This is a genomic window from Streptomyces sp. NBC_00104 (genome assembly GCF_045160825.1).
Classification (GTDB): domain Bacteria; phylum Actinomycetota; class Actinomycetes; order Streptomycetales; family Streptomycetaceae; genus Streptomyces.
Window position 1 is genome coordinate 4,944,615 of the sequence record NZ_CP108215.1, and the last position, 57,141, is coordinate 5,001,755.

Sequence of the window (57,141 nt, forward strand, 5' to 3'; positions counted from 1 at the left end):
GTGGAGGTGACGGCACGGCGGGCCCACGACCGTGTCGCGGCCGGAATAGCGCTGGTCCCGGAGGGACGGCGGCTCTTCGCCGACCTCACCGTGGAGGAGAACCTGCTGGTCGCGTCCCGGGTACGGCGCCCCGGACCGTGGGACCTGGCAGCCGTCGTGGCCGCCTTCCCGCTGCTCGACGGACTGCTGAAGCGGCGCGCGGGCAACCTCTCGGGCGGCGAGCAGCAGGCCGTGGCCATCGGCAGGGCGCTGATGACCAACCCCCGGCTGCTGCTGCTCGACGAGGTCTCGCTGGGCCTCGCGCCCATCGTGGTCGACACCCTCTACGACTCGCTCGGCACGATCCTCTCCGGCGGTACGACGGTGCTGCTGGTGGAGCAGGACCTCGGCCGCGCCCTGGGGGTGGCCCGGCGCGTGCTGTGCATGCTCGAAGGCCGCGTCGTCCTGGACGAACCCGCGGGCGAGGTCACCCGTGAGCAGGTGGTCGAGGCGTACTTCGGACTCGGCAGGGCGGCGGCCCCGGACCGCGCCGCCACGGCCGCAACCGCGCAGGAGGAGCCGGCATGAACTGGATCAACGCCATCGTGCAGGGCGTCATGCTCGGCGGTGTCTACGCGCTCTTCGCCTGCGGCCTCTCCCTGATGTTCGGCGTGATGCGGACCGTCAACCTGAGCCACGGGGACCTCGCGGTCCTCGGCGCGTTCCTGGTCGCGGTGGTGGCAGCCGCCGTCGGCATCAGCCCGTTCTTCGCGGTACTGCTGGTCCTGCCCGTGATGGGCCTGGTCGGAGTGGCGTTGCAGCGGGGCATCCTCAGCAGGGCGCTGCGCACCGGCGAGATGTCGTCGATGCTGGCCACGTTCGGCCTCGCGATCGTGCTGCAGAACGTGCTGCTGGAGATCTTCAGCGCCGACTCCCGCTCCCTGGACGTCGGCTCGCTGTCCACGTCCGGTCTCCAGCTCGGGTCGTCGGTGAGCATCCCGTACCTCGGTGTGCTGACCGTGGCGGTGGCGGTCGCGCTGCTCGGCGGGCTGCAACTGCTGCTGGCCCGTACGGGCATCGGCCGGGCGATCCGCGCCACCGCCGCCGACGCGGACACCGCCGAGCTGGTCGGGATCGACAGCCGCCGGGTGTACGCCTGGGCCGCCGCCATCGCCGTCGCCACGGCGGGTCTCGCGGGAGCGTTCTTCGCGATGCGGTCGTCGTTCAGCCCGTCCATGGGGCCGACCCAGCTGCTGTTCGCCTTCGAGGTCGTCGTGATCGGCGGGCTCGGTTCGCTGTGGGGGACGCTCGTCGGGGGCATGGTCCTCGGCGTCGCCCAGACGGTCGGCGCGCAGGTGGATCCGCGCTTCTCCATCGTGGCCGGACACGTGGTGTTCCTCGCGGTCCTGGCCTTCCGTCCGCAGGGACTGCTCGGCATGAGAAGGAGCCGCACATGACCACCGCACCACCGGTCGCCCCCGCAACCGCCACCGTCACCGCCACCGCCACCATCCACCGGTGGACCCCCGTCTCCCGTACGGCGTCCGGTGCCCTGTCCGCCCTGCTGCTCGCGCTGGCGTTCGCGCCCTTCGTCTTCACGCCCGAGGCGACCGCGAAGCTGACGACCCTGTTCGTCCTCGTCATCGTCGCGGCCATGTGGAACGCGCTGGCGGGCTACGCCGGTCTGGTCTCCGTCGGCCAGCAGGGCTTCATCGGCCTCGGCGCGTACGGAGTCTTCCTCTTCGTCGACCGAGGCGTCACCCCCTTTCTCGCGGTCGTCCTGGCGGCCCTGCTCGCGGGTGCCGTCGCCGTACCCACCTCGCTGCTCGCGTTCCGGCTCACCGGTGGACAGTTCGCCATCGGTATGTGGGCGATCGCGGAGTTCTTCCGGCTGGTCGTCGTGAACACGCCTTCGCTCGGCGGCGGTTCCGGCCGCTCGCTCACCGATCTGTCGGCCACCGATCCGGCGGTGCGGCAGGCCCAGGTGTACTGGCTCGCCCTGGCGCTGATGAGTGTGCTGCTGCTGGCCGTGTTCGTGCTGCTGCGCAGCAGGCTGGGGGCTTCGCTGGAGGCGATCCGCGACGACCCGGTGGGCGCGGCCTCCGTCGGGGTACGGGTCACCTCGGCGAAACGGCTGGTCTTCGTGCTGGCGGCGGTGGGCGGTGCCGCAGCCGGCGGACTCACCCTCGCCAACACCCTGCGGGTGCAGCCGGACTCCATCTTCGGGGTCCACTGGTCCGCGTACATGATCTTCATGGTGGTCATCGGCGGCCTCGGCACCTTCGAGGGACCGGTCATCGGGGCGATCGTGTTCTTCCTGGTGCAGGACTGGTTCGGCGACACCGGAGGCACCTGGTACCTGATCGGGCTCGGCGCCCTGGCCATCGGGATGACGCTGTGGATGCCCCATGGGCTGTGGGGTACCGTGGCTCGCCGACGTGACCTTGAACTCCTACCTGTCGGCTATCGGGTGAAGACACCGGGCGTCTGACCTCGACGACGGTCTCGCCCGACCTTCCCGACGACCGACCAAGAGGTGCGCACGATGGCGGAGGCAGCCGATCGGGATCCGGCGTCGGCTCCGGGGCCGGGGCCGGGTGCGGATGCCGATCCGGACCCCGAGGGCCACAAGGGCCCGCTGACGATCTATCTCGTCAAGCAACTCGAACTGGCCATCCGCTCCTTCATGGACGAGGCCCTACGGCCGTACGGGCTCACCACGTTCCAGTACACGGCCCTGACCGTGCTGCGGCACCGAGGCGGGCTCTCCTCCGCCCAGTTGGCCCGCCGCTCCTTCGTCAGACCCCAGACGATGCACGAGATGGTGCGCGCGCTGGAGGAGCGCGGGCTGATCGAGCGCGCCCATGCCCCGGGAAACCGGCGGATCATGGAAGCCCGGCTGACCCGGGAGGGGGAGGAACTGCTGACGGCGTGCGCGCCGGCGGTGCAGAAGCTGGAGGACCGGCTGCTTCTCGACATGCCGGAGGAACGGCGGTCCGCGTTCCGTCAGGGCCTGGAGGACGGCCTCGCCTCCTTGACGGGGTGGCACCACGGCTGACGGCCGGGGCACAGCCCGCGCAGGAGGTCAGTGGCCCTTCCCTCCAGGGGGACGGGAGGGAAGGGCCACGCCTGGTCCGCTTGACCCGTTGCCCCCGGAAGGCAGCGCGGACACGGGGCTGGTGTCGACGTGGCTGCCCGGTGCCGGGGCGGCGCGGGTAGGGCGGGTAGGGCGGGTAGCCGGAACGCGCTGTGACTATCCCGCCGCCAGGGGCGTGGAATTGAGTTCGCGTATCAGCTGTGGAGTGAGCAGTTCGCCGGCCCGGTCGGCGAGGACGGCCATTTCGTAGCCGACCAGGCCGACGTCACATCCCTCGGGAGCGAGGACGCCGAGGCAGCTGCCGTCGCGGATGCGACCGACCATGAGGAAGCCGCCGAGCATTTCGATCATGACGAGCTTCATGCCGTGGAAGCCGTGGGTGGCCGCCGCGTTCTGGGCGAGGCTGGTGATGCCCGAGACGACGGCGGCGAGGTGGTCGGCACGATCTCGGCCGAGGCCGTCCGAGGCGGCCATGAGGAGGCCGTCGGAGGAGACGGCGACGGCGTCGATGACACCGTCGGTGGTGCGTACGAACTCCGAGATGAGCCAGCCGAAACTCTGGACGGCGGTGGTCACGATGACACTCCTTGGGTGCTTCTGGCCTCGGCACGGGCGACACCTGCTCGGAAGCCGTTGAGCAGGGCGGAAACGGCGGGCCTGGCGGGGGGTGGGGGTGTGGCGGAGCGGTCCTGCGCCGGGGCGAGCAGGCGCCCGGGCAGGACGAGGAGGGCGGACAACCCGCCGCCGGGGGTGTCGAAGAGCTGGACCTGCGCGCCTTCACCGAGGCGGTGGACGAGCCGGCCGACGACGAGGTGGCCGAGGAACCGGGTGGGTGCGGCGAGAAGGGCTTCCTCGCCGGATTCGGAGAGACGAGCGCGCGCACGTTCCTTGTCGGCTTCGGACATGCCGATGCCGTGGTCGACGACGGCGAAGCAGTAGGTGTCGTCCTGGGTGTCGTACCAGCCGTGCACCTCGACCGGTTCGGTCGGAGGTGAGAAGTTCAGCCCGTTCTCGACGAGTTCGGCGAGGAGGTGGGCGACGTCCGCGACGGCGTGCCCGCGCACCCGCACCGGCTCCACCGCCGCGATCAGGACCCGCCGGTACTGCTCCACCTCGGCGACCGCGGACTGAACGACTTCCAGACCGTCGGCGGGTGCCGTCGTGGGCCGCGGCGGATTCTGCCCGGCCAGGACCAGCAGGCTTTCGGCGTTGCGCCGCATACGGGTGGCGAGGTGGTCGAGCTCGAAGAGCTCGGCGAGGGCATCCGGGTCGAGTTCCTGCCGTTCCAGACGGGTGATGAGGCTGAGTTGGCGACGCACGAGGTTCTGGTTGCGGCGGCCGAGATTGGCGAGCGATTCGGTGGTGTTGCGGCGCAGGCCGGCCTGCTGGGCAGCCAGGTGGAGGGCGGTGCGTTCCACCTGGCGCAGGGACGCCGCGACCTCGGCGATCTCCGCCGCGCCACCCAACAACTGTGCCTCGGCGGCGTCCGGGACCTCCGCCGACGGGAGGATCTCCCCTTGGTCCTGCGCGGATGGGTACTTCGAGGATTGGTCTTTCGCGGATTGGTACTGCGCGGATGGGTACTGCGGGGGCTGCTGGATACGGGCGACGGTCGCGGGCAGCCGGTGGCGCGCCACGTCGTGGGCGGCCGCGGCGAGTGCGCCGAGCGGACGGGTGAGGGACCGTGAGGCGAAGGCGGCGAGGCCCGCGACGAGAGCGGCCATGAGTGTTCCCGCGACGAGGTAGGCGGCGAGGCCCAGTTCCGCCTCGTCACTGAGCCGGTCGGCCCGGTCCCGTACGTCGTCACCGACCGACTGCTGGACGGCGTACAGATCGTCGACGAGTACGGTCATCGCGTCCCACCACGTGCCGACGTCGGCGCGCAGCGCGGTGCCGTCGGCGGCGCCCTCCGCCTGATTCTCGTAGGCGGTGGCGCGTTGGGCGTCCTTGGTGCCGAAGGCCTTCTTCAGGGCGGCGCGCTGGGGCGCGGTGGCGACCTGGCGGAAACGGGTGAGGGCGGCGACGCGCGTGGCGCGCACCTCGGTGAAGGTGAGGTACTCGCGGCCGTGGAAGGCTCCCTCGGCGAACACGCCGTTGAGGAGACCGCGTTCGAGAGCGACGGACTCCTTGGCCGCGGCCAGTTCCTGCAACGCCGCCAAGCCGTCGCGCAGTTGACGGTCGGCGCGCGTCGCGGTCTCCGTCACCGGGTCGACGGCGTTGAGAGCGTCGACGGCGGTGGTGTAGAAGGCGAGGGTGGCGGTCCGGTCGGCGGTGTCCGTGCCGACGGTGACCCTGTAGGTCGTGCCGGCGGTGTCCCCGCCGGCAGGGGTGCCCTTGTCTGCAGGGGTGTCCTGGTCGGCAGGGGTGTCCTTGTCGACTGCGGCACGGATGGTGGCGAGGCGTCGCAAGTGCCGCTGGATGACATCCGCGACGGCGGGTTCGTGGCGCATTCCGCGCAGCGCGGTGTCAACGCGCTTGCGCGTAGCGGCGAGTGGCGTGCGGAAGCTCTCCTCGCCGCCCAACAGGCCGTTGGTCAGGCCGCGTTCGCGTTGCAGCTGGTGCACCAGCGCCTGGACCCGCAGGCTGAGGCCGACCTCGGCACGAGTCGTCCGCGCGTCGCCCAGGGCCTCGGCGCGGCCGTACATCGCCAGGCCGGCGACCGCCAACAGCAGGCAGATCGGGACCGTGATGACCACTGCCACACGTCCTCTGATGCTGCGCCAGCCGGGCAGCGGCCGACGGTTGGTCAGTGGCCGGTCGCCGGGAGTCGTTCGGCTGCCGCGTCGGCGACCTGAACCGCCCCTGCCGAGACGGCCCTTGGCGATTGCGCCGAGCCCGCTGAGCCTGCCGGGCAGCAGCCGAAATGACGTCGACACCCTCATGTCACGAAGCTAGTCCGACTGCCATAGCGGCCGGTTTCCGGCCTGTTAGGCCCGTGGGAACTTCAGTTGCGCCGCCCTCACACCGCAGGCCGGGAGACTGTGACACACAGGGCGTCGCCGTGCCCCGCCCACGACGCCGATGCGGTGACGGCAGCGGACCGCGCCGCGTTCTACCGCTCCTGTACGGCCGGGGGCCGACCGGCACGCCCCGAGGGCAGCGTGCCTGAACTGGGCTCAGGCGCCCGGCCATTGGCTGCCGGCCGTTCCTTCGGCCCCTTCTCCGGCTCCTTCTCCGGCCCCTTCTCCGGAGCTTCCTTCAGCCGTTGCTTCGCTGCACGCAGCGGCAGGAAGAGCAGCAGCGCGAAGGGCGAGAGCAGGATGGTGAAGACCAGCAGCGGCCCCATGACCAGCGGATGGATCCCGAGCCGCCGCCCCTCGCGATACATCCACTGCCCGATCAGCAGGTCCCAGGCGATGATCTGGGCCCAGATCGCGCCCGCGCCGTTGGCGAGCACCGTCAGAGCGCGGAAGTTGTCGATGTCCGGGTTCGTGACCACCTCCCAGAGTTCCGGAAAGACCGGCAGCGCCATCACGAGATAGACGGCCAGTACCGGCACCACTGTCAGCGGCGACGCGGCAATACGGGCGGTCGGGCCCCACCCCGGCGCGAAGATCATGAGCAGCCAGACCGGGGCGGCCAGCCAGAAGGAGACCTCGAAGAGAAGACCGGTCATGCCACAGGCTCCTTGGTGTCGGAAGCGCCGGACGGCTCCGAAGCGCTGGACGGCTCGGAGCCAGTGGACGGCTCGGAAGTAGGGGAAGCCTCGGAGGTGCCGGAAGGCTCGGTCGGGTCAACTTCCCTCCCGGGAAGGCTCGTTGCTGCCCGCTCTGGGCTCGCGGTCCGCAGTGCCCCGTACGCGCCAGCCGCGACGCCGACGAGGATCAGCCCCGCCGCCGTCAACGTCGCCCCGTCCGGGCGGGTCAGTGACTGCCCGCGCAGCGCCTGCCAGGTGAGCAGGGCGAAGACGGCGGCGTAGGCGGCCGCGGCGACCAGGATCAGCCGCAGACGTACCCGCTCGGCCCGCAGTCGCGGCAGACGCGGCGCCAGGGCCACCAGCCCCATGAGCACCAGCGGAAGCAACTGCAGCGCGTGCATGCCGAAGAAGTGCGGTACCCGCAGATCGCCGCCGGTGGTCGACCAGCCGGTCAGCGGCATCGAGGGGCCGCCGTCCGGTACGCCCACACTGTGGGCGCCCACCACCCTGGAGACCCCACGCTGCTGGCCGGGCGCCGGCTGTGTCATCAGGAAGCCGACCGCCGCTCCGGCGAGGGCGAGCACGACGCCGGACCGCATCGCCCAGGCGGACGCGCGGTCGGCGAGCCTGGCGCGGAGCAGGAGGACGGCGATGGCCAGGGTGCCGAGCCACAGGATGACGACGGTGATGGCCATCGCGTTGAACAGCGCTTCGTCGAAGGGTGTTTCGAGGTTGAAGTGGCTGCGCTTCCCGCGCACCACCTGCCCGGTGATGATCACCATCTCGACGACGCTCGCCATCGCGACGACCACGCCCGCCCACCAACCCACCCGCCGTGCGCGGCGGGTGGGCAGCAGCGACAGCATCCAGGCCAGCGACAGTCCGTACACCACGAACGACAGCGAGAACTTGAAGGGCTTGAACCAGATCGGTGAGCCCACGAGCTGTCGGTCGTCGACGACGAGCCCCACCCCGGACACGACGGCGAGAACCACCATCGACAGCGAGAACACCACCAACGGCCGGTGCCATGAACGCCATACGGGCATACCTGTCTCCTCCGATCCTCCCCAGCGAAGCGGATAGCGATACTATCCACTATCTGATAGCGGCACTATCTATCATGGGAGACAGGGTTGGCAAGCCCGGGACAGCGGAACGAGGAGTGAACAGGCCGTGCGCATCAGCGAGTTGAGCCGCAGCACCGGAGTGCCGGTGCCGACGATCAAGTACTACGTCCGCGAAGGGCTCCTCCCGCCCGGCGAACTGACCAGTCGCAACCAGGCGAACTACGACGAGACGCACGAACGCCGGCTGCGGCTGATCCGTGCGCTGCTCGATGTGGGAGGCCTGAAGGTGGCCGCGATCGCGGAAGTCCTCGGCGCGGTCGACGACCCGGCCCGCCCGGTGCACAAGGTGCTCGGCGCGGCGGCGGACCACCTCGGCACGGCCCAGAGCGGTGACGACGACGCGGAGTCGGCGGCCGCGGGCGCCGTCGTCGCGGAGCTGATCGCGCGGCGCGGCTGGCGCGCGCACGGGTCGGACCCGGCCGCCGGGGACCTGGCCCGGGCGCTTGCCGCCATGGAGAGGGTCGGACACGGGGGGTTCTGGGAACTGCTCGACGACTACGCGGACGCCGCCGAGTTGGTCGCCCGCGCCGACCTGGACTATGTGGATCGACGGGTGGCGGTCGACGACCGGGTGGAAAGCGTGGTGGTCGGCACGGTCCTCGGCGCGGCGGTGTTCAACGCGTTGCGCCGCCTCGCGCACGTGGACGCGTCGGCGAGGCTGTTCGGGCAGGACAGGACCGCCGACGCCGAGCGGGAGGTACCGGCCACCTCCGCAGACACGCCGTAAGCCGTGCGCCGTGCGCCGTGCGCCATGACCGTAGCCGCCGCGACCTCCACGGCGGTCACGGCGGTCACGGCGGTCACGGCGGTCACGGCGGTCACGGCGGTCACGAGAGCCTCGACAAGCTCCCAGACACGCGTATCCTCGCCGGACGCTCCCTCACCGTTCCGTGGGCGTGCAAAGGACAAGGTCGAAACGTTCCTCCAGGTCGAGGTCGAGGTCTCCCCCGACGTCGACTCCGGGGAAGCGATCTTCAGCGGCGATGTGAAGAAGTGCGGGACGGGCACACTTGATGGCAAGCACCCCGGGAAGGATCGAGATCGTGATCATCTTCGGCACCAAGGGATACCTCTACCAGCTCGCGATACTGACGCTGGTGTGCGGGCAGTGCGGGAACCCCGCCGCGCACACGCTCAGGCAGCGGGTCACGAAGTTCACGCTGTTCTTCGTGCCGCTGTTCCCGATCTCGACGAAGTACCAGACGCAGTGCACCTTCTGCGGCGCGGAGCAGAAGGTGAGCGCCGAGCAGGCCGAACGCCTTCAGGCGCAGAGCGCGGGTGGTCACGGCGGCCAGCAGTACGGACAGCCGCAGCAGCAGCCTTACCAGTCCTGAATCCTGAACCCGTGGGCGCGCCTCGGCCCTGTGCGTCCTGAGCCGGTCCCCTGTGGGGAAGCTGTGAGTTCGCTGATTCTCATCCTTCCCTCAGTACTCGCTCAGCGTCGCCCCAGAAGCGGCCTCGACAGTCGCTGTCATGAACGAAATGAACGCGGGAGGCGTCCGGCAGCGCTCGGTCGAGATCGTGGTGCCGGTGTACAACGAGGCGCACGGCCTCGCCGCCGGTGTCGGCCGTCTCCACGCGTACCTCGAAGCATCCTTCCCGTTCCCGTTCCGGATCACGATCGCGGACAACGCGAGCACGGACGCCACCTGGGAGGCGGCTCTCGCGCTGGCCGACCGGCTCCCGCACGTCCACGCCGTCCATCTGGACCAGAAGGGGCGGGGGCGCGCGCTCAAGCACGTGTGGAGCCGGTCCGCCGCGGACGTCGTCGCCTACATGGACGTCGACCTCTCGACCGGCCTCGAAGGCTTCCTGCCGCTGGTCGCTCCCCTGCTCTCCGGCCACAGCGACCTCGCCGTCGGCAGCCGGCTGCACCGGCAGGCCGATGTCGTCCGCGGCCCCAGGCGTGAGTTCGTCTCCCGCTCCTACAACCTGCTGCTGAGGCTTGGCCTCGCCGCCGGTTTCTCCGACGCGCAGTGCGGCTTCAAGGCAGTGCGCGCCGACGTCTTCCGCGCGCTCGCCCCGCACATCGAGGACACCGCCTGGTTCTTCGACACCGAACTCCTCGTGCTGGCCCAGCGCAACGGGCTCCGCATCCACGAGGTCCCCGTCGACTGGGTCGACGACCCCGACAGCCGCGTCGACATCGTCCGTACCGCCGTCGACGACCTCAAGGGCATGGGCCGCATGCTCCGGGCGACGGTCGACCGCCGGGTCCTCGTGGCCGACGTGCCACGCCGGGCGCGACGCTCATGGGTTCCGGCCGCCCACCGAGCCCGTACGACTTCCGATGCGGCTCCCCGTACGGCTTCCCGTACAACCGCATCCCCCACCGGGAGCGCCGCCGCATCCCTCCCCCAACTCCCGCGGAACCTCAAGGACATGGAGTACGCGTCATGACGACCCTCGCCCCGCCGCCCACCACCGGGCGGGACGGCGGCCCGAGGCATCGGGCCGAAGCTCCTCCCGCCGGAGCCGCCGGAGCCGGGGGCGGTCTCGCCGCCCGGGCCCGCAGGATGTTCACCGGCGCGCCGGAGGACCCGCGCTGGGCGCGCCCGGCCCTGTGGGCGGTCCTCGTCCTGACCACGGCGCTGTACGCCTGGAACCTGTCCTCCCTCACCGGCAACACGTTCTACAACGCGGCCGTCTACAGCGGCACGCAGAGCTGGAAGGCGTTCTTCTTCGGCGCGCTGGACGCGGGCAGCTTCATCACCGTCGACAAGCCGCCGTTCGCGCTGTGGGTGATGGGCCTGTCGGCCCGGGTGTTCGGCTACGGCACCTGGCAGATCATGCTGCCGATGGTCGCGGTCGGCGTGGGCTCGGTGGCCCTGCTGTACCGGATGGTCAAGCGTGACTTCGGGGCCGTCGCGGGCACGATCGCCGCGCTCGCGCTCACCCTCACGCCGATCACGGTCGCCATCACCCGGGACACCAACCCCGACCCCGTCCTCGTCTTCCTGATGCTGCTCGGCGCCGCCACGCTGATGAAGGCCGTACGCACCGGCCGGCTGATGCCCCTGGTCTGGTCCGGTGTCGCGATCGGCTTCGCCTTCAACACGAAGATGATGCAGGCGTACGTCGTCCTGCCGGTCTTCCTCCTGGTCTACCTCTGGGCGGCGAACGCCTCGCTCGGCCGCCGTATCCGCAACCTGGCCGTCGGCACGGTCGCGCTGATCGTGTCGAGCGCCTGGTGGATGGTGGTCGTGGACCTCATCCCCGCCTCTTCCCGCCCGTACATCGGCGGCTCGACCGACAACACGGTCTGGGACCTGGTCATCGGCTACAACGGCTTCGGCCGGATCTTCGGTGCCGGCTCGTCGGTGGGCTCGCAGGGCAACGGGGCCAGCTTCGGCGGCGACGCGAGCGTCTACCGGATGTTCAACGAGATCATGGGCGGCCAGATCTCCTGGCTGATCCCCTTCGCGCTCATCACCCTGGTGGGCGGTCTGGTGCTGCGGGGCCGCGCCCCGCGCACGGACGCCAAGCGGGCCGCCCTCCTGCTCTGGGGCGGCTGGTTCGTCCTGCACTACCTGACCTTCGCCCTCGCCGAGGGCACGTTCCACCCGTACTACGTCACCGCCATGGCCCCCGGTATCGCGGCCCTGGCCGGGGCGGGCGGGGTCATGCTGTACGGCGCCTTCAAGGAGAGGTCCGTCGCCCAGTGGGGGTGGGTGCTGCCGCTGGCCGTCGCGGTGAGCGCGGTCTGGGCGGTCGTGCTGCTCCAGCGGGTCTCCGGCTCCGGGACGGTCTACACGGTCGCCCAGGTCGTGGCCGGTGTCGCCGGCGCGGTCGCCGTGATCGGGCTCCTCGTCGGACGGTTCACGCGGCGCCGGAAGCTCGTCGGGCTCGCCTCCCTCGCGGCGGTCGTCGCCCTGCTGGCCGGGCCCGCCGCGTACTCGGTGTCGGCGGCGACCACCGCGAGCTCCAGCGGCACCAACCCGACGGCCGGCCCCAACACCGGGGGTGGCATGGGCGGTGGCGGCGGCATGGGCGGCGGGCAGCGGCCCAGCGGGGACGCGCCGACCGGCAACGCACCCAGCGGCAGCGCGCCCAGCGGAACCGGCAACTCGGGTTCCAGCAACTCCGGTTCGACCTCCAGCAGCACCGGAAACTCCAGCGGCTCCAGCGGCTCCAGCGGCTCCAGCGGCTCCAGCGGCTCCAGCGGCTCCAGCAGCAGTCAGGCCGGTGGAGACGGTGGCGGCACGGGCGGCGGCGGTATGGGGGGCGGCTCCCAGGTCTCCTCCGAGATGATCACGTACCTGAAGAAGAACCAGGACGGCGCGACCTGGCTGGTGGCGGTGGCCACCGACCAGACGGCCTCCTCGATCATCCTGGAGTCGGGTCAGCCCGTGATCTCCATGGGCGGCTGGTCCGGCAGCGACGAGGCCATGACCCTCGCCAAGCTCAAGGCACTGGTGAAGGCCGGCAAGCTCCACTACATCGTCGTCAGCGACAGCGGCCAGGGCGGCGGCCAGGGCGGCAGCAGCAGCGCCGCCTCCGAGATCGCCACGTGGGTCAAGGAGAACGGCAGCGCCGTGAGCGACTACAGCGGCCTGTACCGCCTGGACGCGTCCGACGCGGGCTGACGGCGACCGCTTCCTGACCGACCGCTCTCGACGGGCGGGCCACCGGATCTCCCCCTCCGGCGGCCCGCCCGTCCTGCTCTCCCCCCCTCCGGCAGCCCGCCCGTCCTGCTCTCCCCCTCCGGCAGCCCGCCCGTCTCGTGCTCGACGCGGGATACTGAGCTCATGCGGTTGCGAGGCCGGGTCCGTGTCAGGGTTCGTGTCAGGGTCTGTGTCGCCGCCGGGCTGGTATCGGTGCTGGTGGCCCTGGCCGGCTGTGCCGCAGGGGACGACGGGAGCACCGCCCCCACGGCACGACCGACCGCGAGCAGGTCCTCGGCGACGAGCCCCGATCCACTCGGCACGCAGGCGTCCCCCACCCCGACGCCGACGCCGACGCCGGTGAACCCGGTCTCGATCCCGGGCCTGATCGCCCGCCGGCACGAGGGCTCCGACCTCCGCCTCGGCGCGGTACTGGCCCGGACCGCCGCGTACACCCGCTACGCGGTGACGTACGAGGCCGACGGCCTGACCATCTCGGGGATCATGAACATCCCCGAGGGCGAGGGCCCCTTCCCGGCGCTGGTGCTGGCGCACGGGTACATCGACCCGGCCGTCTACACCACCGGGCGCGGGCTGGCCCGGGAGCAGGATCTGCTGGCCCGCAACGGCTACGTCGTCCTGCACACCGACTACCGCGACCACGCGGGCTCCGACGACGACCCCGACAACGACGTGAACCTCCGCCTCGGCTACACCGAGGACGTCATCGGCGCGGCCAAGGCCCTGCGCGCCTCCGGCCGCCCGGAGATCGACGGCGACCGGATCGGTCTGCTCGGCAGGTCGATGGGGGGCGGTGTCGTCTACAACACGCTGGTGGTGGCCCCGGGCCTGTTCGACGCGGCCGTGGCGTTCGCCCCGGTGAGCTCCCGCCCCGCCGAGAACATCGACCACTTCCAGCGCCCCGAGGGCGACCCGGTCGTCGCGGAGATCGAGGCCGCGCACGGCACCCCCGCCTCGAACCCGACCTTCTGGCGCGAAGCGTCACCCCTCACCTACGTCGACCGCGTCACCGAGCCCCTCCTCATCCACCACGGCACAGCCGACGACACCTGCCCGCTCGCCTGGTCGGAACGCGCCGCCGCCGAGTTCGAGGCCGCCGGCAAGGACGTACGGCTGATCAAGTACCCCGGTGAGGGCCACACCTTCGGTCCCCAGTGGCCCACCTCCATGCGCCGCACCATGGCCTTCTTCGACGCACACCTCCGCTGACCCCCACCACGCGTCGCCCGTGCCTCAGCCGTGCGTCGTCGGCTCGGAGCCGGAGGACTCCCGGGGGCGGCGGGGCAGGCGGGGGGAGGTGGAGTGGAGGGGCGGGGGTGTGATCCAGGAGGCCGCGGTCGACGCGGCGGCCAGGAGGATGCTGATGTGTTCCGCGAAGTCGGGCCCCGGCAGGGGGAGTTCGAAGTCGGGGTTGTCGACGTAGCCGAGGGCCACGGCTCCGGGGACGTAGTGCATGACCGCGTCGACGAGTTCGGTTCGGCGGGGTGGGGTGGTGCGGTCGAGGTGGGTGAGGGCCCGGAGGACGGTGGGGAAACTGGCGTCGTAGGTGGTGGGGACACCGGGGTCGGGGACGGCCATCAGGGGTTCGGGGGCCGGGCGGGTGGCGATCTTCGTCTGCTCGCGCCACCACGCCGCCGCCGCCGTGTCGCCCAGGATCAGATGGTGCAGGTAGAGGCAGTACGAGGCGAGGTCGTCGCCGGCACCGGCCGCGTACTGCCACCAGGAGCGGGCACTGTCCTCGGCGTCGGCGAGCTGGAGGATGCAGCCGAGGACGCGGGCGCCCGGCGGTTCCGGCAGATGCTCGGTGACGAAGCCCTGGAGGGAGTCGGAGGTGGTGTGGGCCAGGACCGCCTCGCACAGGGTGCGCAGATCGCGGGCCGCCATCGTGCTCGTACGGTCGTGTCGTCCGGCGAGCGGGAGCAAGGAGTCCCGGCAGCGGGCGCCGGGGACCACGTCCAGCGGTACGTGCGGCTCTTCGCGGAGCAGGGCACGGGCCAGGAGGTCGTCCATCGGAGTCGTCGGGGTTATCGGGGTGGGGATCATTCCGGGGTCTCTCCCAGGTCGTTCTGGGGTCGGAGAGCTGCGCTCAGCGTCTTGCGGGCGTAGCGGTCGGCCGTGTGCACCGAGGCGATCGGGACGCCCAGGACATCGGCCACGGCCGCGTGGTCCATGCCCCGCAGGTACGTGAGGACCATGACGTCCAGCTGGTGGGCGGGCAGCCTGCTGATGGCCTTGAAGAGGGACATCGACTCCTCGATCTGCGCGAACCGCGCCGCGGGGGTCGACACCAGGCTCAGGGCGACCGTGTCGAACGCGGTGCGGGCGAGCTCGGGGCAGCCGTCCGTGTGGCAGGCCCGGGCCATCACGCTCCCGCGCAGCACCGACCACGCGAACGGCACCACGTCGGAACTGGCCAGCGCCTCGGCCCAGCGGAACCACAGCACGTCGAACGTCTCCGTGACCACCTCGCGCGCCTCCGCCTCGCCCACGAAGAGCCGGGCGTAGGCGAGATAGGCGGCGCGGTTGAGCTGGGTGAACGCCTGGTGCTCCAGCGGGGGCACCGCCGATCCGGTCGACAGGGCCGCCCCGCGCTGCGGGTTCTGGCTCTGCGGGTTCTGGCTCTGCGGGTTCTGACGGCTCTGGATGCAGCCGTCTATCCAGTCCGGCTTCTTCCGCGCCTCCAGCGCGGCGGCCATCCACAGCCGCCGCATCGGCCACGTCGGTACGTCGAGGACGTCCAGCAGGCCGTAGGTGATCTCCCAGCGCGGGTAACGGCCCGTGCCGCGCAGCAGTTCGGAGATCTTCGACTTCGCCCAGCCCGACCGGTCGCTCAGCTCGCCGATCGTCAGGCCGCTGGCCAGGAACCGGATCCGCAGGGGCTCCAGCCAGGCCCGGTGGGCCCTGCCCACGCCCTCCGCTATCGGCCCCAGCTTCCGGCCCGGCCGGCCCGTCGGCGCGCCGCCGCCGGGCCGCCTCGACAGGGACGGCGGGGTCACCCGACGCACTCCTCGTCACCCGGTACGCGCGGCCGCTCGCCGTCGCCCGCCACACGCAGCCGCTCGCCGTCGCCCGCCACACGTACTCGTTCGTCGTTCGCCACGGGCACCCGTGTCGTGCCCGTCATCGACGTCACGACCTGTTCCGCGCTCAGTACGAGCGCCGGGACCGCGGCGGCGGCCGCGGCCGTCTCACCGACGGCGACGAGCACCACGCTCCACCCGAGGACCGTCAACAGCACGATGACGGATAAGACTTGCCTTCTGGACATCGGTACCTTCCGAGACACATACGTACGTCCGAGAGGCCCCCCTCTGCGGTGCCGACGCGTCGTCGAGGAGCCGGACGTCAGCATGCTGGGCCCGCTCACCCTCGCGCCATGACATCCGTGAATCGCGGAACAATGCGGCCGCCCCGCGACAGCGCGCACGGTACCGCCTCCTAGCGCGCAACAACCGCAAAACATCAGGCAGTACAGGCTTTCGGGGCGAAGTTCCCGGTACTCCGGGAGTCCCTTCCGGCGGCACGTCGCATCATGGGCACGCGGGCGCTCCGAGCGCCGGAACCTTCCCGTCCGGGAAGCCGTGCCCCTCGTGCCGATCGAGAAGGGGCACACCGCTCCCGCCTGCCCGACCCGGGCGGCGGGAGCGGCCCTCCGACTGGCCTCCACGCCCCCGCACCCCCGCCGCCAGGCGCTTACAAGGCGCACTCCGCCCATACGGTCTTGCCCCCGGGCCGACGGGGCACCGACCCCCAGCGCACGGCCAGGACATCCACCAGGAGCAGCCCTCGACCGGACTCACCCTCGGCGTACGACGAGGGCGGGGCGGTGGGCGGCCGCTTCGCGGAGGCGGCGTCCGCGACCTCGACACGAACCAGGCCCGCAGGGACGTCGAGAGCGAGCCGGAGGCCGAAGTCGCGTCCGGGGACGCGGCCGTGCCGTACGGCGTTCGCCGCGAGTTCGCCGACGACGAGGGCGACCGTGCACGACACGTCCGACGCCGGCGGGTAGCCCCAGTCCGCCATACGCCGGACGGCGAAGTGTCGGGCGAGCTGCGCACCTTGCGGTGAGGAGACGAACTGCTCGGCGATCGAGGGGAGTTCAGAGGACTCGTCTCCCACGGCGGTCGTTCCTGTCAGCACGGCTGGTCCGTCCTTGTCTGTCGAGCTGAGACATCCCGTGACGTACACGATTCGTCACGTTCCGTGCTCAAGAGTCGTCCGATCGCCCTACGCTCGACAGGTGACACAGCCTTACTTTTCAGCCCGTAAGGAACGGAAGTGACGCTTTGGCCAACGGAATTGACCCGCGTACGTCGATGGCGGCGCTGTTCGGCGCACGGGTACGCAGACTCCGCACGGCGGCCGGACTGACCCAGGCCGAACTCGGCGACAGAACGCACGTGGTGAGCACGCGGATCACGCAGATCGAGCGGGCGTCCGGAGCGAAGCCGACGCTGGAGCTGGCGCGTGCGCTGGACGCGGTCCTCGGCGCGGACGACTTGCTGGTGGATCTCTGGCCGTACGTGTACCGGGAGGCGTTTCCGGACTGGTCGCGCAAGTTCATGGAGTACTCGGAGCGGGCGGTGGCCATCCGGCAGTACGCGGCTCATGTGGTGCCGGGTCTGTTACAGACGGAGGACTATGCGCGGGCCGTTCTCAGCCTGGACGCTCTGCTGGACGGCGAAGAGCAGTTGGAGGAGCGTGTCACTGCCCGTCTGGGACGGCAGGAACGGCTGAGTTCGCCCCACCGGCCGGAGCTGTGCGTGATCCTGGACGAGGCGGTCCTGCGGCGTCCGATCGGCGGCCATGCCGTGATGCGGAAGCAGTTGGCGCGACTGCTTGACGCTGCAGCGGAGCGTCACATCACCGTGCAGGTACTACCGTTCGACCAAGGCGGGCACGAGGCGATGGGCGGCTCGCTGACAGTCCTGACCCTGCCGGACGGCTCAGAGGCGACCTACACAGAGGGTTCGGACTACGGCCAACTCATCGAGGAACCAGCCAACGTCAGTCGCTACAAGGTGATTTACGATCGGCTGCGGGCGGCAGCCCTGCCCCCGCTCATGTCACTCGACATGATCCGGTCCACGATGGAGGGCAACTACCGTGGCTCGAATCTCCCGTCCCGATCTGAACGGCGCCGCCTGGCACAAGAGCAGCTACAGCAATCAGGCCGGGGGCGACTGCGTGGAGGTGGCCGACCAGTTCCAAGGAGCCGTCGTCCCCGTCCGTGACAGCAAAGCCCCGCACGGTCCGACGCTGTGCTTCGACACCGCCACCTGGACCGCCTTCATAGGCGAGTTGAAGGCCGGGCACCACAGCCTTTGAGGCCGTCCGCCGCCACTCAGCGTGATCCGGTCCACGATGGAGGGCAACTACCGTGGCTCGAATCTCCCGTCCCGATCTGAACGGCGCCGCCTGGCACAAGAGCAGCTACAGCAATCAGGCCGGGGGCGACTGCGTGGAGGTGGCCGACCGGTTCCGAGGCGCCGTCGTCCCCGTCCGTGACAGCAAGATCCCGCACGGTCCGGCGCTCTGCTTCGAAACCGCCACCTGGACCGCCTTCATAGGCGAGTTGAAGGCCGGGCACCACCGTCCCTGAGGTGGCCGGGATCCGGCCGCCGTCCGTCTTCCGGGCTCACCGGGCCCTTGTCCACGAGGGTCCGGCGGGCCGCTGACCTCCCCAAAGAACCGGGGGAAAGAACTACCCGCCCACCCACCCTCCCCGGCCGCGAAGCCCACGTCACCCGTCCGAGTGACCGGCTTGCAGGCGCGGGATACGGGCGGTTACGTTCGCCGCGACAACCGCAAACAGATACGGCCCCCGGTCGGGACTGCAATCCCGAACGAGGGCCTGACCAACCAGGAAGTAGTAGCTTCCCGATGGCTGACCCGCAGTCTAACGCGCCCCTGCGCGCCGACGCCGGAGCTCCGACCTCCGGCGTGATCCACGTACGCACCCGCCTCACGGCCGACTTCACCGTGATCTCCAACGCCCTCGCCCAGCGGCGCGGCAGCGCGGTCACGGTCGGCGTGGCCGTCTACATCCTCTCCCTGCCCACCGGCACTCCCGTGACCATCGCCGCCCTGTGCGAGCACTTCACCGAGGGCGAGATCCTGATCTCGCGGGCGCTCAGGGAACTCGAAGCGGCCGGATACCTGGAACGCCGCCGCGAGCGAACGCCCACCGGGCAGGTCCGTACCCGGACGTACTTCTACGACGTCCCCGGCGGCGGTCCGGACCTGGATCCGGACCCGGACGGGCCTCCGGAGCCGCCCAAGCCCCGCCGACCCCGTAAGCAGCCCGCCGCCGCGGCGGTCACGCCCGCTTCCGCGGCCGTGGAGGAAACCGTGGCCGCGCCCGTACATGCCGAGGCGGAGACACCGAACCCGCTCGCCGACGCCGACCCGCAGGCCATCGCCGTACTCGCGGCCCTGCGCCGGGTCGACCCCCGCCTCGTCCTGTCCGTGCGGGAAGCCGCCCGCCTCGCCCCGGCCGTCACCCGGTGGCTCGCGGCAGGCCTCCTGCCCACACAGATCACGGACCACCTCACCGCAAGACTTCCGGCCGACCTCCTGGTCCGCCCGGCCGGCATCCTCGCCTACCGGCTCAAGGAGACACCCCTGCCCGCACCGGCCAGAAGCATGGAGCGCGCGGAACCCGTAGTACGTCCGGCGGTCGGGCGCATGCGGAACTGCGACGGTTGCGACCGGGGGTTCCGCTCGGCCGGAGAGAGCCGTTGCCGGGACTGCCGGTCCCATGACCAGCTTCGGGCGGCTGGCTGAGCCAGTGCCTCATTCGCCCTTGACCAGCTTGGACACGAGGATGACACTGGTTGTACGACATTTGTCATACACAAGGGGAAGGGAGGTAGGAATGGTTCCGAAGTCCGAAAAGAAGAGCCGGGCCTCCGGTGCCACAACCAGGAGGCGCACACCGGCCGCGGCCTCGACCTCACAGGCGCGCCAACAACAGGGCGCCAGCAGTGCGACGAGCGTGGCCCAGGTGCGGCTGCGCCCGGATGAGCTGGCGGATCTGCAACAGGTGATGCAGACCCTCAAGCTGCACTCGCTCTCCGACGCCTTGCGCGAAGGGCTTCGACTGCTCTCTCGCGAGGCGACCGAGGTTGCCGCCTCGCAGGAGATCCGCGACTTCTATCAGGGCGCCCAGGCTCCGACTCCCTCTGGCGTTCTGCCCGCGACGGCGGACGAACTGGCGGCAGCGGACGAGACCGAATGGTGAACATCGGCTCCGCTCTGAGGGGCGAGGTGTGGGGTTGCGCCCTGCCCGGCCCCGTCGGCCCGCATCCGGTGGTCGTACTCACGGTGAACCGAATTGCCGAACCGCTGTCGGCGCTGACGGTCGCCGTGATCACCGGAACGAGTGGCCCCACCTCCACCCACGTTCCGATCGGTCGTGACTGCGGGGTGGCCAAGTACGACGAGTCGTACGTGAACTGCACCGACCTGCACACCGTGGACAAACCAAGGCTTCGGCGGCGTCTCGGCCTGCTGGACCCGAGCGAGATGCGGCGTGTGGAAGAGTGCGTTCGCATCATCCTTGGGCTGGTGTAGCCGCGTAACTGTACCCATGGCGCATCACTCCAGCTACGAACAGGCCATCAAGACGCACACGCAGGTGACGTGAGCCCTGTCCTCTCATCTCGCCCCGCCACCCACAGCACCAGCGTCACCGACACCGACACCCCCGCCATCACCGACATCGCCGTACCCGGCGAGGTCAGTTGGGCCACCCCGCCCGCCAGGCCCGCGCTCACCCCCTGCAACGTGAGCATGCCCGCCGAGTGCAACCCCAGGGCGTGGCCGGTGAGTTCGGGTGGGGTCAGGGCGAGCAGTCGCTGCTGCTGGACCAGGCTCGCGCCGAAGCCGACGGAGGCGAGGGCCGCGCAGGCCGCCGCGACGGGGGTCGGCGGGTGGAGGGCGAACACCAGGTACGGGGTGGCCAGGAGCAGGAGCAGGAGCAGAGGGGTGGCGAGGCGGTCCCGTACGCGGGGTGGGAGGAGGCGGCCGACCGTCACGTCGCCTGTCAGCATGCCGAGCGCCGCGCAGGCGAAGAGCAGGCCCGCGCGGTCGGGGGCGTACGCGACGAACAGGGACTCGCAGCCGACGACGAGGCCGTTGGGGATCCACAGGCCGAGGTAGAGGCGGCGACGCCGGGCCGACGACCACAGGCGGGCGTTCGTGCGCCGGGTCTCGGCGACGGACGGGCGGCCGGAGGCGCGCGCGGCGCGGCGGGTCAGGCCCAGGGCGGTGCAGAGGGCCGCCGCCGCGTAGAGGGACGCCGACACCAGCAGCGTGACCGCCGGGGACAGGAGCGCCACCAGGGCGCCGCCGGTCGCGTAGCCGGCGATCTGCGTGAGCCCGTGCAGCATGTTGAACACCGAGCGGCCGAGCAGATAGCCGTCCTTCGGGAGGATCTCGTTCAGCAGGCCCCAGCGGACTCCGCCGCCGAGGGACGCGACCAGGCCCTGGGCCGCGATCACCGCGAACACCGCCCACAGCGGCAACCCGGACAGCGCCAACACCCCCGTACCCGCCGCGAAGACCACGGCCAGGCCCGTCATCGTCGCCCTCGGCGGCAGCCGGTCCGCCGCCGAGAGGAGGGTCGTCGCGCCGATCACCTGGGCGAGCGAGGGGCCGAACATGCTGAGGGCGGACAGGAGCGGGGAGCCCGTCGCCTCGTAGACGGAGGTGCCGAGGGCCAGGCCGCCGATCGTGGAGGCCGCCACCTGGAGGGAGGAGGACAGGAAGAGAGGGGTGAACTCCCTTGTGCGGAAGAGGTCTTGATAGCTGCGCATGGGAAATGACCCTCGGGCCCGTCGCCCGCCCGCCGTAATGTTTCGCGCACACGCGAAAGCTCCGCCGAAGCCGGGGCGGGCTCGCAGCGAACCCGGAGGTGTCCCCGTGGGCTGGTGGCAGGTCAACGCCGACACCCTCGCCGGGAGCCGGTTCGTCGTCTCGCCGCTCGCCGAGACGTTCGCGAGCCTGAAGATGCTGCACGCGGGGACCGGCACGCACCCCGGGGAGCGGGCCTGGCTGACGGCCCATCTGCCCGCGTACCGGGCCGAGTTGGCCCGGAACCCCGTCACCGCGCTGCTGATCCGCTCAGGCCTGGGCAGGGAGTGGATCGCCGACTTCCTGACGCCCACGCCGCGCGAGGACGAGACCTTCGCCGTCGAGGTCGCCCGCGTCCGGGGCGCCGACCCCGTCGCCGCCCGCGCCCACCTCGCCCTCTCCCTGCGCGGCCCCCTGCCCGCCGCCCTGCGCCGGGACGACCTGCCCGACCGCGCGGCCGACCTCCTGACGTACGTGTGGGAGGAGACCGTACGGCCGTACTGGGAGCGGCGCCGGCGCGTGCTGGAGGCCGATGTGCTCGCCCGGACCGCGCGGTTGGGGCAGGGCGGCTGGGCGGCCGTGCTGGACGCGATGCGGCCGGGGATGCGGTGGCTCGGCGAGAACCGGCTCCAGGTCAATCCGCACGAGTACCCGCCGCGCGAGATCTCCGGGGCGCGGCTGGTCTTCGTGCCGATCACGCCCCAGCGCACGGGGTGGGTGGCGTGGGAGGAACGGGAGCGCTACGCCGTCGTCTATCCGTGCTCGGGCGTCCTCGCCGACGGAAGCGGCACCGCCGCCGTACCCGCCGCCCTCGGACCGCTCCTCGGCGCGGCCCGCGCCCGCGTCCTCGTCCTCCTCGACTCCCCCATGAGCACGACCCAGCTGTGCGCGGTGACCGGACAGGGGCTCGGCTCCGTGGGCCGCCACCTGAGGGTGCTGCTGGACGCCGGGCTGGTCCGGCGCGGACGGGCCGGCCGGTCGGTCCTGTACGCGCGGACGGCGGAGGGGGAGGTGCTGGTGCGGGCCGCCCCTTCACCCCGTCCGGCGTTCGAGGACGAGGCCCAGGACGAGGACGAGCCCCAGGACGAGGCCGAGGCCCAGGACGAGGCCCAGGCCCAGGACGAAGCCCAGGCCCAGGACGAAGCCCAGGCCGACAAGGGGGGTCTGGGGGCGCAGCCCCCCAGGGATGGGACGGGTAGGGGCGGCGGGGGCGAAAACCCTTCCGGAGATAGCATCCGTTTATGACTACAGACAACACCACCCCCTCTGTCCTGGACGTACAGATCGACGCCCTGAAGGGCGGCTCCGCGGACCTCGCGCAGTACGCCGGGCAGGCCGTCCTCGTCGTGAACGTGGCCTCCAAGTGCGGCCTCACCCCGCAGTACACGGGCCTCGAAGCCCTCCAGGCGCGCTACGCGGCGCAGGGCTTCACCGTGCTCGGCGTGCCGTGCAACCAGTTCCTCGGACAGGAGCCGGGTTCGGCCGACGAGATCGCGGAGTTCTGCTCGGCGACGTACGGCGTGACCTTCCCGATGACCGAGAAGGTCGAGGTCAACGGGGAGGGCCGGCACGCGCTGTACGAGCGGCTGGTGGACCACGCGGACGCCGAGGGGCACACCGGTGACATCCGCTGGAACTTCGAGAAGTTCCTGATCGGCCGCGACGGCTCGGTCGTCGCCCGCTTCTCGCCGCAGACCGAGCCCGAGTCGGCGGAGCTGGTCGCCGCCGTGGAGAAGGCCATCGGCTGACCCTCCCTCCCACCCCTTCGGCCCCTCCGGACCTCCGGACCCCCGGGCCTCCGGGCCTCCGGGCCTCCGGGCCTCCGGGCCGTACGCCGTTGACCTTGCCCCTGGGGCAAGGGGCACCGTCCCTCTCGCCGGGCGGAAGGCGCCCGGCGACGGAGGATGACCCAGTGCACATGGACGATCTGGACGACCTGCTCACCATCGGTGCCTTCGCCGCCCGCGCGCGGCTGTCGGCGAAGGCGCTGCGGCTGTACGACCGGCTGGGGCTGCTCACGCCGGCGTACGTCGACGAGGTGAACGGCTACCGGTACTACCGGGCCGACCAGATCGAACGTGCCCGTCTGGTGGCCCTGCTGCGGCAGCTCGACATGCCTCTCGCGCGGATCGCCGAGATCGTGGACGTCGTCGAGCTGGACGGCGCGCGGGCCGCCGGCCGGCTCGCCGCGTACTGGGCCGGGGCCGAGGAACGGTTCGCGTCCCAGCGGACCCTTGTCGCCTACCTCCGTGGACGGTTGTCGGGAAGGGAGTCCGGGATGGACGAGACGTACGGAACATTCACGGTCGAAACGGTCGACACGGCCCCGCAGGTGCTGCTGACCCAGTCGCGGCACACGCTCGCGGACGAGTTGCCGGCGTGGATCGGGGCGTCGCTGGGGCGGCTGGAGGAGGGGGCGGCGGCCTGCGGCGGGTCCACCGGCGCGCCGTTCGTCGTGTACCACTCCGAGGTGTCCATGGAGAGCGACGGGCCCGCCGAGTCGTGTGTGCCGGTGGCGGACGAGGGCGCCGCCCGGGCGTGGGCGGCCGAGCACGGGCGGGCCTGGGAGACGAAGGTGCGCGTGGAGCCGGCGGGACGGTTCGCGTACACCCGGATCAGCAAGGCCCAGGTGGCCCATCCGCAGATCCTCGCGGCCTTCGAGGCGGTCGAGCGGTGGATCGCCGGGCACGGTCTGGAGGTCACCGGCCCGTGCCGTGAGATCTACTTCGCGGACTGGGACGCGGCGGGCCCCGAGGACCCGGTGTGCGACGTGGCGTTCCCGGTCGCATCCTGACCCTGACACAGCCGTGACCGCTGCGGCCGTAGGGGTTTCCCTACGGCCGCAGCGGATCGCACACGTCCTGTCGGCCAACTGTCAGCGAGTGATTAGCGTCTACCTCAACAGCGTCTGCCTCACCACAGGGAGAACGACGGATGACGTCCGGGAAGACGTCCGGGAAGACGCCTGTGAAGACCCGCACCCGCCCGCACGAGTCGAACGGAACGGAAGAGCCGCAGTGGCCTTTGCCGACCTGACCCCACGACGACCGGTCTCGCGCGCCGACAAACCGTCGCCGCCGCGCGAGCCGTGGCGGGAACGCCACCGGGTGCCCCTCACGGCCGCCCTGTGCGCCCTGCCGCTGTACTTCGTGTGGTGGGCGGTCTTCGCCACCGGCGGCGGCGATCTGGCGGCCCAGGTGGCGTGGGCGGAGTTCGCGAAGATGTACCCGGACTCCGCGGTCAACCTGTTCTGGTACGGGGGCCTGCACGCGGCGAACTACAGCGTGCTCTCCCCATATCTGATGGCGGCGTGCGGCGTCGTCCCCGTCACGCTGGTGTCGGGGCTCTCGGCCTCCTGGCTGGCCGGTGCGGTCGTCACTCGTACGGGTGTACGCGCGCCGGTGCCGGTCGCGCTGGCGGCGACGTTCTCGCTGTGGTGCCAGGTGGTGTCGGGGCGCTCCACGTTCATGCTGGGCACGGCCTTCGCGTTGGGTGCCCTGCTGGCGGTGCTGAGCGGGCGCGGCGGGCGCCATCTCACCGTCGCGGCGGTGTGCGCGACGCTGTCCACGTTGGGGAGCCCCGTCTCCGGGCTGTTCCTCCTCGTGGTCGGCGCCGCGTATCTGCTGTGCCGGGAGTGGGGCCGGGCGGCGGCGCTGCTCGTGCCACCGGTGGCGGTCGTCGCCGTGACCACGCTGCTGTTCCCCTTCGAGGGCGAGCAGCCCATGGCCTTCAGCCGGATCTGGCCGCCGGTCGTGCTGTGCGCGGTGGTCGTACTGGTCGCGCCGAGCGCCTGGCGGGTGCTCCGCCTGAGCGCCGCGATCTACGCGCTCGGCGTGGTCCTCTGCTATCTGATCCCCACCCCCATCGGCACCAACGTCGAACGCCTCCTGGAACTGGCGGGCCCGGCGGCGGCCCTGGCGATCTGCCTCTACCGGGGCGAGGCGCGCACGGACGACTCCCGGCTGCCGCTGTCCTGGTTCACGCCCCGGCGGCGGCGGATCGCCGGCGCGGTGGCCCTGGTGCTCTCGGTGACCTGGCTGACCGGCAAGACGACCGCCGACATCGTCACCAACACCAAGGTGCCCGAGTGGGCGGTGAAGACCGACGGCGTGGTGAACGAGCTGAAGCGGCTCGGCGCCTGGAAGACCCGCGTCGAGGTGGTACCGGCCCGCGACCACCGCGAGGCCGCCATCCTCGCGCCGTACATCAACATGGCGCGCGGCTGGAACCGGCAGGCCGACGTCGAGCGCGGCCGGCTCTTCTACGAGGGCCACGGCGGGACCGAGGTGCCCGAGGGGGCCTTCACACCGGCCGCGTACAGGGCCTGGCTCTCGCAGTGGGCCGTCGGCTTCGTCGTCCTCGTCAACGGCGAGCCGGACGGGCCCGCCGAGCTCGAACACGCGCTGGTGACGAGCGGGCCGGACTATCTGGAGCCCGTCTGGCAGGACGCCAACTGGAAGATCTACCGGGTGAAGAACGCGACCCCGCTGGTCGACAAGCCGGCCTCCGTCGTCAGCGCCGACGGCGCCAACCTCGTCGTCCACATGCCGAAGGCCGGCGAGATCACCGTCCGCGTCGCCTACTCCCCCTGGCTCTGGGCCGACAACGGCTGCCTCACCGCCGACCGCGAGTCCGACGGCGAGCTCACCGAGTTCACCCGCCTCACGGTGCACGAGCCGGGGGACGTACGGATCAGCTCCCAGTACGGCGGGCCGTCCCGGACGACGGCCCTGGAGTGCGAGAAGGAAGCGGACGAGAAGGCGGAGCAGGGCGACGGGGAGGACGAGTGACGCGGGTGCGCGCCGCGCGGTGAGGGGCCGCCCCGGCGCGGGTCGTTCACCCTGCTGGCCGGCGCGCCCGGGTCCGGCGGCAAACCGAACTCGCGGGGTTGCGTCGAAACAGTCCATCCGCACGGAAGTGCTCTCTGCGCCGAAGCACCTCCACGCGGAAGCATCTCCTCCACGCGGAAGCGCCCTCCACGCGGAAGCGCCCCCTCCGTCCGTCGGGTCGGAAGGGGCGCCTCAGCGCCTGTGCGAGCCGTCCCGGGGGCCCGGAGTCCCGGAGGCCGGTGGTCGCTGGGTGGTCGGCTCGGTCGGGTCAGCTCACGCGGGTCAGCTTCGAGGTGAAGCCGGGTTCGGTGAGGTCGTCCCGGAGGGCGACCGGGACTTCCACGCCTTCGCCGGAGCCGTCGCCGATGATCAGTGAGCCGACCTCGGTGCCCGACTTCGCCTCGTGCGGGATGGTCGAGCCCGCGTCGAGTTCGAGCTTGACGGTCTTGCCGGCCCAGCCGACCGCCGAGACGTTCTTGGTGGCCACGACCGGGGCCTGTCCGCCGAGCCCGTCGTCCACGTATCCGACGACGTCGCCCTTCTTCAGGATCGTGTCGGAGGTCAGCGCCTCCTGCGCGGCGAGCATCGCGGTCTTGCTGACCGCGTTGACGGTGTCGATGATCGGCGGGGTGTGCTGGCCGAGGATCGCACCGACGACGATCGCCGTCTCGCCGCCGACCTCCTGCGTGCCCGCGAAGAGCAGGTTGCCGCCGGCGGCCGTGGTGGAGCCGGTCTTGATGCCGATGGCGTTGTTGTACGGGACGAGCCGGTTGTAGTTGCTCCAGGGCTGGCCCGAGGGGTCCTTCCAGGAGGGCAGCCTGGTGATGTCGGTGAGGGCCTTCATCTTCACCAGCTCGTTGCCGAGCTTGACCTGGTCCTCGGCGGTGGAGACGGTCGTCTCCTTCAGACCGGACGGGTCGGTGTACTTCGTGTTCTTCATCCCGAGGTCCTTGGCGGCGGCGTTCATCTTCTTGACGAACGCCTCCTCGGAACCGTTGCTGTCCCAACGGGCCAGCAGCCGCGCGATGTTGTTCGCGGAAGGAATCATGATGGCCGCGATCGCGTCGTACTGGGAGAGCGTGTCGCCCTCCTTGACGGTGTTGAGCGTGGACTCGCCGTCCTTGTCGTAGCCGCCCTCGGTCTCCGCCTTCGCGTCGACGGGGATGGTCGCGCCCTTCGCGCCGGGCTTCATCGGGTGTTCCTTGAGGATGACGTACGCGGTCATCGCCTTGGCGACGGAGCCGATGGCCACGGGCTTCTGCTCGCCGAAGCTGTCCATCGTGCCGATGCCGTTGACGTCCATCCAGCCCTGGCCCTCGGCGGGCCACGGCAGGTCGACCTTGTCGCCCTTGAACGCGTACGACTCGTCTGCGGTCAGGGCGAGCGCGGGGGCGGGGAGCGGACGGAATGACTGTGCGACAGCAAACACAATCACCAGCAGGATGGCCAGGGGCGTCCAGATCTTGACCCGGCGGATGATCGTCCGCACGGGGGTCTGGCGCGGGGGCGGCGTGTTCGTCAGCTCCGCCAGCAGGTCCAGCGGCGGCTTCGGCGGCAACGGCTGCTGCGTCGTCCGCTCCGGACCCACCTGCGGGATGGTCCGCGTCGCCTCCGCCGGGCTGATGGCGGGGGCGTCGGGTACCGCCGGGTGCTTGGGTGCGTCGGGTACCGCCGGGTGCTTGGGTGCGTCGGGCGCCGCCGCCGGGGGCCTGGGCGCGGCGGGCTCGTCCAGCGGCTTCAACGCGACGAATTTGCTGGTGCGTTCGGCGGGGGGTACGGCCTCGGCGCCGTCGCTCCTCGCCGCGCCCTCGGTGCCCTTGGCAGCTCCGGCACGCCCGGACTCGGCGTCGGCCTTCTCCGCCCTGTCGGCCTTCTCCGCCCTGTCGGCCTTGTCCGCCTTGTCTGCCCTGTCGGGCCTGCCGGGCTTGTCGTCCTCGACGGGCTCGGCGGCCTTGGCGGCGCCACCGCCCAGCTTGAGCATGGTGGTGGGCTGATCCACGGCGGGTGGCCGGGGAGCCCGGAAGATCGCGGTCGGCTGATCGACCTTCGGGGTGGACTCAGGGACGGAGTCCGCCGCGTCACTCTTCGCCGGAGCGGAGTCTGCCGCGCGATCGGCGGACTCGGACTCGGGCTCGTCGTCCAACTCGGGCGCGTCGTCCAACTCGGGCGCGTCGTCGGACTCGGGCGCGTCGGCGTCCGCTTCGGAGCTCGCGCCCGCCTCACGGGTGTCGGCCTCACGGGTGCCGGCCTCACCGGTGCCGGCCTCGGCTGCGGGCTCGCTGTCGGCGCGCTCGTCCTCGGCCGTGTCGGCCCGCGCCTCGGTGGCGGCGTCCGCGTCATCGTCCGAGCGTTCCGCAGGCTCGTCCGCCCCCTCACCGCCCCCGGAAACGGCATCTGCGCCGGAGCCGTCCGAGTCCCCGACGTCCGACCCGGCGTCACCCGAGTCCTCGGCGCCCGAATCAGCCTCTTCCGCGCCCTCGGCGTCAGCCGCGGCCGCCCGGCCGGTTTCCGGATCGTCGGCCACCGGAGCGTCGACCTCCGCCCCGGTGGTCCCCGCCTCGGTGGTCCCCGCCCCGGCGGTCCCCGCCCCGGCGGTCCCCGCCCCGGCGGTCCCCGTCGCGCCGCTCTCGCGCACCGCGGGCTTCGCCGTGCCGGAGTCCGTGCCCGTCTCGGGGTCGTCCAGGGTCAGGCCCTGCGCCTCCGCGGCCTCCAGCAGCGCCCGGCGGGAGAAGACCGCCGTCGCCTGGTCGACCTTCGGGGCGGCTTCCCGGGACATCGCGAGGCGAGGGTCGGGAGATGGCTTGGCGGGACCGGGGGCCGGGATCGGTGGTTCGTTCCCCGGCGTCGACTCCGTCGACGACTCGTACCGCTTCGACCTGTCGGGGGACGTGCCCGCCACCGATGCCTCCTCCCGCGCGCCGCCCGTCCTAGGAGCGCGCGCCCAACCGAACCGTGAATCCGTGAAAACCCGCCGCCCGGACACTAGTCACCGCGGGCGCCGCCGCGCCGCGCCGCTGTCCGAACCATGTACCAGTGTCCTGTGTGCGGGCTTAACCCCTGCGGTAGACGAGAACGACATACCTACTGGTTCCACTACATTTCGGTCACGCACTCTCGACAGATGAATGTGAGAGGGGTCACCCTGTCATTCATCCACGCGGGGAGGCATGGATGGGCATGAGCCGCAGAACACTTCCGGAGGAGCTTCTGCTACTGGCGCTGGACCCGGCCACGGGTACCACCGCACAGCCGCAGTCGCTCGACCTTGGTCTGGCCGGAGCGCAGCTAGTGGAGCTGGCGCTGGCCGGACGGATAGCCCCAGACGGGGATCGTATCGCCGTGGTGTCCCCACGGCCGACTGGAGATCCGACTTTGGACTGCGCGTTGGAGTTGCTGCGAAGGCGTGGCGCTCCGGTACGTGCGATCCACTGGATTGGCGGGCCGCGTCTCGGGCTTCGCCAGACCTACCTCTCGCATCTGGAGCGGTGCGGCATGGTGCATGCCGTGGCGGGCCAGATGTGCGGAGTGCTGCCGACGACTCGCTACCAGGCGAGTCAGACCGAGATCAGCCGGGAGATCCGAGCCCGGTTGGACTCCGCGATCCGCACCGGCGTCCCGCCGGACCCGCGGACCGCGGCGCTCGCCGCCCTGGCGCACGCGGTCGGCCTCGGCAAGCACCTGTATCCGGGGAACGAGGGACGCTCGTCCCGCTCCCGGCTGCGGGACCTGATCCGGCACGACCCCATGGGTGGCCTGGTGGCCCACGCCGTCATGGACGTGCAGAACGGCGTGGCCGCACAGCCGCGTCGCAGCCCGGCACCGACCGGCCGTCAGGCCGCCCCCGGCGCCAGGCCACCCGCACCGGAGCCCGCGCGCGGCGTTCCGATGCAGCCACGCCGCGGCTCGATGGCCCGCGTCGTGGCGCACTGAGAGGCATGCGCTGACAAGCACACGCTGAGCACCGAGGTGCGCGTGGGCGCCGGACCCCAGAGCCGCGGGTCCCGCCCCCACCGCATCACACGCGCCACCCGTTCCACCACAGCACCACACGCACTGCTTGCACCGTCGGCGCCGAACCACACGCAGGGACCCCAGGACCCGGTTCGGGAGCCGCCGGCTCGCGCGGGGCGTGTACGGCCCACATACGGCCGTACACGCCCCGCGCGGCCGCATGTGCGCGCACCTCACGCCCCGTCCCTACGCGTCCATCCGGCGGAGATCCCTCCACGGCGGAAAATCACCGGTGCAAACGGCGCGTGCGCAGCGCATATCCGCTGTTTTCCAGCGGTACTCAGCACCTTGGTGGCAATCTGCTCAGCAGCAGATACGCAATGTAGAGGCACGCAGCCGGAGGTGCACGTCCCGTGGCGTCCAATGTCAATCCCACCGTCAGGCGACGCCGGTTGGGCCAGGAGCTGCGTCGGCTCCGCGAGCTCAAGGGCATGACCGCCGAGGAGGTCGCCGAGCGGCTGCTGGTCTCCCAGTCGAAGATCAGCCGCCTGGAGAACGGCCGCCGCAGCATCAGCCAGCGCGACGTCCGCGATCTCTGCGGGGTCTACGAGGTCGAGGACCAGCGGGTCGTCGACTCCCTGATGCAGATGGCCAAGGACTCCCGCCAGCAGGGCTGGTGGCACGCCTTCGGCGACGTCCCGTACAGCGTCTACATCGGCCTGGAGACCGACGCGGCCAGCCTGCGCGTCTACGACCCCCAGGTCGTCCCCGGGCTGCTGCAGACCCGCCCGTACGCCGAGGCGCTCATCGCGGGCGCGCTGCCGGAGACCATGCCCGGCGACATCGACAACCGGGTCCAGGTACGGCTGAGGCGACAGGAACGTATCTCCGCGCCGGAGAGCCCCCTGCGGCTGTGGACGGTCCTCGACGAGGCCGCGCTGCGCCGTGTCGTGGGCAATCGCTCCCTCATGCGCGAGCAGCTGGAGCACCTGGTCGAGCAGTCCCAACTCCCGCACGTCACCGTGCAGGTGATCCCCTTCGACCTGGGCGCGCATCCCGGTCTGAACGGGCAGTACGCGATTCTGGAGTTCCCGGACGCGTCGGATTCCAGCGTCGTCTACATCGAGGGCGTCACCAGCGATCTCTATCTGGAGAAGCCCGCCGACGTCCAGAAATACAGCGTCATGTACGAGCACTTGAGGGCGCAGGCCCTGAACGTGGAGCAATCCCGCCAGTTCATCGCGGACATCGCGAAGGAGTACGCGGAGCTTCGGCCGCGCTGAGCCCCGGCAGGGACCGCCGAACGACCCCTGAAAGCCCACCGAAGGCTGGATTCGAGCCCTCGCGGGGCTGAAGGGGCCGGAAGATACACCCTCGACACACTCGGAGGGAAGACCCTCATGGAATATGCCACCCACCCGAGTGAATAGTCGCTTCGCCAGCCGATGTTGGCGAGTAGCGTCGATCACGTCAAGGAAATCAACGACCTTGGCGCAAACCGAACCGTGGGTTCCGGAAACGGTCAGCAAGGTTTCACGGCTCGGCGACAGCAACTCAACGACAAACCGGCAAGCGGAGCAGAAATGGCAATTCAGCAAGGCGCCACGGACACGTGGGTCAAGTCGTCCTACTCCACGGGGAACGGCGCGTGCGTCGAGGTCAAGTCCCCCGTCGTCTCGGCCCTGTCCGTGCGTGACTCCAAGGTTTCCGACGGTCCGACGCTGGCGTTCCCCGCCGACTCGTGGAGCGCGTTCGTGGCCGAGGTCAGCCGGGGAGCCTTCGACCTCGCGTGACCATGGTTCACCCCGACCATCACCACCACCCCAACTTCACATACACCTACTGACAGAGCCCTCTCGACCGGCCCGCCGTCCTGGCCGAGGGGGCTCGGCCTTGTCCTCACCCCGCCCCGCCCCGGGATCACCGCTGGATCACTCCGGGATCACCGTGGCATCACCCCGGGGTGACCGGGTTCACCGCAGCCGGTCCACGTACGTGTCCGTCCCCGGCACGGTGGGAACGAACGGCGCCAGCAACTCCGGCCTCCCCAGCCCGCTTTCCGCGACCGCCTCCCCGAGTCCGTCGAAGTACGCCTCCCAGCAGTCGCGCGGGTCGGCCTCCAGGAACCAGAGAAGGGTGAGGCGGGTGTCCACGCCCTCGACCTGCTTGACGTACGACATCCGGTCGACGGGCAGCGGGGTGGGCCGGAAGACGGTGACCATCGCGGCCGGCGAACCGGCGAGCCGCTTGGGCAGATGCCGGGCCCGCAGCCACTCCAGCAACTCGGCGCGCTCCTCGGGCCCTTCGGCGTCGATCACCTGGAGCACGAGGCCCGCGTACGGGTGGTCGAGGGCGTGGAAGTCGCGGGGCCCGGCGGCCCCGTCGCGGTAGACGGTCGCCTCATGGTCCTGGAAGGCCGTGAAGACATGCGTACGGTCCTGGTAGACGCGTGCGTCGCGATTCAGCCGCCGGTTGATGGCGACGGTCCACCTCATGTGGTCGTCGTAGCGGCCGTCGGTGATCCAGTACGTGGAGAGGTAGCAGCCGGCGGTGACCGGCTGGGCGATCGCCGACTTCTCCGGCGTACGCAGGAGTTGGAGGTCGCGGGTGGCCACCCAGCGGCGCCCCGCGAACATCCAGGGCATGGCCATCGCGCCCGCGTAGTAGTGGTCGTCCTCGTACCAGCGGTTGTACGCGTACTCATGGCCTGGGTGCGGCTCGACCATCGTGATCAGCGCGTGGCCTGGGCGGACGCCGTACGGGCCGACGGCGGCCAGTTCGGCGTACGTGGCGCTGCGGGTGTCCTCGCTCATGCGCTTGGCCTCGCTCATGTGCTTCCCCTTCCGTCCACCTGCGGTCGCCCATACTCTGACGCTCCGTCAGATATTGCGCCAGAGCCGGGAGGTCTCCGATGTCACTGCTCGCGGGAAAGACCGTCGTCGTCTCGGGAGTCGGTCCCGGGCTGGGCCAGCGGGTCGCCGCGGCGGTCGTACGGGACGGCGGGAACGCCGTTCTGGGGGCGCGCACGGAGGCGAATCTCGCCAAGGCCGCGGCGGACGTGGACCCGGACGGCGCGCACACGGCCTACCGGGCGACCGACATCACCGACGAGGCGCAGTGCGCGGCGCTCGCGGCGCTCGCGCGGGAACGGTTCGGGGGCGTGCACGCGGTGGTGCACGTGGCGGCCTGGGACAGCTACTTCGGGGGCCTGGAGGACGCCGACTTCACCACCTGGCAGGCGGTCCTGGACGTGAACCTGCTGGGCACCCTGCGGATGACCCGGGCCTGCCTGCCCGCCCTGAAGGCGGCGGGCGGCGGGTCGGTCGTCATCATCGGCACGCAGTCGGCGGTGGCCGCGCCCTCGCAGGTGCGGCAGGCCGCGTACGCGGCGTCCAAGGGTGCGCTGACGAGCGCGATGTACTCGTTGGCACGGGAGTTGGGGCCGCACCGGATACGGGTCAACACCGTGCTGCCGGGGTGGATGTGGGGGCCGCCCGTGGAGGCGTACGTGCGGTTCGCGGCGCACGGCGAGGGCGTGTCCGAGGCGGAGGTGCTGGCGCGGCTCGCCGAGCGGATGGCACTGCCGGAGCTGGCCACGGACGGGGATGTCGCGGACGCGGTGGCGTTCCTGGCCTCCGACCGCGCACGGGCGATCACCGGCCAGTCCCTGCTCGTCAACGCCGGGGAACTGATGCGCTGACCTGCCCTCACCGACGGCCCCGCCGAGGAACGAGGGTGATTCTTTTCAGCCACCCGCAGTTCATATACATAAACCCAAGTCACCGCTCGGAACTTTTTTACCTCCTCTTGACCTTCCACTTCCTTGCCGTGGGCATGCCACCGAACCCAGAGTTCACATGCCTGACCTTGGCGGCGGACCCTGGAAGGGGGCCCATGAACAGTCTCGACTGGGCCGTGCTCATCGGCTACTTCGGTGTGATGGTCGCGATCGGCGTCTGGTCGCACAAGCGCGTGGACAACGTCAGCGACTTCTTCACCGCCGGCGGCAAGATGCCCTGGTGGCTCTCCGGCATCTCGCACCACATGTCGGGCTACAGCGCGGTGATGTTCACCGGCTACGCCAGTATCGCGTACACCTACGGCGTCACGTCCTTCGTGACCTGGTCGTTCCCCATCGCGCTCGGCATCGCCATCGGCTCCAAGCTGTTCGCGCCGCGCATCAACCGGCTGCGCTCACGGCTGCATGTCTCGTCCCCCCTGGAGTACCTGAAGAACCGTTACAACCTGGGCACGCAGCAGGCGTTGGCCTGGTCCGGCATGCTGCTGAAGATCGTGGACGTCGGCGCCAAGTGGGCCGCGATCGCGACCCTGCTGTCGGTCTTCACGGGCATCTCCCTGAACCAGGGCATCCTGATCACCGGATCGATCACGGCCGTCTACTGCACGATCGGCGGCCTCTGGGCGGACGCGCTCACGGAGTTGGGTCAGTTCGTCATCCAACTGCTGGCGGGCGTCGCGATGTTCATCGCCGTGGCGGGCAAACTGGGCGACTACGGCGGCTTCTTCGGCGTCTGGGACCGCCCGGAGCTGGAGGGCCACGGCCAACCGCTGGTGGGCCCCTACGGCACGGTCTTCCTGCTCGCCTTCCTGTTCATCAAACTCTTCGAGTACAACGGCGGCATGCTCAACCAGGCCCAGCGCTACATGGCCACGGCGACCCCGTACGAGGCCGAGCGCTCCGCCCGGCTGTCGGCGATCCTGTGGCTGGTCTGGCCGCTGGTGCTGTTCTTCCCGATGTGGATGTCGCCGCTGCTGGTGACGTCGGAGAAGGGCGACGGGTCGGACTCGTACGCCCTGATGACCGAACAGCTGCTGCCGCACGGGCTGTTGGGCCTCGTCATCGTGGGCTTCTTCTCCCACACGATGGCCATGTGCTCGTCCGACGCGAACGCCATCGCGGCCGTCTTCACGCGGGACTGCGCGCCGGTGATCTGGCGGCGGGCGCGGACGTGGAGCGAGGGGCAGGGGCTGCGGGTCGCCCGGATCGCGACCGTCGTGTTCCTGGGTCTGTCGATGGCGGCGGCCACGCAGGTCAACTCGCCCGCCTTCAAGGACATCATCACCGTCGTCATCAAGTGGGTCGCCGGGCTGATGGGACCGATGGCCATCCCGATGATGCTGGGTCTGCTGCGGCCGTTCCGCCGGTCGGGGCCGACGGCGGCGCTCACGAGCTGGGCGTGCGGGCTGTTCGCCTTCTGGCTGGTGAACTACCCGATCCACTGGAGCGTCGAGGGCGGGGTGCCGCTGCAGTTCCAGGTGTCCATCCCGCTGGCCGTCTCGCTGGTGCTGTACATCGTCATCGGCTTCATCAAGCCGGAGGACACGCCCGAGCGGCTCGCGATCATCGAGAAGATCAACTCGGACGGCGACGGGGACGGCAAGGGCGGCGCCGGAGCCGCTGCCGCCGTACCGGCTCAGGGGAAGGACGCGTCCAGCCCCAGCGGGGTCTGAGGACCCGACGGAGGTCCGCCAGCGAGGCCACGAGGGCCGCACCCGGGAGGTGTCCGGGGGCGGCCGTCGTCGAACCGCCCACACGAGGTTCCGCCCCGGGTCGAGTACGAGATCACCGAACTCGGCCGCAGCCTCGCCCCCTCTTCGCCCACCTCGCCGAATGGTTCGCCGCCCACCTGCCAGAGGTAACAGCGAACCTGCGAGACCTACGACTCCGAACCGGGCCGGACCGCGCCGTGGGTCAGCTGATGTGGGCCGCGATCGTGCGGGCGCAGGTCAGGGACTCGGTGTGAGTGGTGTCGACCTCCAGGTCGTAGTGCACGCCCTCGTGGACGAGGTGCGCCTGGGCCGCGGCCATTCCCCGGACTCGGTCTCCCCGGGCGACCTCGCGGCCGGCAGCGACAGTGCTGTCGCATCGGACCCCGACCCAGAGCACGTCCAGCGCGCCTACGCCGTCGACGCCGTCCTGACCGTCATTGCCGCCCTGGCCGCCCTGGCCGTCATTGCTGTCATGGCCGTCGAGGATGTTCTGCCAGCGCTGCTGGGATGCCGCTCCGCCGAGGAAGATGTCGTCGATGATGATGCGGGCGCCCGCGCGGGCCATGGCCACGACGCCCTGGGCCCAGGCCTGTTCCAGGGCGCGGAAGTCCGCCCCGATGCCGACCTGGCCGTCGGCGGAGATCTCGATGCCGCCGTCCGACGTCTGCATCCTCGCGGGCATTGCGTCGATGAGGGAGTCGGCGCCGAACGCCAGCCACTGGTCCGGCAGTTCGGCCTGCAGGCACCGTACGATCCCGGACTTCCCCGAGCTGGAGCCGCCGTTGAGGATGATCATCTGAGTGGTCACCGGGCTACGGTAGGGCGCCCCGGGCACGGCACGAAACCTGTTTCGGCGGGCACGGGAGGACGGCGGCGGAGTGGCAGGGGGAGCGTGTGGAGGCCGAGGTCGTCGAGGTCGAGGTGACCGCGCCGTGGGAGGGAGGTGGCCACTCCCACCCATGGTGAGGAGGGCGGCGATGGCGGTGACGCCGGGGTAGGAAGACGGGGCGCCGAAACAGGCCGCCTATATGTCGCGCACCATGAAGACGTCCACCGGGTCCTCCGTCTCCAGGCGGAAGCCGTGGCGTTCGTAGAGGTGCCTGGCCGGGCTCCCCTGCAGGACGTTCAGGCGGACCGGGATACCGGCGTGGTCGCAGCGGCTGAGGAGGGTGGCGAGTACGGCTGTGCCGATGCCGGTGCCCTGGAGATGCGGGGCGAGGTAGAAGTGCTCCAGCCAGTGGGCGTCGGCGGCCGGGCGGAGGGCCACGCAGCCGGCGAAGGTGCCGCTGACCTCGATGACCCAGGCGTGGGCCGGGTCGAAGGAGTCGCGGAAGCGTTGGCGGACGCGGTGGGGATCGTAGCGGCCCAGGCGTTCGAGGTCGGGGCGCATGACCACGGCACGCAGCTCGGCGATCGGCTCGACGTCCGTCGCCAGCGCCGGACGTATGTTCCAGTCAGCCATGATCGGCACGCTATCCCGCAACCGGCTCACGACACCGCGCGGGCTCCGCTGCTCCCGGTCGCGTGGACTCAGGCCCGGGGGTAGCGGGTCAGCCAGCCCGGTACCGCGCCGCCCGGGGCGTGGAGGGACGGGCCCTGGGTCATTTCCAGGGCGAAGTCGTCGGCGAGGACGAGGATCGTGGGGCGGCCCTCCAGTTCCGCCAGCCAGGCCGGGGGCAGGGCGGTCTCGCCGTGGAGGGCGCCGAGGAGGCCGCCCGTCAGGGCGCCGGCGGCTCCCGAGGGGCCGCCGTGGTTGACGGCGAGGCACAGGCCGTGGCGTATGTCCTCGCCGACCAGGGTGCAGTAGACGGCGACGGCCAGCACCCCCGCGGCCGCGCCGTCACCGGCGAGCCGCTCGACGACGGCGGGGGACGGCGTGCCCTGGCGGACGGCGGTGACGGCCTGCTGGAGGGCGTCGGCGACGGGCTGGTGGCCGGGGCGGGCGGCCAGCAGCACCAGGGTCTTCTGGACGGCGGCGTCGAGGCTCTCCCCGCGCGCGAGGGCGTGGACGATGACGGCGTAGGAGCCGGCGGCCAGGTACGCGATGGGGTGGCCGTGGGTCTGGGCCGCGCACTCGACGGCCAGCTGGAAGACCAGTTGGGGTTCCCAGCCGACGAGGAGGCCGAAGGGGGCGGAGCGGGCGGCGGCCTCGGCGCCGGACGCGCCGGGGTTCTTGGGGGCGTCGAGGGTGCCCATGGTCCCGTCGCCGAAGCCGAGGAGGCAGATGACGGAGGGGTCGCGGCGCGCGTAGAGCCACTCCTCGCGGGCGAGCCAGCCGTCGTCCTTGCGGCGTTCGTCGGGGCCCCAGTCCCGCTGGGTCGCCGCCCAGCGCAGATACGCCCGGTGCAGATCGGTCGGCGGGTGCCAGACACCGGTGTCGCGGCGGACCTGGGCGCGGATCAGGCCGTCGACGGAGAACAGGGCGAGCTGGGTGAGGTCGGTGATGGCGCCGCGCCTGCCGTACGCGGAGACCAGATCGGTCAGCCACTCCGGGCCGTACGCCTCACCGATCTGCGCCAGGGTGAGGTGGTCGACCGGCGCGCCCAGCGCGTCGCCGACGGCCGCGCCCAGCAGCGTTCCGCGCACACGGCTGCGGAAGTCCTGCTGCTCGACCCGCCCCCAGACGGCACCGGCTGTCGCACCCACCCCGGCCTCCTCACGGCCCTTGCCCGACCCGTACGTCAGTACGTCAGTACATCCGTACGCCCGTACGGCTCGACAGTCCAGCACTGTAATGGAATGGGAACGGTCCAATCAGGGCTCTCGACGAGCGCTAAACGTCACGTGGGACACACCTGTTGATCCACTCTTGATCCACTCCGATCGCCAGACGCGTGGACACGAACAGCCGCCGTACCCGGCCCTGCTCTCGTATGGCTACGGTGAAGGGACATGTAGCGCTGTGTAACCTCAGTCCTCTTCTCTCGCCAGGCCGCGATCGGCCGCGTAGTGCGGGCAGGGCAGCAGGTGCCACGTCACGGTGAAATGCTCCTCGCCCGCGGTGAGGGTGCGGGCCTGGCCGTCATCTGGGCTGGCTTCGCAGTACCTGCGCAGGAGGGCCTTCGGGTCGGGCCAGCGGCCGAACGGCCCGGTGTCACCAGGGCGGTGGCGTCGAGGACACCGGCCCCTTCGTGCGGATGGGCGGCAGTGGGATCACCTGGGGTTCCCTTCGTCGGCGGCCCGCTGGGCCAGCAGTTCCAGGACGTCGTCGTTCGAGCCTTCGAGGGCCTGACGGGTGAGCCGTTCCATAAGTTCGGGGTGGGTGCCGCTGCCGGGTCCGGTGATCCGGGCGGGGACCGGGCGGCGCTGTTCGATCACCCGGGCCCCGTCGTCCTGCTGCTGTTCGGCTTCGCCCAGTGCCCAGTACAGCGAGGCGACCGACGGGGACTTGCCCGCGTTCTTGCCGACCTTGATGGTCAGCTTCTTCGCGCTCTCGGGGACGGGGACGCCCTTGTCCTTGAGCGCGACGGCGAAGGTGAGCATGTCGTCGTCGATGGCCTTCGGCCGTCCGCCGTGGTTGCCCTTGGACGCGGCGGTCACCTGGCCTTCCAGGGGCTTTTCCCGGATGTAGTTGCGCTCGATCTGGGCGGCGGCGGCCAGGACGGCGAAGAACATGGCGCCCATGCAGCCCGGGTCGTAGATGCCGGTGAGCGGGCCGGTGAGGAGTTCGAGCTGGACCCCGGCGCCCTGGAGCTGGCCGGAGAGCGTCATCAGCTCGGCGGCGTTGCGGGCAAGGCGCTTGAGCTCGTGGACGGTGAGGATGACCTCTTGGTCGGGGCGGCCTCCTTGATGTCGTACGCGAGCTTGAGCGCCTTCTCCAGCTCCGGCCGGGTCTTGACCCGGGTCGAGATCTTCTCGGAGAAGATCCGCTTGCAGTCGGCGCGGGCGAGCGCGTTGAGCTGGGAGGCGAGTTCCTGCCGGGCGGTCGAGCAGCGCGCGTTACCCGATCCGGATCGGCTTGGCCACCGCGGTGGCCGGCGCGGCCTCGACGGGCGGACCGGGCTTCCACGGCCGCCCTGGTCCCCGGTCCTCGGGCGCGAGGACCTCCGGCTCCTCGCGGAGTGTAGGGACGAGGATGAAGCGCGGGGTGTGGTACTTCGTCGCGCATCTGCCGCCGCGCGTGCGGCACGGGCTCCCAGCGGGAGCTTCGCAGTTCGGACAGTCGTTTTGTTCTACCTCAAAGGCGGCTTGATCGGGCGTCATATCCACCCCGGCAGTGTGTCAGAACTGTCTCGCACAACACCCACGTTTTGCGAGGACTTCTGCGAGTGGCGACCTGCGGAAACGCGATCACTTCCGGGGATCTCGCAGAACTCGCACAACTGGTAATTTGCGAGAATTACCAGTGCGCGCCGATCGTCACACGGAAGCCGGCGAGAAGCGGTGTGGAACTGGCAGGTCTAGGAAGTTCCATTTGGATCACCGGGCATCGGCCTGTCCCGCGGCGGACAGCTGCTCGACTAGACGGGCATTGCGTTGCGGTTCGCTGTCCGAGCTCAGCTCAGACGATAGGCGCCCCGCCGATCTGGAGGTGTACGCCGTCGTGCCCTGAGACGGGGGGATTTGGTTTCAGGGTGAAGGCAATCGAGCGGAAGGGCCGGGACCCGCTGAGGCGAACGGTGCCGTTGGAGTCACTGACCCCGCCGCTGAAAGGATGATACTGGCCTTCGACCTTGTTGCCGCCGACGACCTCGAAGTCATCGTCGCCGCTCAGTTCGGTGACTGTCGTACCCGCCGGAAGGTTCGTGAACTCCAGGGTTGAGGCGAGCGACCCCAGATGGAAGACGAGGTTCTTCATGTCGGCTTCGAATTTGACTTTGAAGGAATGGCCGACAAGGCCGACGATTTCTATCATGTCTGAATAGGGCAGTTGCGGGGTGAAGGAGTCCAACCCAAATTGCTGCCAGTCCTGGTGGAGGTAAGCGGCGCCCAATGGGTTCACTGCCGGCGTTGCCGCAGCGCCTTCCCCGGTGAGCGTCACCCTTTGGCCGTCCAGGGTTCCGACGGCCCGGGTCTTCTCGTCGTTGCGGGACGTCCAGTCGACGAACTGAAGCGGTTCTACCGTCCCGCCGATCTGGAGGTGTACGCCGTCGTGCCCTGAGACGGTGGGAAGCGGTTCGAGGGTGAACGCAATCGAGCTGAAGGGCTGGAGGCCCTTGAGTTGAACGCTGCCGTTGGAGTCACTGACTCCGCCACTGAAAGGCACATACTTGCCTACGACCTTGTTTCCGTCGACGACCTTGAAGTCATCGTCACCGCTGAGCTTGGTGACTGTCGTACCCGCCGGAAGGTTCGTGAACACCAGGGTTGAGGCGAGCGACCCCAGGTGAAGAACGATGGCCTGCACGTCAGTTTCGAATACGACGTTGAAGGAATGGCCGGCAAGGCCGACGATTTCTATCATGTCTGAGGCCCGAAGTGGCGGGCTGAATTGCGCCAACTCAAATTGCTGCCAGTCCTGGTGGAGGTAAGCGGCACCCAAGGGGCTCACTGCCGGCGTTGCCGCGGCGCCCTCCCCGGTGAGCGTCACCCTATGGCCGCCCAGGGTTCCGACGGCCCGGGTCTTCTCGTCGTTGCGGAACGTCCAGTCGACGAAAAATTGCTGCGCTGCCATGTCTCGGCCTTTCTGATCTGAGAATTTGGCCCATGTGAGCTGGTAGCTTCGCCCCGGAGGTTCACTACGCCCAGACCGGTCCTGCCGGGTGCACTTGTTGCCTCGTCAACAGCCGCGTTCGCTGCGCTTAACCCCTCTAGCGAACGGCCTTGCCTTGTAGCCGCGTAGTGTCCTGCCGTTGGGTGTCTTTGTTCCAGATTAGCGGCATATGAGATTCGCACCACCTGATCCTGGGCGGGGTGAGGGGCAGGCGAGTCAGGCTCTCTTGCCCAGGCGAGATTGCAGCATCTCCACCCAGGCATCGTCGCCATCAAGCGGCACAACCGGCTCAACGGAATCCGCCATCCCACCCTTTACCCACTGCTCGCTCCGCAAGCCTCCTCGATCGAGTGAGGCTTGCGGCGCGATTCGGTGTTGCGCCCCAAGCCGGTCCCCTCACGCGGAGGCCGTTGCCGGTTCACCCTCGGCGGTGCGCGGCCACGGCACTGCGGCTGCCTTGGCGGTCAGGTCCAGTTCGAGGCGCCTGTTCATGTCCAGCTCGAACCGGTCGTAGAGGTTCACGTGGGTCCAGAACAGCGGGGACAGTGCCCGCCGGTCGGCGTCGGTGAGCGTGCCGGCCGACTTCGGATCGGCGAGGACCTGTCGACGTCGGCGAGGTAGCCGCAGACGAACGCCGTGCTCACAGCCCGGCCCAGTCCTCGATCGCCTGGTAGGTGGGGTGCTTGGGGCCGCCGCGGGTGAAGCGGCGCAGGACCTGCTCGGCCTCGGCGGTGCCCAGGCGCAGGGCGGTGGTGTACTCACCTAAGAGAGCAGTGCTCACGAAGCAGGGCGGCGCCCGCCTACCAGAGCAGTGCTCACGAGGTGGCCCGGCCCCCTACTCCGCACCCCTCCGGCCACCCTCGGTTTTCCGCCAACGACGGCTCTCGTCGTGATCCAACGCGCCGAAAATCACCTGGGGATGATCCATGACCACGCACATAGTTGGACCATGGCTGAATCCCAGACCCCCCGTGGCTCGCTTCTCCCCCTGGCCTCGACGCTGCTTGTCGGCACGGTCGCCCTGTACATGGCGCTCGTGGCGTTCAGCAACATCACCGACTTCGGCACGAACCAGCAGTTCGTCCGCCATGTCTTCGCCATGGACACCACGTTCAAGGACGAGGACCTCATGTGGCGGGCCATCGAGTCGAAGGGCATCCAGGACGCGGCCTACGTCCTCATCATCATCTGGGAGACCGTCTCGGCCCTGGTCCTGCTCGCGGCCACCTACTTCTGGGCCCGGGGTCTCGGCCACCACACCTTCCACACCGCCCGCCGCTACAGCACCCTCGGCCTCCTCATGGTCCTCCTCCTCTTCGGCGCCGGCTTCATCGCCATCGGCGGTGAATGGTTCGTCATGTGGCAGTCCGGCGACTGGAACGGCCTGGACGCCGCCCTCCGCGTGTTCCTGCTGAGCGGCGTGGTCCTGCTGGTGACCTACTTGCCGACGAACGACCGGACGATCGACTGACCGACCTCCGCGTCCGCGGCCGGGCCAGGAGTCCCCTCCGGAAGCACGGCGTTCGACACCGGGCTCGGCCACGACCTGGGCCGCGCCACCCAACGGCACGCCCCCATCGCCCAGTTGCCGTTCGGTGAGCAGTCTGGCCAGTCGAGCACCTTTTCGAGTTGCGGACAACTGCCTCGTGAAGAGGTACGCACTGGCGGGGACTTGGCGAAGGGTTTCCTGGTTCACGTCACTCAGCGTCGCGACTCGTTCCTACTCTGAACAGTGACGACCCCGGTACCTGGCGTGACTGACCGGGTGCCGTCGCGGGCCGTACGGCTCGTACGCGAGAGACGGGAAATGGGAGATGGGCAGCATGGAGGACGAGGAGTCCGCGGCCGTACTGAAGGCGGTCGGGCGACAGATCAAGGCGTGGCGCGAGGCCGCGGGAATGCGGCAGTGCGAGCTGGGTTCCGCGATCGGGTACGGCGAGGAGATGGTCTCGTCGGTCGAGCGCGGACGGCGGGCGCCGAAGCCGGAGTTCCTGGACACGGCGGATGAGGTTCTGGGGGCGGGCGGGAAGCTCGCGGCGATGAAGGAGGACGTGGAGAAGGCCCGGTATCCGAAGAAGGTTCGGGATCTGAAGAAACTGGAGGACGAGGCGGTTGAGCTGGGTGCCTGCGCCAGCCTCCAGATTCATGGTCTGCTGCAGACGCCGGAGTACGCACAGGCTGTGTACGAGTTGAGGCGTCCCGCATACACGGATGAGGAGATCGACCGTCATGTCGCCGCGCGCATGGCGCGTAAGGCCGTCTTCGAACGTGCGCCTCGACCGTCGATCACGTTTGTCCAGGAAGAGGTGGCGCTGCGGCGACCTGTCGGAGGCAGAATGGTGCTGCGGCGACAGCTCGAACACCTGCTGGAGATCGGCGAGTTGCGCCACGTCGAGATTCAGGTGATGCCGACGGACCGGGTGGACCACGCGGGCCTGAGCGGTGCCTTCCGGGTGCTGAAGATGTGGACGGCAAAACACTTGGGTACACGGCGTCCCATCTGCACGGCCGAGTGATCTGCGACCCCCGGGAGGTCCAGATCCTGGAAATGCGTTATGGAATGATCCGGGCCCAGGCGCTCTCACCCCGGGAGTCGCGAGCCTTCATCGAGAAAGTGCTGGGAGAAGAAACATGACCTCCGCGCTGGAGTGGTTCAAGAGCAGCTACAGCGGCAGCGACGAGCCCGACTGCGTCGAGGTCGCCCTGGCCCCCGCCAACCCCACCGTCCACGTCCGCGACTCCAAGGACCAACAGGGCGCACAACTCGACTTCGCCGCAAGCTCGTGGGTGGCGTTCGTCGGCTCCTACTGCGCCGCATAACGCGCCTGGAAGGCGTTCCGCGCCTCGGTGACCCGCGCGAGGCGCGGGGCGAAAAGTGCCGGATCGGCGTCGGGGCTGCGGGACAGGAGGGTCAGCTGGACCGTCAGGTCGGCCAGATCTTCCCAGTCATGGCTCAGGGACAGTCCCTCGGTGATCGCCGAGTCGGCCCGCGACCAGTCGCCCAGGGCACAACCGGCCAGTGCCTGCGCGAATGTGACCGTCGCGTCGACTGGCGTGTCCACCTGCGCGCTCGCCCGCAGCGGAGCATGCCACAGGGGCATTGCCGCCCCCAGCCCCGTCGACATGCTCAGCTTCAGTGCTGACTTGACCTGGACGTCCACCAAGCCGGGCACGCGCATCCACCCACCGACGTTGCGCGCGCGTTCCCACCGCTCGGGCATCGTGTCGACGTACCAGTCCGGCCGCTGGGCCTCGTCGTCGTGACGTCCGCACCAGAACAGCACCTCGGCGGTTCTCCGGCTGGCCCACTCGACCGCTGTTCCTCGTTCGACGCACCGCCCGAGGTCGGCGAGAGCCTGGGGAAGCCGCCCCATGGCGATGCAGGTCTTCGCTCGGGCGACATAGAGGTTCGCCTCGTCCGGGTCGAGGAGGATCGCCTGGTCGAGGTCCCGAAGCGCTTCGAGGTACCGCCCCCGCCGCAGGCGCACGACACCTCTGTTCGCCAGCATGGCCGCGTTGAGCGGGTCCCGTTCCAGCACCCGGTCGAGCTCGGCAGCCGCTTCGTCGTCCACGCTCAGCGAGACCAGGGTCATCATCTTCAATTGACGGCCCAAGTCGTCACCGGGGTGACGCCGCAGCACGAGCTCGCAGTCGGCCAGCGCCTCCACACGGCGGCCGGTGGCGGAATACGCGACGGCCCGCTGGTGCAGTGCCCAGATCCCCGTCGCGCCCTCAACCGAGACGGCACCGTCCAGGTCGGCGAACTGGCCTTCCTCGTCCCCCAGGGAACCGCGCAGGAGCGCACGGTGAACCAGCGCCCAGCTGTAGGCGGGACGCAGTTCGATCGCCCGGTCGAAGGCCGCGCGTGCCTCCGCGTCACGGCCGAGGCGAGCGAGCGCATACCCGCGACCGGCGTACGCGGAGGCGTACTCGGGATCGAGCGCACAGGCACGCGCGAGTTCCTCGGCTGCCTCCTCGTTCCGCCCGGCCAAGCGGTAGAGGTCCCCCCGTTCGGAGGCGATCCACACACTGTCGGGCGCGACCTCCACCGCCCGGTCGAGGTCGGCGAACGCCTCCTCCGGCCGCCCCTGGTCCCGGTGCAGCTTTCCCCGCTGGACCAGGCCCCACAGGTACTCGTCGTCGATCTCCATCGCACGGTCGAAGTCGGCAAGCGCCCCGTCGTGGTCGCCGAGGAAGTACTTGCTGCTCGCCCGGCTGCCCCATGCCTTCTTGTACGTGGGGTCCAAGGCGAGGACCTGGTCGAACACCTCGATGGATTCCTCGAAACGGCGCATGATCCGCAGGGCCTCTCCCCGCTCGAAGATGATCCGCGCGGTGCCCGGGAGCAGTTGGTCGGCTCGATCGAGGTCGGTCAGGGCCGCTGCCGCGTCGCGCCGCCGCGAATGGGCGATGCCGCGTCCGTAGTACGCCTCGACCGACTCGGGGTTCAGCGCCGCGGCCCGGTCGTATTCGGCGAGGGCCGCGTCGTAGTCGCCCGTCTTCCGTAGTTTCCGCCCACGCGCGTTGTACACGTCGGCGCGCGCGGACGCGTCGAGGTCGGCTCGTTCCAGCAGCAGGGCGAGCGCGGACAACTCTCCACACGGCTCCGCCGAGAGCGCGACGAGAAGGTCACGACCCCATCCGCGTAGCGTCTCCGTGTCCGTCTGCTTCCCTACGTCGGACAACACCCGCGCGCAGCCCCGCGCCGCCGCCGTGTCCGCGTCACACGCGTTGACGACGTCCGCGAGGACCCGCCCCAGAGCGTTCCCCGGCCGGGCACACAGCAGGTGGTACAGCTCTTCGAGCCGCAGCTCGCGCCAGGTGTCGCTGAGCCACAGCTCCTCCCTGTCCACCCCCTCCTCCGTCTCGCCCCGCCACCGGCCGAACACCTCCGCGAGCCGTGCGTGTGCCTCCGCCCACTGCCTCGGTGCGCGAGTCCGCTGGAGCCGGAGCATGGCCGTGCGCACGACATCGTGATAGCGGACCCGGCCTTCCCTCTCGGTGACGAACGGCAGCCCGCGCAGCCAGTCGTACGCCCCCTCGGCCTCCCCGTCGTCCACGGCCATCCGGAACACGTCCTCGTCCAGCCACCTCGGCAACGCACACGCCAGCGCGACCGCGCGCCGTGCCGGGTCCCGCTCCCACTTCAGGAAGCGCTCCACGGCCGTAGCGCTGGGGTCACCCACCGCTCCCGCGCCACCGCCCGCGTCCTTGGCCAGCGTCGACACGAGCACCGGAAGCCCCCCGGACAGCCGCAACACCTCCCGTACGACGTCCTCGTCCACCACCTGCTTCGCCGCGAGCAGCTGACGCGCCTCGGACTCCGTGAACGGCTCCAGGGCCAGTTCGGTGACGAAGCCGGCGTAGTCGCCCCAGCGGGCCGGGTCGGGCCCGTGCTGGCCCGCCAGGGTGAGGATCACGTTCGCGGGGAGGGCGCCGTAGCGGTCCGTCGTGACGAGGTCGAGGAGCCAGGCGTCGAGGAAGGGAGCGGTCCGCTCGTAGGTGTCGAAGAAGAGGGCGATCCAGGGGACGTCGGCCGCCACACGGTCCAGTTCCGAGACGAAGACCGGTGTGAGGATCTTCAAGGGCTCAAGCACCAGCTGCACGTCGTCGTGATTGCGAAACCTCGCACTCAGCGCCGCCCTCAACCGATCCGTCCCGTTGGCGACCTGGTTGGGGTCGATCGCCCCCGCGAAGGCGCCCACGACCGGAACCATGCCCAGCCCGATCAGCCCGGCCTGCGTCACCGCCATGCTGCCCGCCGAGGGCGGTGCGGGTGAGCCGGAGTCCGGCCCGGCATCCAGCGCGGCCGACGCCGTCTCCGCCTCATGCCGACGCTGGCGGTAGGCGGCGAGAAGCTTGTCGAGCGCCTTCAACTCGACGCCCTGCCGGGCGAACTGCGCGCTGATCGCCGCCATCGCCTCCGGCGCGCTGTTCACCGTCTCGTCGGTGCAGGCGGTGAGCGCCTTCCGCTGTGTCGCCACGGCCTCCAGCTCGCGCACCAGCGACGACTTGCCCACACCCGCCGTGCCGTGGATGTGGAAGACGAAGCTGTGTCGTTCGTCCTCCGGGGAGGTGTCGAAGTTGCCCCGGAACAGGTCGAGTTCATTGCGGCGCCCGACGAAGCCCGCACGCTTGCGCCGTCCGATCAGCTCCTGCATCGACAGCCGAGCCTGTGCCACCCGTACGTCCCCCTCGTCCCGGATTCCAGCCGCCACCATTCTGGCTCAGCGGATGGCGGAGCGGCAGCGTGCGCCACCACGCTGCGGCGGGGTCTACGCGTCCACCCGCCACCCCAAGGACACCGAGGAGCAGAGCGCAGCCGGAATGGCCCCGGCATTCAGTCCAGCACCGGCAGCAGCTCCGGCAGATGGCCGTCCGAGACCGCCGCCGCGCGTTGCCGTTCCTCCGGGACCTCGCCGTACAGGGTGGTGCGGGGCCTGGCCGGGCGGCCCGCCGCGTCCGCCACCGCGATGAGGTCCTTCACCGACTTGTAGGAGCCGTAGGAGGAGCCCGCCATGCGGGAGATGGTCTCCTCCATGAGGGTGCCGCCGACGTCGTTCGCGCCGGAGCGGAGCATCTCGGCCGCTCCCTCCGTGCCGAGTTTGACCCAGCTGGTCTGGATGTTGGGGATCCAGGGGTGGAGGAGGAGGCGGGCCATGGCGGTGACGGCCCGGTTGTCGCGCATGGTGGGGCCCGGGCGGGAGATGCCCGCCAGGTACACCGGCGCGTTGGTGTGGATGAAGGGGAGGGTCACGAACTCCGTGAAGCCGCCGGTGCGTTGCTGGATACCGGCCAGGGTGCGCAGATGGCCGAGCCAGTGGCGGGGCTGGTCGACGTGGCCGTACATCATCGTCGAGGAGGAGCGGATGCCCAGCTCGTGGGCGGTGGAGATGACCTCGATCCAGGTGGCCGCCGGCAGCTTGCCCTTGGTCAGGACCCAGCGGACCTCGTCGTCCAGGATCTCCGCCGCCGTGCCGGGGACGGAGTCCAGGCCCGCCTCCTTCGCGGCCGTCAGCCACTCGCGGATGGACATGCCGGTCCGGGTCGCGCCGTTCACCACCTCCATCGGGGAGAAGGCGTGGACGTGCATACCGGGGACGCGGGACTTCACCGCCTTCGCGATGTCGAAGTACGCCGTCCCGGGCAGGTCGGGGTGGATGCCGCCCTGCATGCAGACCTCGACCGCGCCGAGGTCCCAGGCCTGCTGGGCCCGGTCGGCGACCTGGTCGAGGGAGAGCGTGTACGCGTCGGCGTCCGTGCGGCGCTGCGCGAAGGCGCAGAAACGGCACCCGGTGTAGCAGACGTTCGTGAAGTTGATGTTCCGGGTGACGATGTACGTGACGTCGTCGCCGACCGCCGCCTTGCGGACGTCGTCCGCGATCCGGCAGAGCGCGTCCAGCGCCGGCCCGTCCGCGTGCAGCAGGGCCAGCGCCTCGTCGTCCGACAGCTTCGTGGGGTCGTCGGCCGCCGTCGCCAGCGCCTGCCTTACGTCCGTGTCGATGCGCTCGGGGGCCATACCGGGCGCCGCCGCCTCACGCAGGGCGCCCCAGTCGCCGTAGACGGAGTCGAAGTCCTCCCGGCGGTCGCCGGTACGGCCCTCGGTGTCGATGGAGGTGTGCAGATCCGTACGGCCGGCGGCGACGAAGACCTCCTCGGGCTCCTGCCACGGGTGCCCCTCGACGACCGCGTCCGGCAGGGCGAGGCCCGTCCCGGGGTCGGCGAGGGCCCTGACGTGCGGCAGGAGGCGCGGGTCGAGCCACGGCTCGCCCCGCGTCACGAACTCCGGGTACACACACAGGCGTTCGCGCAGCTCGAACCCGGCGGCGCGGGACCGCTCGGTGAGTTCCTCGATCTGCGGCCAGGGCCGCTCGGGGTTCACATGGTCGATGGTGAGCGGCGACACGCCGCCCCAGTCGTCGATCCCGGCGGCGATCAGCCGCTCGTACTCGCTGTCGACGAGGTTCGGCGGGGCCTGGACGCAGCCCGACGGGCCCATGATGTGCCGGGCGACGGCCACCGTGGCGACCAGCTCGTCCAGCTCCGCGTCCGGCATGCCGCGCATCGCGGTGTCCGGCTTGGCGCGGAAGTTCTGGATGATCAGTTCCTGGATGCCGTGGTACGCCCGGGACACCTTCCGCAGCGCGAAGAGCGACTCCGCGCGCTCCTCGTACGTCTCCCCGATCCCGATGAGGACTCCGGACGTGAAGGGGACGGAGGAACGGCCCGCGTCCTCCAGGACCCGCAGCCGGACCGCCGGTTCCTTGTCCGGGGAGCCGTGGTGCGGGCCGCCCGGCTCGGACCACAGTCGTGTCGCGGTGGTCTCCAGCATCATCCCCATCGACGGGGCGACGGGCTTGAGCCGCTGGAAGTCCGTCCAGCTCAGCACGCCGGGGTTGAGGTGCGGGAGCAGTCCCGTCTCCTCCAGGATGCGGATCGAGATGGCCCGGACGTACGCGATCGTGTCGTCGTACCCGTGCGCGTCGAGCCACTCGCGCGCCTCCGGCCAGCGGTCCTCCGGCTTGTCGCCGAGCGTGATCAGGGCTTCCTTGCAGCCGAGCGCGGCCCCCTTGCGGGCCACGTCCAGCACCTCGTCCGGCGACATGAACATCCCGTGCCCGGCCCGCCGCAGCTTGCCCGGCACGGTGACGAAGGTGCAGTAGTGGCACTTGTCCCGGCACAGCCGGGTGAGCGGGATGAACACGCTCTTCGAGTACGTGATGACACCGGGGCGGCCGGCCTCCTGGAGGCCCACGTCCCGCACCCGCGCCGCCGACGCGGCCAGATCCTCCAGATCCGCGCCGCGCGCCTGCAGCAGCACCGCCGCCTCGGTCACATCGAGCGCCACACCGTCCCTCGCCCGTTTGAGCGCACGCCGCATGGAGTTCTCGGTCGGGCCGGTGCCGCCGGGGCGCCCGGTGGGGCCGGTTCCGGAGATCGCGGAAGTCGTCATCCGTCGAGCATACGAGCGACAGAAGCAGCCCAGGCAGCCACGGGCAGGCGATGAGGCCGGTTTCCGTTACGCGGTGTAACTGGCGACCTCGCGGCAGGCGCCCCCTGGCTGTTCAACGCTCCGCCGGGGTGGGGGCGCGGCCGAGATCGACCGAGGGAGCGTCCGCGTCCCTCGTCAGCACCTCATCAGCACCTCGTCGACACCTCGTCAGCACCTCGTCAGCACCTCGTCGGCAACCGACGGACCCACGAAGAGCACACCGCACGGCCGGGCCGAATTCCCCTGACGAAAGACCCGCCGACAACCACCCGGTAGTAACTGCTCAGTAATAACTGCCCAATGGCCGATGAGGGTCGGGAATGATCTCGATAATGACCGGTCGGTAATAACCGTCACTCATACAGGGCGGTCCATTCACCCATCCGCCCATCCGCCCATCCGACTCATCCGACTCATCCGACCCATCCGTGCACTTCCTTTGATGGATCGGTGAACGCATGGTGCACAAGTCCGGCAACGGCCGTCGCGCGATGAAGTTACTCGTGCCATAGACGATCTCGAACTTTCTTTTTCTCTCAACTCCCTGTCAAATACGTTTACTTGAACCATCACGCGTGTCACGAGCCGCAGGCGTCGCTGGAGAGGACTGTCCGCCGCGCGCCCGCAAGGTGACCGCGTCCAGGAAGGAACCCCCCACAAGTGACCAGCAAACCCTGGACGTTCAGGGCCGCGGCAACCGGTGTCGCCCTCGCCGCCGTGGCGACGTTCACGAGCTTCACCGTCACCACCACGCAGGCCGCCGAAGACCACACGCCGGCCGCGTCCGCGGATCACCACGACCCGGCCGACGCCCACGCCGCACACGAGCACGACCTCGAAAGCCCGCTGAGCAAGACACAGGCCGCCCAGCGCGAGGAGGCCCTGAAGCAGGTCATATCCGGCGACGCCACGGTCAAGAACCGTGACGGCTCCCAGGTAGTGCGGCTGAAGAGCAAGAAGGGCGACCCCAAGTATGTCGAGCTGGGCCGCGAGAAGACCGACAGGATCTTCACGGTCCTGGTCGAGTTCGGCGACCAGACGGACAGCGCCTACGGCGGCACGCCCGGCCCGCTGCACAACCGGATAGCCAAGCCGGACCGCAAGAAGAACAACACGACGGCCTGGAGGGCCGACTACAACCGGAAGCACTACGAGCAGCTGCTCTTCGGCACGGGCAAGAAGACCGAGTCGATGAAGAAGTACTACGAGAAGCAGTCCTCGGGCCGCTACTCGGTCGAGGGTGAGGTCTCGGACTGGGTCAAGGTCCCCTACAACGAGGCCCGTTACGGCTCGAACAAGTGCCAGCCCGACACCTGCGCCTGGCAGGTCGTCGCGGACGGCGTCACCGCCTGGGCCGAGCAGCAGAAGGCGGCCGGGCGCACGGACGCCGAGATCAAGGCGGAGGCGGCGAAGTTCGACACCTGGGACCGTGGCGACTTCGACGGCGACGGCGACTTCAACGAGCCCGACGGCTACATCGACCACTTCCAGCTCGTGCACGCCGGTGAGGGCGAGGAGGCCGGCGGGGGACCGCAGGGCGAGGACGCCATCTGGTCGCACCGCTGGTACGCGTTCAGCGACGACTGGGACAAGACCGGCCCCGCGGGCAACAAACGCGGTGGCGCCCCGATCGGCGACACCGGCCTCTGGGTCGGCGACTACACGATCATGCCGGAGAACGGCGGCCTCGGTGTCTTCGCCCACGAGTACGGCCACGACCTCGGTCTGCCGGACCACTACGACACCAGCGGCAAGGGTGAGAACTCCACCGGCTCCTGGACCCTGATGTCGGGCGGCTCGTGGCTCGGCCAGAGCAAGACCGAGATCGGTGACCTGCCCGGCGACATGACCGCCTGGGACAAACTGCAGCTCGGGTGGCTGAACTACGACACGGCCAAGGCCGGGAAGAAGTCCACGCACACGCTGGGCGTCGCCGAGTACAACACCGAGGACAAGCAGGCCCTCGTGGTCGAGCTGCCCAAGAAGCGGGTGAACGTCGAGGTCGTGAAGCCCACGGAGGGCTCGCAGCAGTGGTGGAGCGGCAGCGCCGACAACCTGTCCAACACGCTGACCCGTTCCGTCGACCTCACCGGCAGGACCTCCGCGGCGCTGACGCTCGACGGCTGGTGGGACATCGAGAAGGACTACGACTACCTCTACACCGAGGTCTCGACCGACGGCGGCGCCACCTGGACCGCCATCGACGGCACCGCCGACGGCCAGCCGATCAGCCGTGACAGCGGTGACAGGCCGGCCCTGGACGGCACGACGGACGGTTTCAAGAAGCTGTCGTACTCCCTGGACGCCTACGCGGGCCGGAAGATCGACCTGCGCTTCCGCTACCAGACCGACGTGTACGTGGCCCAGAAGGGATTCGTGGCCGACCGGATCACCGTCACGGCCGACGGCTCGCCCCTCTTCTCGGACAACGCCGAGACCGCGGACCCCGCCTGGACGGCAGCCGGCTTCTCCCGCTTCGGCGGCTCCTACACCACGGAGCACGAGCAGTACTACATCGCCGAGAACCGCCAGTACGTGTCGTACGACAAGGCCCTCAAGCTCGCGATCAACTCCACGCGTCCGGGCTGGGTGGAGCGCTACCCGTACCAGAACGGCCTGCTGATCTGGAAGTGGGACACCTCGCAGCAGGACAACAACACCAGCCAGCACCCCGGTGTCGGTCTGCTGCTGCCGGTCGACGCCCACCCGAAGGCCCTGAAGTGGTCCGACGGAGAGCTGGCGGGGAACGACCACCAGACGCACGACTCGACGTTCACCCTGGGCCGCACGGACGCGTTCACGCTGCACTGGGGGAAGAAGGTCACGCTGAAGATCACGTCGAAGAAGGGCGTGTCGACCTTCAACGACCGCACCCACACGTACTACGACAAGAAGAACCCCACGGCCGGAGTCGAGATCACCAACACCAACACCAAGATCACCATCATCAAGGAGGCCAAGGACGGCTCCACGGTCACGCTCCGGGTGGGTCCCGCGGTGAAGTGACCGCGACCGCCTGACGACCGCGCATCGGCCGCGACCTCCGGGAGGTCGCGGCCGATGACGTCCGCGGGCGGAGCCCCGAAAAGGGCGCATGGGGCGCATGGGCGGGGGACCGTGTCGACCACCGCAGCCGGACGGTTTCCGGAACGACATCGGCACCGGGCGCCCCCGCACCTGTCACCCCATCAGCGCTCCATCAGCGCACCGTACGAGTCCAGCACCCCCAGCACCTCGGCCTCCCCCGCCGGAGGCAGCTGCACCACAGCCTCCTCGATCCCCAACTCCGCGTAGTACGCCAGCTTCCCCGCACTCGGCTGCACGGCGTACGGCACCACCTGGAGCGCCGCCGGGTCGCGCCCCGCGTCCGCCCAGGCCGCCCGCAGCACCGGCAACGCCTCCCCCAGCCCCCGCCCCCCGATCGGCAGCCATCCGTCCGCGTACTCGGCGATGTGCGCGAACAGCTTCGGCCCCGCGGCCCCACCGATCAGCGTGCGCGGCCCGACCACCGGCCCGCGCGGCTTCTGCGCCGGCTTCGGATGGGCCTGACTCGCCCGTACGCTCCCGAACTCCCCCTCGTACGCCGTCGGCTCCTCCGCCCACAGCGCCCGCATCAACGCCATCCGGTCCCGCACCAGGTCCCGCCGGGTACGCCACACGACCCCGTGGTCGGCGGCCTCCTCCACGTTCCAGCCGTAGCCGAGGCCGAGGGTGAGGCGGCCGCCGGAGAGGTGGTCGACGGTCGCGATCTGCTTCGCGAGGTCGATCGGGTCGTGCTGGGCGACCAGCGTGATCCCGGTGCCGAGGCCCAGCCGCTCGGTGACGGCGGCGGCCTGGCCGAGTGCGACGAAGGGGTCGAGGGTGCGGCCGTACTCGCGCGGCAGCTCCCCGCCCGCCGGGTACGGCGTCGTCCGCTCGACGGGGATGTGCGTGTGCTCGGGGAGGTAGAGCCCCGCGAAACCGCGTTGCTCCAGCTCGCGGGCGAGCCGGGTCGGAGTGATCGTCTCGTCGGTGAGGAAGATCGTCACGGAGATGCGCATGCGTCATCTCTAACCGCTCCGCCCACGAATGTCCATACCGACCGGTCGGAACCTGATGGCTGACACCGGCGTCCCTCCATGGACCCGACCTCAGTGGGCGGCCAGCCACCCGACGCCGGCGACACCTACGACACCGGCGGCGATCTTGGCGACGGTGGGGTTCCTCTCGCGCACCATGGCCCAGATCGTCGCGGCGGTCACGAGCACCGCGAGCGTGCCGATCGAGCCGCGCAGCAGTCCATGGCTGTACCCGTATGTACCGAAGTGGGCCCTGAGCCAGAACAGCCAGACGAACCTCACGCGTACCCCCGTTCACCGTGTCCGAAATCCGGACACTATCTCACGCATGACGGGGTGTGGCGGGCGTACTGCAGCTCCAGGAGACCGGCTCTTCGTCGCGGTCGGCGGGCACGTCATGACCCGGCGCAACTCGGCCAAGTGGAAACCCGCCGATTCCCCTCCCTTGCCCCGCAGTTCACCACCGAATACGAAGGTGGCACACACACCACGGACCACCCCCGCACCACTCTCGGAACCACCCCGCACCGCCCCGCACCACCCATGCCATGTCCCGCACGACCGACCTGGGGAGCAGCAGCATGTGCGACGACCACCACGGCGACCACGGTGACGGGAACGGACTCGGAAGGCGCGCGCTGTTCGTGACGTCGGCGGCGGCCGCGCTTACGTTGGGAAGCGTGACCTTTGGGACGAGCGGCGCCGAGGCCGCGGACGGCGGCCAGGAGACGAAGACCATCCGGGGGACCCTCCCCACCGGGTCCCCCGATTTCGCGTATCTGCCGGTCGAAGTGCCGCCGGGGGTAAGAGAGTTGAAGGTCTCGTACAGCTACGAGAGGCTGACCGTCCCGGCCGGCACCATGGGCAACGCGCTCGACATCGGTGTCTTCGACGAGCGCGGCACGGAGCTGGGCGGCAAGGGCTTCCGGGGCTGGTCCGGCGGCGCCCGCACGGAGTTCTTCATCCGGGCGGACGAGGCGACTCCGGGCTACCTCCCGGGCCCGGTCCGCCCCGGCACGTGGCACATCGCGCTGGGCCCGTACACGGTGGCACCGGGCGGGCTGCCGTACGAGATCACGATCACCCTGACGTACGGCAGGCCGGCCGCGGCGGTGAAGCCGGTGTACCCGCCGGAGCGGGCCAAGGGGCGGGGCCGGGCCTGGTACCGGGGCGACTGCCATCTGCACTCCTGGTACTCCGACGGCCGCCGTACGCTCGCCGAGCTGGCGGCGCTGGCGCGGGCCGCGGGACTGGACTTCATCAACAGCTCGGAGCACAACACCCCGTCCGCGCACGCCCATTGGGCCGAACACGCCGGTGACGACCTGCTGATCCTGCTGGGCGAGGAGGTCACCACGCGCAACGGCCACGTGGTGGCGCTCGGCATCGACCCGGGGACGTTCGTCGACTGGCGGTACCGGGCGCGGGACAACCGGTTCGGCAAGTACGCCCGGCAGATCCGGCGCGCCGGGGGCCTGGTCGTCCCGGCCCATCCGCACGCCACCTGCATCGGCTGCAACTGGAAGTTCGGCTTCGGCGAGGCGGACGCGGTGGAGGTGTGGAACGGGGCGTACTCGCCGGAGGACGAGGTGGCGCTCGCCGACTGGGACGGCATGCTCGTGGCGGCCGTGCGCGAGGGCCGCCAGGGGTGGATCCCGGCGATGGGCAACAGCGACGCCCACCGCGACCCCGACCCGGTCGGCCGCCCCCAGACGGTCGTCCTCGCCGACGACCTGACCAGGGAGGCCATCCAGGAGGGGCTGCGGGCCGGACGCTCGTACGTCGCCGAGTCCAAGGACGTGTCCGTGTCCTTCACGGCCTCCGGGGCGCGCGGCGAGCACGCGGGCATCGGCGAGCGGCTGCCGGTGGACGCCGACACGCCGGTCACCGTCCGCCTGGAGGCGACGGGCTCCCCGGACTGCACCCTCCGCTTCGTCACCGACCAGGGCGTCCTGTTCACCTCGGCCGCGCTTCCCGCGTCCGGCACCGGGTCCGCGGAGTGGCGTACGACGGCCTCGTACGCGGCGTACGTACGTGCCGAGGTCCGCCACCCGCCGATCGTCCCGGGCTTCCCCGGCCCGCTGGCGGCCTTCACGAACCCGATCTTCCTTGGGCGGCGATAAGGCGGTGACATCGGTCGGCGACTTCGGACGGCGACAACGGTCGGCGACTTCGGCTGGCGCCATCGCCCGGCGACAACGGCCAGTGACATCGGTCGGCGACAACGGTCAGCGACATCGGTCGGCGACAACGGTCAGCGACAGGGCGCGATAGCAGCCAGCTGGAAGGTCCGGCGAACGTAGGGGGAACCCGCGTACGGAATAGCTGTGTTGGGCCTTAGGTTTGGCTCGACACAACACGTGCGTCCGTACCTCCGTACGCGTGACGCACCTGCACGGCCAAGGAGACGGCGCCCATGACCGATCACGCGACCACGCCCGACCCGGCGGTGGCTCCGGCGGCGAAGGAGAAGGTCGACACTTCGGTGCCCGCCTCCGCCCGCATCTGGAACTACTGGCTCGGCGGCAAGGACAACTACGCGGTGGACGAGGCGGCCGGCGACGCGTACGCCGGCGCCTTCCCCGGCATCGTGACCATCGCCCGCAGCAGCCGCGCGTACCTGCGGCGCAGCATCCGGCATCTGGTGGAGGTGGAGGGCGTCCGGCAGTTCCTGGACGTCGGCACCGGTCTGCCCACGGCCGACAACACCCACCAGGTCGCCCAGCGCAGCGCGCCGGAGTCGAGGATCGTCTACGTCGACAACGACCCGATGGTCCTCGCGCACGCCCGCGCGCTGCTGTACTCCGCCCCCGAGGGGGCCAC

General features: G+C 70.4%; 50 protein-coding genes and 4 pseudogenes (2 of these 54 running past the window's edge). 31 read left to right on the forward strand and 23 right to left on the reverse strand.

The window, feature by feature from the left end; all coding sequences use genetic code 11:
- The 4 genes in view from OG272_RS21680 to OG272_RS21695 are tightly spaced (at most 54 nt apart) and all read left to right on the forward strand, a layout consistent with a single transcriptional unit that may run on beyond the window.
- Positions 1–567 carry the 3' portion of an ABC transporter ATP-binding protein gene (locus OG272_RS21680; RefSeq protein WP_326582105.1) on the forward strand. It extends 192 nt beyond the left edge of the window, so the window shows 567 of its 759 coding nt (coding positions 193–759); its start codon lies off the left edge, out of view; the stop codon is at positions 565–567.
- Positions 564–1,436 (forward strand): branched-chain amino acid ABC transporter permease, encoded by an 873-nt coding sequence (locus OG272_RS21685; protein WP_326582104.1) that lies wholly within the window; start codon positions 564–566, stop codon positions 1,434–1,436. The genes OG272_RS21680 and OG272_RS21685 overlap by 4 nt, the downstream gene beginning before the upstream one ends.
- Complete coding sequence (locus OG272_RS21690; protein ID WP_405894542.1) at positions 1,433–2,470, forward strand: branched-chain amino acid ABC transporter permease; 1,038 nt, start codon at positions 1,433–1,435, stop codon at positions 2,468–2,470. Before OG272_RS21685 ends, OG272_RS21690 begins: the two co-directional genes overlap by 4 nt.
- Before the next feature lie 54 nt (positions 2,471–2,524).
- Positions 2,525–3,037: a MarR family transcriptional regulator gene (locus OG272_RS21695; RefSeq protein WP_327729221.1), complete on the forward strand. Its 513-nt coding sequence runs from the start codon at positions 2,525–2,527 to the stop codon at positions 3,035–3,037.
- Positions 3,038–3,232: 195 nt separating this feature from the next.
- Here OG272_RS21695 and OG272_RS21700 read toward each other — a convergent pair whose 3' ends face one another.
- From OG272_RS21700 to OG272_RS21715, 4 genes and pseudogenes are all read right to left on the reverse strand, one after another.
- Entirely contained in the window at positions 3,233–3,652 is a 420-nt protein-coding gene (locus OG272_RS21700; protein ID WP_326582101.1) for a roadblock/LC7 domain-containing protein, read from the reverse strand.
- A complete protein-coding gene (locus OG272_RS21705) occupies positions 3,649–5,778 on the reverse strand; it encodes a nitrate- and nitrite sensing domain-containing protein (protein WP_405894543.1) in 2,130 nt (709 codons plus the stop codon). The genes OG272_RS21700 and OG272_RS21705 overlap by 4 nt, the downstream gene beginning before the upstream one ends.
- A 485-nt stretch (positions 5,779–6,263) precedes the next feature.
- Positions 6,264–6,692, reverse strand: a pseudogene (locus tag OG272_RS21710) (ABA4-like family protein); the annotation flags it as partial.
- Complete coding sequence (locus OG272_RS21715) at positions 6,689–7,762, reverse strand: hypothetical protein (protein ID WP_405894544.1); 1,074 nt, start codon at positions 7,760–7,762, stop codon at positions 6,689–6,691. The gene OG272_RS21715 and the pseudogene OG272_RS21710, both read right to left, overlap by 4 nt.
- 127 nt (positions 7,763–7,889) lie before the next feature.
- Here OG272_RS21715 and OG272_RS21720 point away from each other — a divergent pair, with 127 nt between their 5' ends.
- From OG272_RS21720 to OG272_RS21740, 5 genes are all read left to right on the forward strand, one after another.
- Entirely contained in the window at positions 7,890–8,570 is a 681-nt protein-coding gene (locus OG272_RS21720; protein ID WP_326582098.1) for a MerR family transcriptional regulator, read from the forward strand.
- A 316-nt stretch (positions 8,571–8,886) separates the two neighbouring features.
- Positions 8,887–9,177, forward strand: a complete 291-nt coding sequence (locus tag OG272_RS21725) for a zinc-ribbon domain-containing protein (RefSeq protein ID WP_327732219.1) — start codon at positions 8,887–8,889, stop codon at positions 9,175–9,177.
- 139 nt (positions 9,178–9,316) lie between these two features.
- Entirely contained in the window at positions 9,317–10,243 is a 927-nt protein-coding gene (locus OG272_RS21730) for a glycosyltransferase (RefSeq protein ID WP_327729217.1), read from the forward strand.
- Entirely contained in the window at positions 10,240–12,429 is a 2,190-nt protein-coding gene (locus tag OG272_RS21735) for an ArnT family glycosyltransferase (RefSeq protein ID WP_405894546.1), read from the forward strand. Before OG272_RS21730 ends, OG272_RS21735 begins: the two co-directional genes overlap by 4 nt.
- A gap of 162 nt (positions 12,430–12,591) precedes the next feature.
- Positions 12,592–13,677: an alpha/beta hydrolase family protein gene (locus OG272_RS21740; protein ID WP_405894547.1), complete on the forward strand. Its 1,086-nt coding sequence runs from the start codon at positions 12,592–12,594 to the stop codon at positions 13,675–13,677.
- A 24-nt stretch (positions 13,678–13,701) separates the two neighbouring features.
- On the opposite strand, the gene OG272_RS21745 is transcribed toward OG272_RS21740, so the two are convergent.
- The 4 genes from OG272_RS21745 to OG272_RS21760 all read right to left on the reverse strand — a co-directional run bounded on the left by OG272_RS21745 (position 13,702) and on the right by OG272_RS21760 (position 16,608).
- Positions 13,702–14,511, reverse strand: a complete 810-nt coding sequence (locus tag OG272_RS21745; RefSeq protein ID WP_327729213.1) for a hypothetical protein — start codon at positions 14,509–14,511, stop codon at positions 13,702–13,704.
- Entirely contained in the window at positions 14,508–15,464 is a 957-nt protein-coding gene (locus OG272_RS21750) for a sigma factor-like helix-turn-helix DNA-binding protein (RefSeq protein WP_405894548.1), read from the reverse strand. The genes OG272_RS21745 and OG272_RS21750 overlap by 4 nt, the downstream gene beginning before the upstream one ends.
- Positions 15,461–15,736 (reverse strand): hypothetical protein, encoded by a 276-nt coding sequence (locus OG272_RS21755; protein WP_327729211.1) that lies wholly within the window; start codon positions 15,734–15,736, stop codon positions 15,461–15,463. Before OG272_RS21755 ends, OG272_RS21750 begins: the two co-directional genes overlap by 4 nt.
- A 425-nt stretch (positions 15,737–16,161) precedes the next feature.
- Positions 16,162–16,608 carry an ATP-binding protein gene (locus tag OG272_RS21760; RefSeq protein ID WP_405894549.1) on the reverse strand — a complete coding sequence of 149 codons (447 nt, stop codon included), beginning with the start codon at positions 16,606–16,608 and terminating at the stop codon, positions 16,162–16,164.
- A 176-nt stretch (positions 16,609–16,784) separates the two neighbouring features.
- Here OG272_RS21760 and OG272_RS21765 point away from each other — a divergent pair, with 176 nt between their 5' ends.
- The 6 genes from OG272_RS21765 (at position 16,785) to OG272_RS21790 (ending at position 20,043) form a co-directional block, all read left to right on the forward strand.
- Positions 16,785–17,702, forward strand: a complete 918-nt coding sequence (locus OG272_RS21765; protein ID WP_405894551.1) for a Scr1 family TA system antitoxin-like transcriptional regulator — start codon at positions 16,785–16,787, stop codon at positions 17,700–17,702.
- Complete coding sequence (locus tag OG272_RS21770) at positions 17,662–17,796, forward strand: DUF397 domain-containing protein (RefSeq protein ID WP_405894553.1); 135 nt, start codon at positions 17,662–17,664, stop codon at positions 17,794–17,796. The genes OG272_RS21765 and OG272_RS21770 overlap by 41 nt, the downstream gene beginning before the upstream one ends.
- Before the next feature lie 52 nt (positions 17,797–17,848).
- Entirely contained in the window at positions 17,849–18,070 is a 222-nt protein-coding gene (locus OG272_RS21775) for a DUF397 domain-containing protein (RefSeq protein ID WP_327729208.1), read from the forward strand.
- A 281-nt stretch (positions 18,071–18,351) separates the two neighbouring features.
- Positions 18,352–19,254 (forward strand): hypothetical protein, encoded by a 903-nt coding sequence (locus OG272_RS21780; RefSeq protein ID WP_405894555.1) that lies wholly within the window; start codon positions 18,352–18,354, stop codon positions 19,252–19,254.
- A gap of 91 nt (positions 19,255–19,345) precedes the next feature.
- Positions 19,346–19,711: a hypothetical protein gene (locus OG272_RS21785; RefSeq protein ID WP_327729206.1), complete on the forward strand. Its 366-nt coding sequence runs from the start codon at positions 19,346–19,348 to the stop codon at positions 19,709–19,711.
- On the forward strand, positions 19,705–20,043 hold the full coding sequence (locus OG272_RS21790) for a type II toxin-antitoxin system PemK/MazF family toxin (protein ID WP_327729205.1): 339 nt from the start codon (positions 19,705–19,707) through the stop codon (positions 20,041–20,043). The genes OG272_RS21785 and OG272_RS21790 overlap by 7 nt, the downstream gene beginning before the upstream one ends.
- A 47-nt stretch (positions 20,044–20,090) precedes the next feature.
- On the opposite strand, the gene OG272_RS21795 is transcribed toward OG272_RS21790, so the two are convergent.
- The gene (locus OG272_RS21795) at positions 20,091–21,287 is read right to left on the reverse strand and encodes an MFS transporter (protein WP_328223338.1); all 1,197 of its coding nucleotides are present in this window, start codon (positions 21,285–21,287) and stop codon (positions 20,091–20,093) included.
- A 106-nt stretch (positions 21,288–21,393) separates the two neighbouring features.
- Between OG272_RS21795 and OG272_RS21800 the strand changes: the two are divergent.
- The 4 genes and pseudogenes from OG272_RS21800 to OG272_RS21815 all read left to right on the forward strand — a co-directional run.
- Positions 21,394–22,359, forward strand: a pseudogene (locus OG272_RS21800) (helix-turn-helix domain-containing protein); the annotation flags it as partial.
- Positions 22,360–22,565: 206 nt separating this feature from the next.
- Positions 22,566–23,072, forward strand: a complete 507-nt coding sequence (locus OG272_RS21805) for a glutathione peroxidase (protein WP_327729202.1) — start codon at positions 22,566–22,568, stop codon at positions 23,070–23,072.
- Between the two features lie 170 nt (positions 23,073–23,242).
- On the forward strand, positions 23,243–24,118 hold the full coding sequence (locus OG272_RS21810; RefSeq protein WP_328223339.1) for a MerR family transcriptional regulator: 876 nt from the start codon (positions 23,243–23,245) through the stop codon (positions 24,116–24,118).
- A 313-nt stretch (positions 24,119–24,431) separates the two neighbouring features.
- A complete protein-coding gene (locus tag OG272_RS21815; protein ID WP_328224702.1) occupies positions 24,432–26,114 on the forward strand; it encodes a hypothetical protein in 1,683 nt (560 codons plus the stop codon).
- Positions 26,115–26,421: 307 nt separating this feature from the next.
- Here the strand turns inward: OG272_RS21815 and OG272_RS21820 are convergent, their stop codons facing one another.
- Positions 26,422–29,052: a D-alanyl-D-alanine carboxypeptidase gene (locus OG272_RS21820; protein ID WP_405894558.1), complete on the reverse strand. Its 2,631-nt coding sequence runs from the start codon at positions 29,050–29,052 to the stop codon at positions 26,422–26,424.
- A gap of 272 nt (positions 29,053–29,324) precedes the next feature.
- On the opposite strand from OG272_RS21820, the gene OG272_RS21825 reads away from it, so the two are divergent.
- The 3 genes from OG272_RS21825 (at position 29,325) to OG272_RS21835 (ending at position 31,897) form a co-directional block, all read left to right on the forward strand.
- Positions 29,325–30,083 (forward strand): GPP34 family phosphoprotein, encoded by a 759-nt coding sequence (locus OG272_RS21825; RefSeq protein WP_033531862.1) that lies wholly within the window; start codon positions 29,325–29,327, stop codon positions 30,081–30,083.
- Between the two features lie 434 nt (positions 30,084–30,517).
- The gene (locus OG272_RS21830) at positions 30,518–31,387 is read left to right on the forward strand and encodes a helix-turn-helix transcriptional regulator (RefSeq protein ID WP_326582083.1); all 870 of its coding nucleotides are present in this window, start codon (positions 30,518–30,520) and stop codon (positions 31,385–31,387) included.
- Positions 31,388–31,687: 300 nt separating this feature from the next.
- Complete coding sequence (locus OG272_RS21835; protein WP_326582082.1) at positions 31,688–31,897, forward strand: DUF397 domain-containing protein; 210 nt, start codon at positions 31,688–31,690, stop codon at positions 31,895–31,897.
- A gap of 180 nt (positions 31,898–32,077) precedes the next feature.
- Here the strand turns inward: OG272_RS21835 and OG272_RS21840 are convergent, their stop codons facing one another.
- Positions 32,078–32,935: a hypothetical protein gene (locus OG272_RS21840; protein ID WP_326582081.1), complete on the reverse strand. Its 858-nt coding sequence runs from the start codon at positions 32,933–32,935 to the stop codon at positions 32,078–32,080.
- Between the two features lie 80 nt (positions 32,936–33,015).
- Between OG272_RS21840 and OG272_RS21845 the strand changes: the two genes are divergently transcribed.
- The 3 genes and pseudogenes from OG272_RS21845 to OG272_RS21855 all read left to right on the forward strand — a co-directional run.
- Positions 33,016–33,804: an SDR family oxidoreductase gene (locus tag OG272_RS21845; protein WP_327729198.1), complete on the forward strand. Its 789-nt coding sequence runs from the start codon at positions 33,016–33,018 to the stop codon at positions 33,802–33,804.
- 194 nt (positions 33,805–33,998) lie between these two features.
- Positions 33,999–35,576, forward strand: a complete 1,578-nt coding sequence (locus OG272_RS21850) for a sodium:solute symporter family protein (RefSeq protein WP_326582079.1) — start codon at positions 33,999–34,001, stop codon at positions 35,574–35,576.
- Positions 35,577–35,660: 84 nt separating this feature from the next.
- Positions 35,661–35,825: pseudogene (locus OG272_RS21855) on the forward strand (winged helix-turn-helix transcriptional regulator); the annotation flags it as partial.
- On the opposite strand, the gene OG272_RS21860 reads toward OG272_RS21855, so the two are convergent.
- From OG272_RS21860 to OG272_RS21895, 8 genes are all read right to left on the reverse strand, one after another.
- Positions 35,818–36,423 carry a phosphotransferase-like protein gene (locus tag OG272_RS21860; RefSeq protein WP_328223342.1) on the reverse strand — a complete coding sequence of 202 codons (606 nt, stop codon included), beginning with the start codon at positions 36,421–36,423 and terminating at the stop codon, positions 35,818–35,820. The pseudogene OG272_RS21855 and the gene OG272_RS21860 overlap by 8 nt on opposite strands.
- 216 nt (positions 36,424–36,639) lie before the next feature.
- Positions 36,640–37,077, reverse strand: coding sequence for a GNAT family N-acetyltransferase (locus OG272_RS21865; protein WP_327729195.1), 438 nt, complete (start codon positions 37,075–37,077; stop codon positions 36,640–36,642).
- A 68-nt stretch (positions 37,078–37,145) separates the two neighbouring features.
- The gene (locus OG272_RS21870) at positions 37,146–38,261 is read right to left on the reverse strand and encodes an ADP-ribosylglycohydrolase family protein (RefSeq protein WP_326582076.1); all 1,116 of its coding nucleotides are present in this window, start codon (positions 38,259–38,261) and stop codon (positions 37,146–37,148) included.
- A 507-nt stretch (positions 38,262–38,768) separates the two neighbouring features.
- Positions 38,769–39,377 (reverse strand): recombinase family protein, encoded by a 609-nt coding sequence (locus tag OG272_RS21875; RefSeq protein ID WP_405896051.1) that lies wholly within the window; start codon positions 39,375–39,377, stop codon positions 38,769–38,771.
- Positions 39,326–39,754 (reverse strand): recombinase family protein, encoded by a 429-nt coding sequence (locus tag OG272_RS21880; RefSeq protein ID WP_327732215.1) that lies wholly within the window; start codon positions 39,752–39,754, stop codon positions 39,326–39,328. Before OG272_RS21880 ends, OG272_RS21875 begins: the two co-directional genes overlap by 52 nt.
- Before the next feature lie 362 nt (positions 39,755–40,116).
- Positions 40,117–41,229, reverse strand: coding sequence for a hypothetical protein (locus tag OG272_RS21885; protein ID WP_327729192.1), 1,113 nt, complete (start codon positions 41,227–41,229; stop codon positions 40,117–40,119).
- 435 nt (positions 41,230–41,664) lie between these two features.
- Positions 41,665–41,790, reverse strand: a complete 126-nt coding sequence (locus tag OG272_RS21890; RefSeq protein WP_327729191.1) for a hypothetical protein — start codon at positions 41,788–41,790, stop codon at positions 41,665–41,667.
- A 118-nt stretch (positions 41,791–41,908) separates the two neighbouring features.
- Positions 41,909–42,049: a hypothetical protein gene (locus OG272_RS21895; protein ID WP_405894560.1), complete on the reverse strand. Its 141-nt coding sequence runs from the start codon at positions 42,047–42,049 to the stop codon at positions 41,909–41,911.
- A gap of 168 nt (positions 42,050–42,217) precedes the next feature.
- Between OG272_RS21895 and OG272_RS21900 the strand changes: the two genes are divergently transcribed.
- The 3 genes and pseudogenes from OG272_RS21900 (at position 42,218) to OG272_RS21910 (ending at position 44,088) form a co-directional block, all read left to right on the forward strand.
- Entirely contained in the window at positions 42,218–42,739 is a 522-nt protein-coding gene (locus OG272_RS21900) for a DUF2165 domain-containing protein (protein WP_327729190.1), read from the forward strand.
- A 352-nt stretch (positions 42,740–43,091) separates the two neighbouring features.
- A pseudogene (locus tag OG272_RS21905) lies at positions 43,092–43,903 on the forward strand (helix-turn-helix transcriptional regulator).
- Positions 43,900–44,088 carry a DUF397 domain-containing protein gene (locus tag OG272_RS21910; protein WP_327729189.1) on the forward strand — a complete coding sequence of 63 codons (189 nt, stop codon included), beginning with the start codon at positions 43,900–43,902 and terminating at the stop codon, positions 44,086–44,088. Before OG272_RS21905 ends, OG272_RS21910 begins: the two are co-directional and overlap by 4 nt.
- Here OG272_RS21910 and OG272_RS21915 read toward each other — a convergent pair.
- Together OG272_RS21915 and OG272_RS21920 are read right to left on the reverse strand one after the other, a co-directional pair.
- A complete protein-coding gene (locus OG272_RS21915; protein ID WP_327729188.1) occupies positions 44,073–47,489 on the reverse strand; it encodes a tetratricopeptide repeat protein in 3,417 nt (1,138 codons plus the stop codon). The two genes, OG272_RS21910 and OG272_RS21915, sit on opposite strands and share 16 nt — an antisense overlap.
- Before the next feature lie 119 nt (positions 47,490–47,608).
- The gene (locus OG272_RS21920) at positions 47,609–50,221 is read right to left on the reverse strand and encodes a bifunctional FO biosynthesis protein CofGH (RefSeq protein WP_327729187.1); all 2,613 of its coding nucleotides are present in this window, start codon (positions 50,219–50,221) and stop codon (positions 47,609–47,611) included.
- Between the two features lie 699 nt (positions 50,222–50,920).
- Here OG272_RS21920 and OG272_RS21925 point away from each other — a divergent pair.
- Positions 50,921–53,266, forward strand: coding sequence for an immune inhibitor A domain-containing protein (locus tag OG272_RS21925; RefSeq protein WP_405894561.1), 2,346 nt, complete (start codon positions 50,921–50,923; stop codon positions 53,264–53,266).
- Positions 53,267–53,448: 182 nt separating this feature from the next.
- Here OG272_RS21925 and OG272_RS21930 read toward each other — a convergent pair whose 3' ends face one another.
- Together OG272_RS21930 and OG272_RS21935 are read right to left on the reverse strand one after the other, a co-directional pair.
- Complete coding sequence (locus tag OG272_RS21930; RefSeq protein WP_327729184.1) at positions 53,449–54,300, reverse strand: LLM class F420-dependent oxidoreductase; 852 nt, start codon at positions 54,298–54,300, stop codon at positions 53,449–53,451.
- Positions 54,301–54,390: 90 nt separating this feature from the next.
- Positions 54,391–54,600: a hypothetical protein gene (locus OG272_RS21935; RefSeq protein ID WP_328223352.1), complete on the reverse strand. Its 210-nt coding sequence runs from the start codon at positions 54,598–54,600 to the stop codon at positions 54,391–54,393.
- A gap of 299 nt (positions 54,601–54,899) precedes the next feature.
- On the opposite strand from OG272_RS21935, the gene OG272_RS21940 reads away from it, so the two are divergent.
- Together OG272_RS21940 and OG272_RS21945 are read left to right on the forward strand one after the other, a co-directional pair.
- The gene (locus OG272_RS21940; protein ID WP_328224703.1) at positions 54,900–56,441 is read left to right on the forward strand and encodes a CehA/McbA family metallohydrolase; all 1,542 of its coding nucleotides are present in this window, start codon (positions 54,900–54,902) and stop codon (positions 56,439–56,441) included.
- 293 nt (positions 56,442–56,734) lie between these two features.
- Positions 56,735–57,141: the start of an SAM-dependent methyltransferase gene (locus tag OG272_RS21945; protein ID WP_327729182.1), read on the forward strand. 424 nt of this gene lie beyond the right edge of the window; only the first 407 of its 831 coding nucleotides appear in the window; it begins with the start codon at positions 56,735–56,737; the stop codon falls past the right edge of the window.

Excerpts from the sequence above, each read along its gene's own strand:
- OG272_RS21685 (WP_326582104.1), top strand. The coding sequence starts at position 564 with ATGAACTGGATCAACGCCATCGTGCAGGGCGTCATGCTCGGCGGTGTC.
- OG272_RS21690 (WP_405894542.1), top strand. The coding sequence starts at position 1,433 with ATGACCACCGCACCACCGGTCGCCCCCGCAACCGCCACCGTCACCGCC.
- OG272_RS21695 (WP_327729221.1), top strand. The coding sequence starts at position 2,525 with ATGGCGGAGGCAGCCGATCGGGATCCGGCGTCGGCTCCGGGGCCGGGG.
- OG272_RS21715 (WP_405894544.1), bottom strand. The coding sequence starts at position 7,762 with ATGCCCGTATGGCGTTCATGGCACCGGCCGTTGGTGGTGTTCTCGCTG.
- OG272_RS21730 (WP_327729217.1), top strand. The coding sequence starts at position 9,317 with ATGAACGAAATGAACGCGGGAGGCGTCCGGCAGCGCTCGGTCGAGATC.
- OG272_RS21735 (WP_405894546.1), top strand. The coding sequence starts at position 10,240 with ATGACGACCCTCGCCCCGCCGCCCACCACCGGGCGGGACGGCGGCCCG.
- OG272_RS21740 (WP_405894547.1), top strand. The coding sequence starts at position 12,592 with ATGCGGTTGCGAGGCCGGGTCCGTGTCAGGGTTCGTGTCAGGGTCTGT.
- OG272_RS21745 (WP_327729213.1), bottom strand. The coding sequence starts at position 14,511 with ATGATCCCCACCCCGATAACCCCGACGACTCCGATGGACGACCTCCTG.
- OG272_RS21755 (WP_327729211.1), bottom strand. The coding sequence starts at position 15,736 with ATGTCCAGAAGGCAAGTCTTATCCGTCATCGTGCTGTTGACGGTCCTC.
- OG272_RS21765 (WP_405894551.1), top strand. The coding sequence starts at position 16,785 with ATGGCGGCGCTGTTCGGCGCACGGGTACGCAGACTCCGCACGGCGGCC.
- OG272_RS21780 (WP_405894555.1), top strand. The coding sequence starts at position 18,352 with ATGGCTGACCCGCAGTCTAACGCGCCCCTGCGCGCCGACGCCGGAGCT.
- OG272_RS21785 (WP_327729206.1), top strand. The coding sequence starts at position 19,346 with ATGGTTCCGAAGTCCGAAAAGAAGAGCCGGGCCTCCGGTGCCACAACC.
- OG272_RS21790 (WP_327729205.1), top strand. The coding sequence starts at position 19,705 with ATGGTGAACATCGGCTCCGCTCTGAGGGGCGAGGTGTGGGGTTGCGCC.
- OG272_RS21795 (WP_328223338.1), bottom strand. The coding sequence starts at position 21,287 with ATGCGCAGCTATCAAGACCTCTTCCGCACAAGGGAGTTCACCCCTCTC.
- OG272_RS21805 (WP_327729202.1), top strand. The coding sequence starts at position 22,566 with ATGACTACAGACAACACCACCCCCTCTGTCCTGGACGTACAGATCGAC.
- OG272_RS21810 (WP_328223339.1), top strand. The coding sequence starts at position 23,243 with ATGGACGATCTGGACGACCTGCTCACCATCGGTGCCTTCGCCGCCCGC.
- OG272_RS21825 (WP_033531862.1), top strand. The coding sequence starts at position 29,325 with ATGGGCATGAGCCGCAGAACACTTCCGGAGGAGCTTCTGCTACTGGCG.
- OG272_RS21835 (WP_326582082.1), top strand. The coding sequence starts at position 31,688 with ATGGCAATTCAGCAAGGCGCCACGGACACGTGGGTCAAGTCGTCCTAC.
- OG272_RS21840 (WP_326582081.1), bottom strand. The coding sequence starts at position 32,935 with ATGAGCGAGGCCAAGCGCATGAGCGAGGACACCCGCAGCGCCACGTAC.
- OG272_RS21845 (WP_327729198.1), top strand. The coding sequence starts at position 33,016 with ATGTCACTGCTCGCGGGAAAGACCGTCGTCGTCTCGGGAGTCGGTCCC.
- OG272_RS21850 (WP_326582079.1), top strand. The coding sequence starts at position 33,999 with ATGAACAGTCTCGACTGGGCCGTGCTCATCGGCTACTTCGGTGTGATG.
- OG272_RS21865 (WP_327729195.1), bottom strand. The coding sequence starts at position 37,077 with ATGGCTGACTGGAACATACGTCCGGCGCTGGCGACGGACGTCGAGCCG.
- OG272_RS21885 (WP_327729192.1), bottom strand. The coding sequence starts at position 41,229 with ATGGCAGCGCAGCAATTTTTCGTCGACTGGACGTTCCGCAACGACGAG.
- OG272_RS21900 (WP_327729190.1), top strand. The coding sequence starts at position 42,218 with ATGGCTGAATCCCAGACCCCCCGTGGCTCGCTTCTCCCCCTGGCCTCG.
- OG272_RS21910 (WP_327729189.1), top strand. The coding sequence starts at position 43,900 with ATGACCTCCGCGCTGGAGTGGTTCAAGAGCAGCTACAGCGGCAGCGAC.
- OG272_RS21915 (WP_327729188.1), bottom strand. The coding sequence starts at position 47,489 with ATGGTGGCGGCTGGAATCCGGGACGAGGGGGACGTACGGGTGGCACAG.
- OG272_RS21920 (WP_327729187.1), bottom strand. The coding sequence starts at position 50,221 with ATGACGACTTCCGCGATCTCCGGAACCGGCCCCACCGGGCGCCCCGGC.
- OG272_RS21930 (WP_327729184.1), bottom strand. The coding sequence starts at position 54,300 with ATGCGCATCTCCGTGACGATCTTCCTCACCGACGAGACGATCACTCCG.
- OG272_RS21940 (WP_328224703.1), top strand. The coding sequence starts at position 54,900 with ATGTGCGACGACCACCACGGCGACCACGGTGACGGGAACGGACTCGGA.